This is a genomic window from Variovorax boronicumulans, from assembly GCF_019352895.1.
GTDB classification, from domain to species: domain Bacteria; phylum Pseudomonadota; class Gammaproteobacteria; order Burkholderiales; family Burkholderiaceae_C; genus Variovorax; species Variovorax boronicumulans_A.
Map to the genome: position 1 here is coordinate 1 of NZ_JAAAFX010000009.1, position 56444 is coordinate 56444.

54 protein-coding genes (1 of these 54 running past the window's edge) are annotated in these 56444 nt (G+C 66.5%); 19 read left to right on the top strand and 35 right to left on the bottom strand.

Annotation, left to right across the window (positions count from 1 at the left end; genetic code table 11):
* Positions 1–118 precede the first annotated feature (118 nt).
* Both K0H49_RS19270 and K0H49_RS19275 read right to left on the bottom strand, forming a co-directional pair.
* Entirely contained in the window at positions 119–349 is a 231-nt protein-coding gene (locus K0H49_RS19270) for a helix-turn-helix domain-containing protein (protein WP_219215911.1), read from the bottom strand.
* A gap of 123 nt (positions 350–472) precedes the next feature.
* Positions 473–691: a helix-turn-helix transcriptional regulator gene (locus tag K0H49_RS19275; protein ID WP_257625018.1), complete on the bottom strand. Its 219-nt coding sequence runs from the start codon at positions 689–691 to the stop codon at positions 473–475.
* Between the two features lie 399 nt (positions 692–1090).
* On the opposite strand from K0H49_RS19275, the gene K0H49_RS19280 reads away from it, so the two are divergent.
* The 3 genes from K0H49_RS19280 to K0H49_RS19290 all read left to right on the top strand — a co-directional run bounded on the left by K0H49_RS19280 (position 1091) and on the right by K0H49_RS19290 (position 3756).
* Complete coding sequence (locus tag K0H49_RS19280) at positions 1091–1540, top strand: hypothetical protein (RefSeq protein WP_219215915.1); 450 nt, start codon at positions 1091–1093, stop codon at positions 1538–1540.
* On the top strand, positions 1518–3185 hold the full coding sequence (locus K0H49_RS19285) for an ApeA N-terminal domain 1-containing protein (protein ID WP_219215916.1): 1668 nt from the start codon (positions 1518–1520) through the stop codon (positions 3183–3185). The genes K0H49_RS19280 and K0H49_RS19285 overlap by 23 nt, the downstream gene beginning before the upstream one ends.
* Before the next feature lie 136 nt (positions 3186–3321).
* On the top strand, positions 3322–3756 hold the full coding sequence (locus tag K0H49_RS19290; protein WP_219215919.1) for a YcgL domain-containing protein: 435 nt from the start codon (positions 3322–3324) through the stop codon (positions 3754–3756).
* A 155-nt stretch (positions 3757–3911) separates the two neighbouring features.
* Here K0H49_RS19290 and K0H49_RS30705 read toward each other — a convergent pair whose 3' ends face one another.
* Both K0H49_RS30705 and K0H49_RS30905 read right to left on the bottom strand, forming a co-directional pair.
* Positions 3912–4472: a tyrosine-type recombinase/integrase gene (locus tag K0H49_RS30705; protein WP_374122383.1), complete on the bottom strand. Its 561-nt coding sequence runs from the start codon at positions 4470–4472 to the stop codon at positions 3912–3914.
* Complete coding sequence (locus K0H49_RS30905) at positions 4473–5267, bottom strand: tyrosine-type recombinase/integrase (RefSeq protein WP_307886077.1); 795 nt, start codon at positions 5265–5267, stop codon at positions 4473–4475.
* 120 nt (positions 5268–5387) lie between these two features.
* Here K0H49_RS30905 and K0H49_RS19300 point away from each other — a divergent pair, with 120 nt between their 5' ends.
* Positions 5388–6422, top strand: a complete 1035-nt coding sequence (locus tag K0H49_RS19300; protein WP_219215921.1) for a hypothetical protein — start codon at positions 5388–5390, stop codon at positions 6420–6422.
* A gap of 426 nt (positions 6423–6848) precedes the next feature.
* On the opposite strand, the gene K0H49_RS19305 is transcribed toward K0H49_RS19300, so the two are convergent.
* The 6 genes from K0H49_RS19305 to K0H49_RS19330 all read right to left on the bottom strand — a co-directional run bounded on the left by K0H49_RS19305 (position 6849) and on the right by K0H49_RS19330 (position 12999).
* Positions 6849–7799, bottom strand: a complete 951-nt coding sequence (locus K0H49_RS19305) for a diguanylate cyclase (protein ID WP_219215924.1) — start codon at positions 7797–7799, stop codon at positions 6849–6851.
* Positions 7792–10668, bottom strand: a complete 2877-nt coding sequence (locus K0H49_RS19310; protein WP_219215926.1) for a response regulator — start codon at positions 10666–10668, stop codon at positions 7792–7794. Before K0H49_RS19310 ends, K0H49_RS19305 begins: the two co-directional genes overlap by 8 nt.
* On the bottom strand, positions 10665–11030 hold the full coding sequence (locus K0H49_RS19315) for a hypothetical protein (protein WP_219215928.1): 366 nt from the start codon (positions 11028–11030) through the stop codon (positions 10665–10667). Before K0H49_RS19315 ends, K0H49_RS19310 begins: the two co-directional genes overlap by 4 nt.
* Before the next feature lie 691 nt (positions 11031–11721).
* On the bottom strand, positions 11722–12021 hold the full coding sequence (locus K0H49_RS19320) for a hypothetical protein (RefSeq protein ID WP_219215931.1): 300 nt from the start codon (positions 12019–12021) through the stop codon (positions 11722–11724).
* On the bottom strand, positions 12018–12203 hold the full coding sequence (locus tag K0H49_RS19325; protein WP_219215932.1) for a hypothetical protein: 186 nt from the start codon (positions 12201–12203) through the stop codon (positions 12018–12020). Before K0H49_RS19325 ends, K0H49_RS19320 begins: the two co-directional genes overlap by 4 nt.
* Before the next feature lie 22 nt (positions 12204–12225).
* Complete coding sequence (locus K0H49_RS19330) at positions 12226–12999, bottom strand: SDR family oxidoreductase (RefSeq protein WP_219215934.1); 774 nt, start codon at positions 12997–12999, stop codon at positions 12226–12228.
* Between the two features lie 250 nt (positions 13000–13249).
* On the opposite strand from K0H49_RS19330, the gene K0H49_RS19335 reads away from it, so the two are divergent.
* The gene (locus K0H49_RS19335) at positions 13250–14158 is read left to right on the top strand and encodes a LysR family transcriptional regulator (protein ID WP_219215937.1); all 909 of its coding nucleotides are present in this window, start codon (positions 13250–13252) and stop codon (positions 14156–14158) included.
* 86 nt (positions 14159–14244) lie between these two features.
* Here the strand turns inward: K0H49_RS19335 and K0H49_RS19340 are convergent, their stop codons facing one another.
* Positions 14245–15435: an MFS transporter gene (locus K0H49_RS19340; protein WP_219215939.1), complete on the bottom strand. Its 1191-nt coding sequence runs from the start codon at positions 15433–15435 to the stop codon at positions 14245–14247.
* Positions 15436–15556: 121 nt separating this feature from the next.
* Between K0H49_RS19340 and K0H49_RS19345 the strand changes: the two genes are divergently transcribed.
* Positions 15557–16054, top strand: coding sequence for a winged helix-turn-helix transcriptional regulator (locus tag K0H49_RS19345; protein ID WP_257625019.1), 498 nt, complete (start codon positions 15557–15559; stop codon positions 16052–16054).
* A 305-nt stretch (positions 16055–16359) separates the two neighbouring features.
* Here the strand turns inward: K0H49_RS19345 and K0H49_RS19350 are convergent, their stop codons facing one another.
* Positions 16360–17250: a LysR substrate-binding domain-containing protein gene (locus K0H49_RS19350; RefSeq protein WP_219215941.1), complete on the bottom strand. Its 891-nt coding sequence runs from the start codon at positions 17248–17250 to the stop codon at positions 16360–16362.
* Positions 17251–17426: 176 nt separating this feature from the next.
* Between K0H49_RS19350 and eno the strand changes: the two genes are divergently transcribed.
* From eno to K0H49_RS19375, 5 genes are all read left to right on the top strand, one after another.
* Positions 17427–18719, top strand: a complete 1293-nt coding sequence (gene eno, locus K0H49_RS19355; RefSeq protein WP_219215943.1) for a phosphopyruvate hydratase — start codon at positions 17427–17429, stop codon at positions 18717–18719.
* Positions 18720–18832: 113 nt separating this feature from the next.
* Positions 18833–19261 (top strand): DUF2721 domain-containing protein, encoded by a 429-nt coding sequence (locus tag K0H49_RS19360; protein ID WP_219215945.1) that lies wholly within the window; start codon positions 18833–18835, stop codon positions 19259–19261.
* Between the two features lie 147 nt (positions 19262–19408).
* Positions 19409–20968 carry a serine hydrolase domain-containing protein gene (locus K0H49_RS19365; RefSeq protein ID WP_219215947.1) on the top strand — a complete coding sequence of 520 codons (1560 nt, stop codon included), beginning with the start codon at positions 19409–19411 and terminating at the stop codon, positions 20966–20968.
* 67 nt (positions 20969–21035) lie between these two features.
* A complete protein-coding gene (locus K0H49_RS19370) occupies positions 21036–21845 on the top strand; it encodes a helix-turn-helix domain-containing protein (protein ID WP_219215949.1) in 810 nt (269 codons plus the stop codon).
* Positions 21846–21903: 58 nt separating this feature from the next.
* The gene (locus K0H49_RS19375; protein ID WP_219215951.1) at positions 21904–22527 is read left to right on the top strand and encodes an FMN-binding negative transcriptional regulator; all 624 of its coding nucleotides are present in this window, start codon (positions 21904–21906) and stop codon (positions 22525–22527) included.
* Positions 22528–22617: 90 nt separating this feature from the next.
* On the opposite strand, the gene K0H49_RS19380 is transcribed toward K0H49_RS19375, so the two are convergent.
* The 9 genes from K0H49_RS19380 to K0H49_RS19420 all read right to left on the bottom strand — a co-directional run bounded on the left by K0H49_RS19380 (position 22618) and on the right by K0H49_RS19420 (position 30438).
* Complete coding sequence (locus tag K0H49_RS19380) at positions 22618–23421, bottom strand: enoyl-CoA hydratase-related protein (RefSeq protein ID WP_219215953.1); 804 nt, start codon at positions 23419–23421, stop codon at positions 22618–22620.
* Positions 23422–23440: 19 nt separating this feature from the next.
* Positions 23441–23839, bottom strand: coding sequence for a YybH family protein (locus K0H49_RS19385; RefSeq protein WP_219215955.1), 399 nt, complete (start codon positions 23837–23839; stop codon positions 23441–23443).
* Positions 23840–23878: 39 nt separating this feature from the next.
* Entirely contained in the window at positions 23879–24604 is a 726-nt protein-coding gene (locus tag K0H49_RS19390; protein WP_257625021.1) for an ABC transporter ATP-binding protein, read from the bottom strand.
* Positions 24605–24609: 5 nt separating this feature from the next.
* Entirely contained in the window at positions 24610–25377 is a 768-nt protein-coding gene (locus tag K0H49_RS19395; protein WP_219215957.1) for an ABC transporter ATP-binding protein, read from the bottom strand.
* On the bottom strand, positions 25374–26369 hold the full coding sequence (locus K0H49_RS19400; RefSeq protein WP_219215959.1) for a branched-chain amino acid ABC transporter permease: 996 nt from the start codon (positions 26367–26369) through the stop codon (positions 25374–25376). The genes K0H49_RS19395 and K0H49_RS19400 overlap by 4 nt, the downstream gene beginning before the upstream one ends.
* Positions 26362–27252, bottom strand: a complete 891-nt coding sequence (locus tag K0H49_RS19405; protein WP_257625022.1) for a branched-chain amino acid ABC transporter permease — start codon at positions 27250–27252, stop codon at positions 26362–26364. Before K0H49_RS19405 ends, K0H49_RS19400 begins: the two co-directional genes overlap by 8 nt.
* A 100-nt stretch (positions 27253–27352) precedes the next feature.
* Positions 27353–28507: an ABC transporter substrate-binding protein gene (locus K0H49_RS19410; protein ID WP_219215961.1), complete on the bottom strand. Its 1155-nt coding sequence runs from the start codon at positions 28505–28507 to the stop codon at positions 27353–27355.
* Positions 28508–28587: 80 nt separating this feature from the next.
* Positions 28588–29301: a TetR/AcrR family transcriptional regulator gene (locus K0H49_RS19415; protein WP_219215963.1), complete on the bottom strand. Its 714-nt coding sequence runs from the start codon at positions 29299–29301 to the stop codon at positions 28588–28590.
* Positions 29302–29526: 225 nt separating this feature from the next.
* The gene (locus K0H49_RS19420) at positions 29527–30438 is read right to left on the bottom strand and encodes an alpha/beta hydrolase (protein WP_219215965.1); all 912 of its coding nucleotides are present in this window, start codon (positions 30436–30438) and stop codon (positions 29527–29529) included.
* Positions 30439–30737: 299 nt separating this feature from the next.
* Here K0H49_RS19420 and K0H49_RS19425 point away from each other — a divergent pair, with 299 nt between their 5' ends.
* Positions 30738–31526 (top strand): TetR/AcrR family transcriptional regulator, encoded by a 789-nt coding sequence (locus tag K0H49_RS19425; RefSeq protein ID WP_219215967.1) that lies wholly within the window; start codon positions 30738–30740, stop codon positions 31524–31526.
* A gap of 62 nt (positions 31527–31588) precedes the next feature.
* On the opposite strand, the gene lpdA is transcribed toward K0H49_RS19425, so the two are convergent.
* From lpdA to K0H49_RS19460, 7 genes are all read right to left on the bottom strand, one after another.
* On the bottom strand, positions 31589–32989 hold the full coding sequence (gene lpdA / locus K0H49_RS19430) for a dihydrolipoyl dehydrogenase (protein WP_219215969.1): 1401 nt from the start codon (positions 32987–32989) through the stop codon (positions 31589–31591).
* The gene (locus K0H49_RS19435; protein WP_257625023.1) at positions 32986–34194 is read right to left on the bottom strand and encodes a dihydrolipoamide acetyltransferase family protein; all 1209 of its coding nucleotides are present in this window, start codon (positions 34192–34194) and stop codon (positions 32986–32988) included. Before K0H49_RS19435 ends, lpdA begins: the two co-directional genes overlap by 4 nt.
* Before the next feature lie 34 nt (positions 34195–34228).
* On the bottom strand, positions 34229–35200 hold the full coding sequence (locus tag K0H49_RS19440) for an alpha-ketoacid dehydrogenase subunit beta (RefSeq protein WP_219215973.1): 972 nt from the start codon (positions 35198–35200) through the stop codon (positions 34229–34231).
* A gap of 3 nt (positions 35201–35203) precedes the next feature.
* Entirely contained in the window at positions 35204–36184 is a 981-nt protein-coding gene (locus K0H49_RS19445; RefSeq protein WP_219215975.1) for a thiamine pyrophosphate-dependent dehydrogenase E1 component subunit alpha, read from the bottom strand.
* A gap of 6 nt (positions 36185–36190) precedes the next feature.
* Complete coding sequence (locus K0H49_RS19450) at positions 36191–37906, bottom strand: AMP-binding protein (RefSeq protein ID WP_219215978.1); 1716 nt, start codon at positions 37904–37906, stop codon at positions 36191–36193.
* A 180-nt stretch (positions 37907–38086) separates the two neighbouring features.
* Positions 38087–39007: an alpha/beta hydrolase gene (locus tag K0H49_RS19455; protein WP_219215981.1), complete on the bottom strand. Its 921-nt coding sequence runs from the start codon at positions 39005–39007 to the stop codon at positions 38087–38089.
* A 242-nt stretch (positions 39008–39249) separates the two neighbouring features.
* Positions 39250–40410, bottom strand: coding sequence for an acyl-CoA dehydrogenase family protein (locus tag K0H49_RS19460; protein ID WP_219215983.1), 1161 nt, complete (start codon positions 40408–40410; stop codon positions 39250–39252).
* 331 nt (positions 40411–40741) lie between these two features.
* On the opposite strand from K0H49_RS19460, the gene K0H49_RS19465 reads away from it, so the two are divergent.
* Together K0H49_RS19465 and K0H49_RS19470 are read left to right on the top strand one after the other, a co-directional pair.
* Positions 40742–41536, top strand: coding sequence for an SDR family NAD(P)-dependent oxidoreductase (locus K0H49_RS19465; RefSeq protein WP_219215985.1), 795 nt, complete (start codon positions 40742–40744; stop codon positions 41534–41536).
* A gap of 315 nt (positions 41537–41851) precedes the next feature.
* Positions 41852–43738: a CocE/NonD family hydrolase gene (locus tag K0H49_RS19470; RefSeq protein WP_257625024.1), complete on the top strand. Its 1887-nt coding sequence runs from the start codon at positions 41852–41854 to the stop codon at positions 43736–43738.
* A gap of 83 nt (positions 43739–43821) precedes the next feature.
* On the opposite strand, the gene K0H49_RS19475 is transcribed toward K0H49_RS19470, so the two are convergent.
* The gene (locus K0H49_RS19475; RefSeq protein ID WP_219215987.1) at positions 43822–44982 is read right to left on the bottom strand and encodes an FAD-dependent oxidoreductase; all 1161 of its coding nucleotides are present in this window, start codon (positions 44980–44982) and stop codon (positions 43822–43824) included.
* A gap of 71 nt (positions 44983–45053) precedes the next feature.
* Between K0H49_RS19475 and K0H49_RS19480 the strand changes: the two genes are divergently transcribed.
* Together K0H49_RS19480 and K0H49_RS19485 are read left to right on the top strand one after the other, a co-directional pair.
* Positions 45054–45494: a MarR family winged helix-turn-helix transcriptional regulator gene (locus K0H49_RS19480; RefSeq protein ID WP_219215989.1), complete on the top strand. Its 441-nt coding sequence runs from the start codon at positions 45054–45056 to the stop codon at positions 45492–45494.
* A 74-nt stretch (positions 45495–45568) separates the two neighbouring features.
* The gene (locus K0H49_RS19485; RefSeq protein WP_219215991.1) at positions 45569–46396 is read left to right on the top strand and encodes a hypothetical protein; all 828 of its coding nucleotides are present in this window, start codon (positions 45569–45571) and stop codon (positions 46394–46396) included.
* On the opposite strand, the gene K0H49_RS19490 is transcribed toward K0H49_RS19485, so the two are convergent.
* The 6 genes from K0H49_RS19490 to K0H49_RS19515 all read right to left on the bottom strand — a co-directional run bounded on the left by K0H49_RS19490 (position 46393) and on the right by K0H49_RS19515 (position 53976).
* A complete protein-coding gene (locus K0H49_RS19490; protein WP_219215993.1) occupies positions 46393–47274 on the bottom strand; it encodes a 2OG-Fe(II) oxygenase in 882 nt (293 codons plus the stop codon). The genes K0H49_RS19485 and K0H49_RS19490 overlap by 4 nt on opposite strands.
* 1 nt (position 47275) lies before the next feature.
* On the bottom strand, positions 47276–47947 hold the full coding sequence (locus tag K0H49_RS19495) for a hypothetical protein (protein ID WP_219215995.1): 672 nt from the start codon (positions 47945–47947) through the stop codon (positions 47276–47278).
* A gap of 61 nt (positions 47948–48008) precedes the next feature.
* The gene (locus K0H49_RS19500) at positions 48009–48644 is read right to left on the bottom strand and encodes a hypothetical protein (protein WP_257625025.1); all 636 of its coding nucleotides are present in this window, start codon (positions 48642–48644) and stop codon (positions 48009–48011) included.
* Positions 48641–50056, bottom strand: a complete 1416-nt coding sequence (locus K0H49_RS19505) for a cytochrome-c peroxidase (RefSeq protein WP_257625026.1) — start codon at positions 50054–50056, stop codon at positions 48641–48643. The genes K0H49_RS19500 and K0H49_RS19505 overlap by 4 nt, the downstream gene beginning before the upstream one ends.
* A gap of 118 nt (positions 50057–50174) precedes the next feature.
* Complete coding sequence (locus K0H49_RS19510) at positions 50175–52628, bottom strand: alkaline phosphatase family protein (protein WP_219215997.1); 2454 nt, start codon at positions 52626–52628, stop codon at positions 50175–50177.
* Positions 52629–53019: 391 nt separating this feature from the next.
* Positions 53020–53976, bottom strand: a complete 957-nt coding sequence (locus tag K0H49_RS19515) for a LysR substrate-binding domain-containing protein (RefSeq protein WP_219216000.1) — start codon at positions 53974–53976, stop codon at positions 53020–53022.
* 285 nt (positions 53977–54261) lie between these two features.
* On the opposite strand from K0H49_RS19515, the gene K0H49_RS19520 reads away from it, so the two are divergent.
* The 3 genes in view from K0H49_RS19520 to K0H49_RS19530 are tightly spaced (at most 52 nt apart) and all read left to right on the top strand, a layout consistent with a single transcriptional unit that may run on beyond the window.
* Complete coding sequence (locus K0H49_RS19520) at positions 54262–55518, top strand: flavin-dependent oxidoreductase (protein ID WP_307886078.1); 1257 nt, start codon at positions 54262–54264, stop codon at positions 55516–55518.
* A 52-nt stretch (positions 55519–55570) separates the two neighbouring features.
* Positions 55571–56200 (top strand): RidA family protein, encoded by a 630-nt coding sequence (locus tag K0H49_RS19525; RefSeq protein WP_219216004.1) that lies wholly within the window; start codon positions 55571–55573, stop codon positions 56198–56200.
* On the top strand, positions 56197–56444 hold the start of the coding sequence (locus K0H49_RS19530) for an ABC transporter substrate-binding protein (RefSeq protein WP_219216006.1). It continues 913 nt past the right edge of the window; 248 of the gene's 1161 nt are visible here — the first part of the coding sequence; the start codon lies at positions 56197–56199; its stop codon lies beyond the right edge, outside the window. Before K0H49_RS19525 ends, K0H49_RS19530 begins: the two co-directional genes overlap by 4 nt.

Consider the following 56444-nt stretch of genomic DNA (forward strand, 5'->3'; position numbering starts at 1 on the left):
CTGTGTGGAATCACTTCTACAACTGGCACCGGCCGCACCACGGCATCAATCTCGTGGCCCCCGTCTCGCGTCTCTCGATGTCTCGTAAGAACCTCTTGACACTTCACAGCTAGCTTCACTAGTCAAGTTCCTTCACCAGGTCGGAAGGTCGAACGCCAATGGCCTTGCATACGCTGACAAACTCGACGACATCGAGTTGGCGTTCGCCGTTTTCGTACTTCGACACGAACGACTGTGGGCGCTTCACGCGTTCAGCGACCTGAAGTTGCGTCAACCCTGCTTCGGCGCGCGCTTCCGCAAGTAGCCGGCGAAGCTTCTCGTACGGTGGAGATTGCAGGCCGCGCGACACGCGGGCGAACGTACATCCCGTTCCTGAATATCCCAATTCAGGATGTAATGGCGACAGTCCTGCTTAATCGAGAGGAGTTGGGTTGATGGATCAACGTGTGACATGGTGCGGCACCGCCGCGGTTCATGCGGCCTCCTGCGAGTCGATCCACTCCTGCACCTTGGCCCGGTTCCACGCCGTCACGCGTTCCGAGAACTTCACCGGCTGCACGAAGGTTCCAGCACGGACCTTCCGCCACAGGGTCGCGGCGCTGAAGGGGAGGATCATCAGGAGCTCGTGCTGGCGCATGTAGCCCTTGGGTTGCGCCAGTGCCGTTTGGGCGGCGCGCTTTTCGCTATTCATAGTCATCTTTCACCCGGCCCCGGGTTGAGGATGAATGTGTCTGGGTTTCCCCTGTAAGGTATTTTTGAGGCCGGTCTCTTCAACGCAGTAGCAAGGGGATCCCCACATCGGGAATCGCCAAAACTCGTGAAAACTCAGGAGAAACCGGTAGAAAGTCACAGTTGCTCTGCCCTGTGGTCGAAGTCGGTTCGCGTCCTTAGGTTCGTAGATCCGGTGCCTAGAATCGATGCACTGAGGTCGGAGAAGATGGCCGTGCCTGGGCGGCCGTCGAATCGGCGCGACCCGCACGGATGGATCGCCTAGGGGCGTGGCAACCGGTCGTCCTGTCGCGGGACGGGAGCGGCAATCCCACACAGAGCTGCGATGCAGGCAGAATCCCGCGACTATGGAGGTTCAGCCTTGGCACTGAAGTACGAAGAAGCTTACGAGTGGTACGAAGCGAAGCTCAATAATCGGGGATGGTCTGTATCGGCGTTCACGCCAACTGGCGATCTCGTCGTTAGCATCTGGACGACGCTGCTGACGCCTGGCACAGAAGCCGGTTCATTGGTCTATGAGGACGTTCTATCAACATGGCGCGGCAACGCGCACGGACGTACAGAACTGCGCAGACATCTGGAACAGGTGAGGGAGACCGGCAAGCGGATTCGGTTGATCGAGGCGATCCCGACGGGCACCCAAGCTGCGGCGATGGTCGGGGAGGTCGCCAATGAGGCCGGCATCCCCAAGACTTTCAGGATCCGGAGTGAGCTGATCGGCACGTTGGAAGAGTTCGATGGTGATCGGTTGCGGTACATCTTCCGAACCGAAGTCACTGGGACGCCAAATGAGGCAATCGAGCGATTCTGACTATCAGAGGACGCTGCGCGTCAGGCTTTCGCACCCTGAGGTTGGTGACCTTGGAGAGGGCTCGATTACCTTCGGGTACAGCTGCGTTCCGTGCCTCGTGCTCGACGGCTTTGGACACGGAATATCGTTAAGCGAGGCCCAACTGGCAGAGGGCCTGCTGGCGCAGGCGGACGACGGCACGCGATTGAGCCTGTTCAACTGCGATTGCAGCGATCGCACGCTTTTTCCTGCTTTCGTTATTGATCGTGAGATCAAGACTCCCGAGTTTCTGAGCTTCGAGGTGCGGTACTCGAATGTGTCAGAGTGGTTCTTCCAACAGATGGCTATCGAGGGCAACCCGGGCGAGAAGCTCGAATGGTGTAGCACGCCTAAGCCGCTTGTCGCGGAAGTCTCCGTGGCGGACCATCACTTCAGAGTATCTAGCTTCTACGTCGGAACCTTTGAGCACCAAGGAGAAGATCGAAATCTGCATCAGCATTTCGAGTTCCGCTTCACGGCGACGCAGGGCCATTTCTCGCTGTCCGAGGTCAGAGAACGCTCGCTGCGGTTCTCGAATCTTCTGTCTATTCTCCTGGGACATCACTGTTCAATCGTCTCGATCGACGTGTCTGCGAATGGCAAGCACAGCTCCCGATTGTTCTGTGCGCTCTTCAAGTCGCCACCTGACGAAGAAGCGTCGCAGGATGACCGAATGTCGTGGCGTAAGTTCTTCGCGCAGAAGAGCGACGTAGAGGACTGCTGGGATAACGTCGTCAACCAGTTCTTCCGCTCGGCCTATCAGGAGGTTATCTGGAGTCGAGTCGCTGGGATGCAGAACTGGGAAGGCTTTTGGGAGTATCGGGTCCTCGGCTACGTATCCCTCCTAGACAGCTACGTTTCGCAGACCTTCAAGAAGGGACCACCCACGCAGCCGACGAAGCGGCTCCTGCGTTTGGCGACGGAACTCAATGCTGTTAGGCCTCCGCTGAGCCCAGCGCAGCTAGCCGACGTGCTCAAAGCCGCAACACAAGTCTTCTCGAGTAATGACGCGTTTGCGAGCAAGTTCCAGGAGCTGATCGATACCCTCGACCCGGACGTTCTCAAAGTCATCAACCTGTCGCAAGCTGACTTCGAGACCATCAAGAAGCTGCGGAACGAGGTTGCGCATGGCCAGCAGCTGTCGTTTAAGGGGCCGGACATAACGCCCATTGAGGTAATCACTAACCGGATCACGCTGCTGCTGACCCATCTGTTCTTCATCGACCTCGGCTTAGGGCGGGATGTGTTTCTTGGGTGCCTCGCGAGGCCGCTCAACAAGCTGCGCATTGCTTCCGACGTCAATCAGGTGCACCTTGATCGGACACTCAAGCCAACGTCGTTCTTCCAGGTAACTTCGCAAGCATTGCAAGCGATACGACAGCGCTCGCGGCGGTTGCTCTGCTCGTGTTTCGTTCGCGACCGGAATGGCGCTATTTCGTACTCGGCTAGTCATTCTGAGGAGATCCAGAGCGCATCGCGCGCCTCCGGCAAGGTGCGCTACCACGAGCTTCTTTGCTTGCCCGAGGAGGCTGTCACTTTTGTGGGCGATGCGTACTTTGAGGACGGTGCGCAGATCGAGTCTATTCACTCTACAGTGCTGATCGATCTCGCTTTCCTGCCGAATTGAGATGGAGCGCCCACTGGGTTCGACCTGGGCGAACAAGGTGCGCCCGTCATCGCGAGCGTGGCAGGGTGGTGGATGAACTAAACTGCCTACTCGACCGAAGGTGTTGACCGGCAGTGCAGTTGGTAGAACCTGGCTTTTGGTTGAAGCCACCGTCGATTCGACCACAGAAGGCGGCTGCAAGCGCAAGAGGAGCAACAGGATGAGGTGCGACATTTACCGTCCGAAATCTCGGACGGATCTTTATTTGTTTGTCCCGAGTGGGACTCCGCTCCATTTGTTGGCGGCGGACGCGATTGCTCGCTTGGGCGACCTTGAGTTTGTTAAGGCCCGCGAGATCGACCCGGGTCAGAGCTTGGTTGGCGCGAGTGCCGACGAGATCATTGGCAGCATTTCGCGGTCCGGATTTCATATTCAGGGCGTCAAGGTATCCACGCAGGTATCTGAAGGTGGGGCTGCGATCGGGGGAGGGATTTTGGGCGCCAGCGTGGGCGGACCGGTAGGTGCGGTTATCGGCGCTCTGATCGGCCTAGCCGTTGCTGAGCACGCGAAAAAGGTACCCAGTGACCTTTGACCTGAACTTTCTTATGAAGGTGGGACCGGTCGGTGCAGGGCTCTTGGTCGCACTTGGCTACTGGTGCTACCGCGCGAAGAACCAGAAACGTACTTCCTTGGAGGACTTCTTCGTTGTAGGTATCACTGGAAGTTCTTTTCCATCCGGCTTTTTGTTCATCGCGGCGGCGTTCGATTCCACACTACTTGCCCGTGTTTCTGAAGCGCCTGTCTATATCGCGCTCGCAGGCTGTGCTGTGCTGTACATAGCAGGTAAGACCGTTCGCGAGAAGGCATCGGCCTAGCGATCTGGGAGGCGAGAGTCTCGCGCAGGCAAGGGGCTGCTGTGCGACCCGATGCTCGCTTTGCAGAGGAGAGCGCTGCCCAGTCGCTCATCAATTGGACCCGTTTCTCCAGCAGGTCCCCGCGCCGATAGGCCGCCTCGACCTTGTTACCCACGGCGTGCGCGAGCGCCATCCCGGCCACCTCGTTTGCGTACCCTGTCTGCTCGGCCGCCCAGTCCCTGAACGTCGAGCGGAAGCCATGAGGCACCGCGTCCACCTTCATCCGACGCAGTACGGCCGTCAGCGTCATGTCGCTGAGCATGCCACCCCTCGGTGCAGGGAACGCGAAGTCGCTATGGCTGATCTCCAGTTGAGCGCGCAGCAGCTCGACCGCCCGCTCCGACAGTGGCACCCGGTGTTCCTTCTTCGCTTTCATCCGCTCGGCCGGCACCACTCACAGCGCTCCGTCTAGATCGAACTCTGACCACCTCGCCCCCCGGACCTCGCCCGACCGCGCCGCAGTCAGGATCGTGAACTCCAGCGCCCGGGCGCCGACCCCCTCTGCCTGCCGCAGGCGGGCCATGAACTCGCCGATCTGCCGGTAGGGCAGGGCGCGGTGGTGGTCCGTCTTCGCGATCTTCCCGGGGGCCGGCAGCAGCTTGTCGAGGTGCCCCTTCCAGCGCGCCGGGTTCGGCCCCGAGCGGTAGCCTCGCGCCGTCGCCCAGTCCAGCACCGACTCGATCCGCCCGCGCAGGCGTGAGGCCGTCTCCGTCTTCTCCTTCCAGATCGGCTCCAGCACCTTGAGCACCTGCGGCAGCTCCACGTCGCGCACCAGCAGCGAGCCGATCTCCGGCTTCGCGTAGGTGTCCAGGGTGTTCGCCCACTGCTGGCGGTGCTTGGCGTTCTTCCACGAGGCCTCGTGCGTCTCGATGTAGAGGCTCGCCGCCTTGGTGAAGGTGATGGCCGCCGCCCGGGACGCGATCAACGCGCTGCGCAGGGACTTGCCTTCTTCGATCGGGTCGAGCCCGAGCTTCATCTGCGCTCGGGCAGCCCGAGCGGAGTCGCGAGCCTGCGCCAGCGTCACGTCGGGATAGCCGCCCAACCCCATGTCTCTGCGGATGCCGCCGACGCGGGCCCGGAGGACCCAACTGCGCGAGCCGTCTGCGTTCACGTTCATGCCGAGGCCGGCTACGCCGCCGACGAAGTTCATACCTCGCCGGGTGATCCGCGAGACCTCCAGTGCACCCATCTCCTTAGCCTTACCCATCTATAGCCCCATCGATAAAAATCGCCTTTGATCCAGCGAGTTTCACGAGGTTTCCGAGAGATGTACAGAGGCAGTCACGCGCGTGACTTGGCATGAGATGACTTGAAACTGTCCGTCGAATTTGGTGTGTTGCGTTGGTGCACCAAAAGGTCTATCAGTGTCTTGGTACGAGCTGAACTCGAAGAATCCTGTGGCGAAGGATGCTGGCGTATCTCCTGGGCGGCTATCGATCACAATTGGTCCATGTCCATGCAACAGTCAGGTCCAACATCACCCTCGACGATCGTCTCAGGGGAGCTTTTTAGTCGGGTGTACTTGCGGCCGGCAGAGTTGCTTGCCGATAGCGTGAAATTTCGTCTGCGCCTCGGTTCGTACGTTGCGAAGAACGCCACGCCTGACCTGTCAGAGCTTCGTGAATTTCTGCGCGTAGAAGGCGGTCTTTCAGTGCCCTACACCGGGTACGTGAACTATGAGCAGTTCTTCCAGAAACTGCCGATCGCTGATGTCTTAGGTGCCATTACGTTAATTTGGCGCTATCTAATTGGGAAACGTGGGGCGTCCTACCGCTTCCAGCCATATGACCGGCAGGCAGCTTTGTGGGTGGAATTCGTCGGCAGGACGTTTCTGGAGGAGAGCCTAGGGTATCGACTAGATGACCGGGCTGGCGTGCACTACTTCATAGACGCTGAGTTCGAGAATACGCGTAGTGCGTTGTTGTCTGGCCTTTCCGACAAGCGATACGCTGCCGTCAGAGACGCTCTGGAAAAAGCCTATAAGTACCTCGATGTGGCGCCGGGGGATACCAAGGCATCGGTTCGATCTGCCTTCGAAGCGCTGGAGATCTTGACGAGGCTAATGGTCCCGGAGGCACAGAATCTTAATAAAGGCATGATCGACAAGCGCCTTCGCCCGCTGGTAGTGACCTGTTATCCCCAAGCAACCGATCGGGCGATGGTTGAGAAACTGCTTGACGGTTTTGCGAGCTTTGTCGATAGCATTCACTTGTATCGGCATGGGCAAGGTGTGGAGGAGCCGATCGCTCCAACCCTTGAGGTGACTGTTTACGTGATTAGCCATGCGGCCGCAGCGTTGCGCTGGCTGATTTTTGCGGACCAAACGTTGTTGTCGGGAAGGTGAACGGAGGGGCCTTTGTGCCTGCTCCGGATGACCTCCCCATCGGGGTACCCATCTGGGCCTCTGCGATTAGGTGATATCACCTGAAGGTCGGTGAAAAGGTCCTTTGGTCGCCGATCATCAAAAGGCTACCCTCCGGTGAGTCGGTACGACACTATCTGCCAGCATCCGCCGAGTGGTCACACTCTCCGCCAACTTTTCCCGAAACCCCCAATGAAAACGGCCACCCTAGGGTGGCTTTTTTGTTTCTACCCCTGTCCTTACCGTTCTTCTAATCGCCCTAACGCTGATCGGTGAACCGCCCGGATTGCTTAGACACGTTTGAGCCGTCGGGAATGGCGTCGTCGAACGCTACGGGCGAAGGATCTCCGGCAGTGCCGTGGCGCCGGGGTAGGGCGGGCGGGGGCTCCGCCGCTGCGATCCCCGCTTTCAAGCCCCCGTCGGCGCGTCCCGCAAGGGCACCGGCGACTCCGATGCGAAGGTGTCGCCCAGGATCTGATTGCGGCCGCTCGACTTGCTCAGGTAGAGCTGGCGATCGGCATTGGCGATCCAGAGCTCGGCCGCCATGCCGGGCAGGCAGCGCGCGGTGGCGATGCCGATGCTGACGGTGACGTACGAGCTGACGGTCGACGACGTGTGCGGGATGCCCAGTGAATGCACCTGCGCATGTATTTCCCTGGCCACTGCCATGGCGGTGTCGGGGCCGGAGCCTGGCAGGACACAGGCGAATTCCTCGCCGCCGTAGCGTGCCGTCAGGTCGGAGGCGCGGCGCACCGCGCGGTTGAGCGCTGAGGCGACCATCGCGATGCAGCGATCACCGGCGGGGTGCCCGTAGGTGTCGTTGAACAGCTTGAAGAAATCGATGTCGAGCATGATCACCGAGAGCCAGTCGGACGTGCGCGCGAGCCGCGCCGTCTCCACGGCCAGGGTCTGTTCCAGCTGCCTGCGATTGCTCAATCCCGTCAGCGCATCGGTCACGGCCAGCTGGGCCAATTGGTCGCGCAGTCGCTTGAGTTCGATGTGGTTGCGCACCCGCGCCCGCAGCACGACGGGCTGGATGGGCTTGGTGACGTAGTCGATCGCGCCGAGCAGCAGCCCCTTCGTTTCCGCTTCCTGGTCGCTCAGGCCGGTGGTGAAGATGATCGGAACGTCGGCGAGCAGCATGTCGTCCTTCAGCATTCGGCAGACTTCGTAGCCGTCGATGCCCGGCATCAGCACGTCGAGGAGGATCAGGTCGGGCAGCACCGATCGCGCGACTTCGATGGCCTGCTCGCCCGAGGTAGCGAAGCAGATCTCGTAGTCGTCCTCCAGCGCTGCATTCATGATCTCGATGTTCGAGATCTCGTCGTCGACGACCAAAATCACGGCCCGCTCATTCATGGGTGCGTCCTGTGTGGGGGGGGGAATCACCGGGGAAGGCGCTCGCGCCCGCTCCCTGGTCCAGCAGCGCGAGGGCGCCGGCGTAGTCGAGTCGGTCCAGCGCGATCTTCACCGGATGCGCGAGCGCCGCTTCGGCCGACAGGCCCAGCGCCAGCGCGAGCTTGTCGAAGGACGCACGCGCGCCCAGGCTGCGGCGCTTGAGCGCCGTCCGCAGCGCCTCGCCCGCGCCTTCGACGGCCGCGCTGTCCGGTGCGGGTGCGGCAGCGGCCGGCACTGCGGCGGCCGGGGTGGATGGCGTCAGGCTGGCCGCCGCCGCGAGCGCAGGCGACAGCAGCCGTTCGAGCGCGTCGAGGCGCTCCTCGATGTCCTGCGGAGGGCTGCCGTCCGCCAGCAAAGCCTCGATGGCCGCGGCCGCGGCCGCCACGGTGCCGATCTCCAGCGATGACGCCACGCCCTTGAGCGTGTGGGCCAGGCGCCTCGCCTCGGCCAGGGCGCCTTGCGCGATCTGGCGGCGCAGCGTGGGCACGGCATCGGTGAAGCCTTGGGCGAAACCGACGATCAGCTTGCGCAGCAGGGGGCGCTTGCCGTTGACGCGCTTGAGCGCCGCGGGAATGTCGAACGGCGGCAGGCTGTCCGGCAGCGCGTCCACCGGGGCCGTGGCCGTGCCGGGCGCCGGTGCGGTCGGCGGCACTGCCGCGCCCTGTGTTGCAGGCGCCTTCAGCCAGCGGTCGAGCGTGCGAACCAGCAACGCAGGATCGACCGGCTTGGCGATGTGATCGTTCATGCCCGCCGCGAAGCAGCGATCGCGTTCCGCGGCATAGGCGTGGGCTGTCATGGCGATGATCGGCAGGCGCTCCGAGGTCCAGCGCTGGCGGATGCGGGTGGTGGCCTCGATGCCGTCCATCTCGGGCATCTGGACGTCCATCAGGATCGCGGCATAGCCCGCACTGTCCTGTGCTTCCACGCGCTCGCAGGCGATGCGCCCGTTCTCCGCGATATCGACCGCAAGGCCGGCATCGCCCAGCAGCTCGATCGCGATTTCCCGGTTGATGTCGTTGTCCTCGACCAGCAGCACGCGCAGGCCGCGCAGGGCCGCGCTCACCATGGGCACCGCGTGGGCCTCGTCCTGGATGGCGGCCTTCGCGGCGCCGCCCGGGGTGAACAGCCCGGTGATGGTTTCGAGCAGCACGTGCGGATCGACCGGCTTGACGAGAAACGCCGCGATGTCGCTGGCTTCGGCCTCGCTGCGGAATTCCTCGTGCCGGTAGGCCGTGACCAGCAGCACCACCGGCAGCCGGGTCAGCGTCGTGCTCGCGCGCATGGCCTTGACGGTCTCGATGCCGTCGAGCCCCGGCATCTTCCAGTCGATCAGGGCCAGGTCGTAGGGCTGGCCCTGGGCGCTCGCCATTTCGACGGCGCCCAGCACCTCCTCGCCGGAGGCGACCAGGTCCACCGCCATCGACCACGAGGCGAACACGCTCTGCAGGATCTCGCGCGAGGCCGGGTTGTCGTCGGCGACCAGCACGCGCAGCTTCAGGATCTCCGGCGACGGCTGCGCGAAGGCCGACAGGGCGGCCTCGTCGCTGATGCCCATGACCACGGTGAAGGAGAAGGTGCTGCCGGTGCCGGGATGGCTCTCGACCCGGATCGATCCGCCCATCAGTTCGACGATCTGCTTGCTGATCGCCAGACCCAGCCCGGTGCCGCCGAAGCGCCGGGTCGTGGAACTGTCGGCCTGGGTGAAGGAATTGAACAGGGAGGCCTGTTGCGCCTCCGTCATGCCGATGCCCGTGTCCTGGACGGACACGTTCAGGGTGACGTCCTTGTCGTTGCGGTCCAGCAGGTTGACCGACACCGTGACGGCGCCGCTGTCGGTGAACTTGACGGCGTTGCTGACGAGGTTCAGCACGACCTGGTTGAAGCGGAACTCGTCGCCGATCAGCGTGGCGGGCACGTCCTTGCCCACCAACGACCGGATCACCACGCCCTTGGCTTCCGCATCGACCGCGGCCAGGTGCAGCTGGTTGTCGAGCGAGGCCCGCAGCGTGAACGACCGGTGCTCCAGCGACAGCTTGCCCGCCTCGTTCTTGGAGAAGTCCAGGATGTCGTTGATCAGGCGCAGCAGCGCGATGCCCGCATCGTTGATCTTGGAGACATAGGCCTGCTGCCTCGGCGTCATGTCGGTGCGCAGCGCCAGATGGCAAAAGCCCAGGATCGCGTTCATCGGCGTGCGGATCTCGTGGCTCATGTTGGCAAGGAACATGCTCTTGGCCCGGTTGGCTTCCTCGGCCTCCTGCGTGCGCGCCTCGAGCGCGTCGTTCTTGGCCATGATCTCCGCGCTCATCGTGCCGATGCGGCCGAAGGTCTCGACCAGCATGTCGCTCAGCCAGACCAGCACCGCGGTCTGGAAGGCCACGATGCCCGCGTGAAGCAGGACCCGCATCAGGTTGCCGCCGCCGGGAAATACCGCATAGGGCAGCAGGAAGTCCAGCAGCAGATGGTGCAGGGCGATGGCGGACGCCGCGACGATGATCGCCCGCCGGTCGCACCAGGCGATCGTGAGCGCCAGCGTGGCGAAGAAGTACATGTGCATGTCGATCTGCCAGGACGAGCCCGACATCAGCGCCACCAGCAGCGCGGGCTCCCCCATTAGCGCCACCGCCGACAGGTAGCGTGTGGCCGGTGCGATGCCCTTGCGCCACCAGCTCAGGTGGTAGGCGCCGGCGAGCAGCGCGCCCGCCAGCGCCGCCCCGATGGCGGATTGCCCCGTGGCCATGGCCACGAACACCAGGATCGGCACATGCAGCCAGAACAGAACCAGCAGGAAGCGTCCGAAGCGTTCGCGCACCTTGTCGAGTTCGATCGTCATTTCGAGAGTTCCAGGGCCGGTGGTTGGAAGCCGAGGCAGCCCCGCAGCCGCAGCGGATCGAGCACGAGCCATGCGCCCGCACCATAGAGCGCGCGGACCGCATCGGGCCGCGTCGATTGAATGATCAGCAGGTTCGACGAGGCGCCGAAATCCATCACGCGGCCGTCGGCCGATTGCACGAGCGCCATGCTCTGGTCCACGCTGTACCAGGCCGGGGCGACGACGGCGAACTGGCCATCCTTGCCGGAAGGATGGAGCGTGACGGCAGCCAGTCCGATGAGCAATGCGAACAGCAGGCCGGCGGCCTGCCAGAGATCACCCAGCTTGAAACCCGGGTCGACGGAGCGAACGCCGAATTGCATGAGTCGCGGCGTGCTTTGGGGCGTCAGTGAATTTGGCACAGTCATGCAATACAAAAGAATTAATTTTTATTCTGTTCGCTGGATGGCGGGGCATGAAATTTTAATCGATCGTGAACTGGGAATGCCCCGATCGTGAATCGATTCGAAGTGCGAAATCGATTCATCGGGCTCGGAATGAGCGAGCTGTGATCGCCTGTCGCGGTGCCGGGAAATTCCCCGAGTGATGACGCTGTTGCCGAATTCCCGGTGTTTCCGATGGGTTGGGGGCGGGTCGCGAGCGACGGTCTTGCGAGACAGAATCGTACGCCTGGCCATCCGGCGGATGGACATCTGCCCACGCAGGGCCGACGTCCGATGACCCTCCATGTCGCCACGTCTGCCTCACCCAGGATCCGCTGATTCAAAATGAGCCGGATTGCATTTCACATGGGGCGGTCTTGGACAGAAATCACCGCGCTGAAGGAGCAATCTTTGTCGGAAATAAAAATTGGGGGGCTAAGTCACGGAGAAAGCCTGGAACTTGAAAAATAAGAATAGTTCAATTTCTGCGCGGATTCACCAGGGTTGGAGATCGCGAAATTCGACAGCCGGCCCCGCAAACATCCAATTGTGGAAGGTGGGGCGGAGGGCAGTGGCCGTATTGTTTTGACCCCAGCGCTTGGGTACGGCATGGGCCGTCGGACCGATGCGTTCAAACGCATCCATCGAGCCGAAGAATGAACCGTGCCTGAGGCGGCGGTTGCAGTCCCGAGAATCCCGCGATCTCGGCCCGGTGCTGCGCCATCAGGTATTGCACCGCCGACTTGGCCTGCATCGGTGTGGGCTCGTCCTCGGGCGCTTGTGCCAGGCGCATGTACGCGGTGAACTTGGGCCGGACCTGCGCGGCGCCTCCCAGCTCCTCTTCGAGGGTCAGGCCGTAGCGTTGCTCGGCGTTCCTTCGCTCATCGCTCGGCAGCTCCGGAAAATCGATCAAGGCAACGGTGTAAGTCATGCATCGGGAACCGACGCCATGTCGATGTCGGCACTCGCCATCTGCCCCAGAACTTCCATCGCGTCGAGCCGGGCGGCCTCCTCGCTGTCGAACGCGAGGGTGCTCCGTGCGAGAGGCGTCGCGTCGTCCGCCTTGAATCGCCAGGACCAGAGCGCGCGGCCGGTACTGAAAACTTCGATCACGTGAATCAGGCGCCCGGCGTACTCACTTGGTGGTGTAGCCGCCGTTGATCAGGATCGTCTGGCCGGTGATCCACCAGCCGTCGCTGACCAGGTGGCGGATGAACGGAACCACGTCTTCGATGTCGGTCAGGCCGGTCTTGCTGAAGGGCGAGAGCGCGGCCGCTGTCTTGTGATACGCCACCGCCTCCGGGCCTTCGGCCGGATAGAAGAAGGGCGTGTCCATCGGGCCCGGCCCCACGGCCGTGACCGAGATCCCGCGGGCACCGAACTCCTTGGAAGCCGCACGGGTGTAGTGTTCGACGGGCGCCTTGGTGCCAGCATAGGCGGCATAGAAGGGCGTGAAGGCGCCGAGCAGCGAGGTCACCAGCGTGCAGACCTTGCCGTCGTCGTTGACGTGCTTGCCCGCTTCCTTGAGGAAGAAGAAGGCCGCCTTCGAATTCACCGCCGTCATCTCGTCGTACTCCGCCTCGCTGATCTCGGCCAGCGGCTTCTTGAGCACCTTGCCGACGGTGTTGATGGCGATGTCCGGCCGGCCCACCGCGGCGATGGTGTCGGCGAACAGCTTCTCGACCGCGCCGGCCGTGCTCAGGTCGGCCTGGATGGCGACCGCCTGCGCGCCCGCGGCCTTCACCGCGGCAACGGTGGCGTCGGCATCCGCCTTGCTGCTGGCGCTGTTGTAGTGAATCGCCACGGCCCTGGCGCCGTGCCGGGCCAGGTCGCGGGCGATCAGTCCGCCCAGGTTCTTGGCGCCGCCTGCGATGAGCACGACTTTGCCTTGGATGGCATGGTCCGCCATGGGATCTCCTTCGATGGATTGAGCAGCCTTCAGTCTAGGCAGCAACGCACCGAAGGATCAGCCCGAAGAAGCTGGATAGATTGTCCAGAAAATCGTCCCAATCGAATGCACCTGCCGATGAATCGTCGCTGTGCTGCGGCCATCCGCATTGGTATCGGCGGTTGTCCGGGCCATAGGCGCCCCTACACTGTCGCCCGCCTGAATCAGGGACAACTCCGTCGAACAAGGAGCAGAAAGACAGCACAAAGATATGGACAAGCTCGACCAGTACCGCGTCTTCGTCCAGGTGGCGGAGATGGGAAGTTTCATCAAGGCGGCGCACACGCTGGCGTTGCCCCGTGCCTCGGTCTCTGCGGCCGTGCAGCAACTGGAGTCGCAGGCCGGCACCCGGCTGCTGCATCGCACGACACGGCGGGTCCACCTGACCAGCGACGGTTCGCAACTGCTCGAGCGTGTGCGCCAGTTGCTGGCCGATGCCGAAGACATCGGTGGACTGTTCCGGACCAGCCAGCACAAGGTCAGCGGGCGCCTCACCGTGGATGTCCCCAGCCGCATTGCGCGCCGCCTGATCGCGCCCGCGCTGCCCGGGCTGCTGCGGCGCCATCCCAGGCTGCTGCTCACGCTCGGGTCGACCGACCGGTCCATCGACCTGGTGCAGGAGGGCGTGGATTGCGCGGTGCGGATCGGCACGCTGCACGACAGCAGCCTGGCGGTGCGTCCGCTGGGGCACATCGCCTTGATCAACTGTGCCGCGCCGAGCTACCTGCATGAGCACGGTGTGCCGGAGAAGCCCGAGGACCTTGCATCCGGTCACTGGGCGGTGGGCTATGCCTCCCCGACAACGGGCCGGGAACTGCCCTGGGAGTACCTCTCGGATGGCGGGCAGGAGCAGGCGAGCAGGGTCGCCAGCCGGGTGATCGTCAACAACGCCGAAAGCTATATCGCGTGCTGCCGTGCAGGTGGCGGCCTGATCCAGATCCCGCGCTTCGACGTCCAGTACCTGTTGGACAGTGGCGAACTGGTTGAAGTGATGCCGGCCTTCCGTCCCGCGCCGATGCCGGTGTCCATGCTGTATCCGCACAGGCGCCAGCGATCGAATCGCCTGGCGTTGTTCGTCGAATGGTTCGGGGAGCTGATCCGACCGCACCTTGAACGCTGATGACAGCGATGCCCGCCGGATCGCATGGCCGATGCGGCGGCGAGGCCCCTGGGCGTCGGCCGGCATTCGACGGCGCACTGCCTGCATCAACGAGCCTTCAACGCAGCGGCAACCGCTTCGGCCGAATGAGGGGCCGGTCGGGCAATGCGTCGATGTGCCCATTCGGCGACGAGCAATGCCAGCGCGATGAAGGGCGCGCCGACGAGGCCGAGGGCGTGGCGATCGATCCCGGTGATCGCGGCGCCGCCGATCAGGCCCGACATCGACACGCCGATGTACACCGCGGTGGAATTGAGGCCCAGCACCAGCGGCGCCGCCGCCGGCGTGATGTTGATCAGACGGTGCTGCTGCGGCACCAGCAGGCCCCAGCCGCACAGGCCCCAGACGATCAGGGTGGGGACGGTCGTGGCAAGCGAGGCCGAACTCCACGGCAACAGCGCGAAGTCGATCGCGACGAGGGCAATGGCCACGTTGATGATGCGGCGGCTGCCGAAGCGGTCGGTCAGCCGGCCCGCCACCAGATTGCCGACCGTGGCCGCCACGCCCCACAGCAGCAACAGGCCCGCCAGCATGCGTGGGTCACCGCCGGTGGCGCGGTCGAAGGTCAAGCCGATGTACGTGTAGACCAGGAAGAGGCCAGAGAACGCCAACCAGGACGTCAGCAGCGTCAACAGCACGCGTGAATCGCCCAGGGGCGCGAGCCGCCGCGCCAGGCTGACCGGCGGCGGCGTCGGGATGGCAGGCAGGCGCCAGGCCACACCGATGGCGGCCAGCGCGCCGACGGCGGCGACGAACCACATCGTCGCGCGCCAGTCCAGCCAGCCTCCGATAAAAGTGCCGATCGGCGCGCCCAGCGCCGTCGCGCTGGACAGACCGGCGATGACGATGGCGAGCGCCCGGCCGCGTTGCTCCGGGGGCACCAGCGACGCACCGGCGGCCATGGCCGTCGGGCTGAACATGGCCGCACCGAGGCCCGCCAGCAGTCGGCTCGCCAGCACGAGCCCGATGCCTGGTGCCAAGGCGGTCACGGCATTCGCGAGGACGAAGATCACGAGGCCGGTGAGCAGCAAGCGCTTGCGGGGCCAATGCGCAGCGGCCGCGGCGATCACGGGCGACAGCAGCGCGTAGCTCAGTGCATAGAGGGTGACCATTTGCCCGGCCAGTGCGACCGACACACCGAGCGAGGCCGAGACCTGCGGCAGCACACCGGCGACCACGAAGCTGTCGGTGCCGATGGCGAACATGCCGCTGGCAAGAACGAGAAGGCGCTTGTCCATGAAGGACTCCAGGGAAGAGAGACCCGCGCCGGCGACGGCAGGGGTCGATTTGAAAAAGTTGCGTGACAAAACTATATTCCATTAAGTTGTGTCACGCAACTAATCGAACTATCATGGCGCCATGTACCGAAAGACTTTTGACGGCATGAACTGCTCGATCGCACGCGCGCTCGATCAGGTGGGTGAATGGTGGAGCTTGCTCATCGTGCGCGAGTGCGTGCTGGGAACGACGCGCTTCGACGACTTCCAGCGCCGCTTGGGCATTGCGCGAAACGTGCTGACGGCGCGCTTGAACAGCCTTGTCGAGCACGGCGTTCTGGTCAAGGCGCTGGCGGAGGGCAGCGAGCGCCGCAACGAATACCGGCTCACGGCAAAGGGCGAGGCGCTCTATCCGGCGCTCGTTGCGTTGATGCAATGGGGCGACGCCTGGTGCGGGAACGAAGTGCCTGTTCGACTGGTCGAGCACGCCAGCGGCAAGCCCATCGATCCGGTGAGCCTGCGCGTTGGGGCGCGCACGCTTGGGTTGCGCGACATCCGCCTTGAGCCCGGTCCCGATGCTTCTGCGGGGACGGTGGACACGCTCAAGGTCCGCAACCGAGCCTTCCTTGGGGTGGACTGAGCAGAGCTGCGTACAGATTCGAACGCCGCGAGCGACACTTCATGCCTGGATCGCCTCTTTAACGCACCAGCGCGGCTCTCTCTGCAAGGACGCATGCACCCGCGGCGTCGGCTCCTTCTGTTCGCTGGCACGGTATTCGCGCCCCTGCCGTATCTACGACATAGCCCTGCGCCTGTCCTTGTGGATGAGCGATAGGCCCTGCGCTGTCATCCATGGGGCGGATGCAGCAGGCAAGGCTCTGATCCACACAAGAATCACATGCGGCTCCGTGCGCCCGTTGCACGGCAGCGTCATCAAGCTGGCCTTCACCCTCGTACGCCTGCCAAGGGCTTGGCATCCTGTGATTCAAGCCGCCCGCGCAGCCAGGCCACGAACTCGTCGAGTTCTACCGGCAGGGTGCGCCCTGCGGCAGGCAAGGCCATCAGCGTGAAGGGCAATGGCACAAAGCCCCAAGGCGCCACCAGCCTGCCTTCGTCGAGTTCTCTTCGCACCAGCCTTTTCTCGACCAGTGCGACGCCCAGCCCAGACAGGGCCGCCTCGATGCAGAGGTGTGTATGGGGTAACGCGATCTGGCCGCCGGTTCCGATGTGGCGGCCGGTCTGTTGTTCCCAGTGGGTCCAGGCACTGGACGTGAAGTCGTGCGTGATGCGTGTTCCCGCCTTGGCCTTGCGCTGGTAGCCGGGCCTGCAGACGGGGCCGAAGGCGACGGGCGCCAGCGGGATGGCGCGCGCGCGGTCGGCCTCGGCGTACGAGCTCAAATCCCAGGCGATCACGAGGTCCGCGCCTTCGGTCCGGATCTCGCGCGCCGACGTCATGGAAAGGCGGATGCGAATGTCGGAGCGCGTGCGATAGAAGTCTTCAAGGTTCGGCACCAGCCAGCGCATGGCGAAGGTCGCGCTGCATGCCACGTGCAGGCCGGAGCCCCGCACCTGCGCTCGCAACCGCGCATAGCCGTGTTCGAGCTGTTCGAAGACCCCGCCCACCAGCGCATGCAGGTCTTCTCCGTGCCGGTTCAGCTTCAGGCCTGTGCCTTCCTTGTCGAACAGCGCCGCGCCGACGTCCTCCTGGAGCAGCTTCAGCTGGCGGCTGACCGCGCCGTGGGTGCGGTGCAGTTCCTCGGCGGCCCGGGTCACGGAACCGGTGCGGGCCGTGGCTTCGAAGGCGCGCAGCAAGGACAGGGGAGGCAGCGTGCGCACGCAGGATTCTTTCGTCAAAAAAACTGACACAGGGCGTCACGGAAATCGATTTTCAGATGCTATCCGATTCCGTAGATTTGGCTTCTCCAAGAGCTGTTGCGGATGAGGGCGAAGCTTCTCGACGCGCGGCTGCAAACCACAGTTTTGCCAGATTTTTTATCGAAGAAATCATGAAGATGAGCCGCATCACGCAGGTCGAAGGTTACGAAGTCATGGACAGCCGGGGCCATCCCACGGTCGAAGTGGAGATCACGCTGGACGACGGCACCCGGGGCCGGGCCATCGTCCCGTCAGGAGCCTCCACGGGGGCACGCGAGGCCGTGGAGCGACGCGACGGCGACCCGGCGAGGTACTTGGGCAAAGGCGTCCGGGCTGCGGTCGATGCGGTCAACACCGAGTTGCGAAGCGTGCTGCTGGGAATGGACGCGTTGGCCCAGCACGCCATCGACCACACCATGATCGAACTCGACGGAAGCGAGAACAAGCAGCGCCTGGGCGCGAACGCGATCCTCGGATGCTCGATGGCGGCCGCGCATGCCGCCGCGGCGTCCACGCGGACTTCGCTGTTCCGCTATCTGGGCGGCGTGCAGGCGGCGGTGCTGCCCGTGCCGATGATCAACATCATCAATGGCGGCGCGCATGCCGACAATCCGCTCGACTTCCAGGAATTCATGATCGTGCCGACGGGTGCGAGCTCGTTCGACGACAGCGTGCGCATGGGGTCCGAGGTTTTCCACACGCTGCGCGGCGCGCTCAAGCGTTCGGGCTTCAACGCCAATGTGGGCGATGAAGGCGGCTTCGCGCCCACGCTGCGGTCGGCCGAGGAAGCGCTGGACCTGATCGTCGAAGCGATCGCGGCGGCGGGCTACAGGCCCGGCGTCGACATCGCGCTGGCGATCGACCCCGCGGCCAGCGAATTCTTCAGCGACGGACGCTATGTCTATCGCGGCGAAGGCCTGGCGCGAAGCATCGAAGAGCAGGTCGACTATCTGGCCGGGCTGGTGGCCTCGTACCCGATCGTGTCCATCGAGGATGGCGCGGCCGAGAACGACCATGCCGGATGGAAGCTGCTGACGGCACGGCTGGGTGGGCAATGCCAGCTCGTCGGCGACGACGTCTTCTGCACCAACGAGCGGCTTCTTCTGGAAGGCATCGACGCATCGATCGGCAATTCGATCCTGGTCAAGATGAACCAGATCGGGACGCTGAGCGAAACGCTTTCCACCGTCCGGGCCGCGCAGCGTGCTTCCTACGGTGTCGTGATCTCCCATCGTTCCGGCGAAACGGAGGACGTCAGCATTGCGGACATCGCCGTCGCCACCAACTCCGGCCAGATCAAGACCGGTTCGCTGTCTCGCGTGGACCGGACCGCCAAGTACAACCAGCTGATTCGCATCGAGCGCGAGCTGGGCTCGCAGGCGAGCTTTGCCGGCGCGAAGCCGTTCGCGACGCGCGCTCGCGTGCGTTGACCGGGGGCGGTGCGCGGTCGCGGGATAGCGCAGTCGAACGCGACGCCGCATCCCATGCGGGGCAGCGCGCTTCGACTTGAATGCGGCCCGATGACTCGGGTACGCTTGTGGTCATGCTCAGCATTCACGCCGATACATCCCATGTGATCCAGCTGGCCGTGGGGCCCTCGTTCATGCTGGCGGCCATTGGCGGGACCTTGACCGTGCTCACGAACCGCCTGGCACGCGTCAACGACCGCATGCACAAGTGCCGCGACGAGCGCGATGGCGCGAGCCCGACCCGGTGCGGGGAGATCGATGGCGAACTGGCGACGCTCAACCGCCGGGCGAAGATTCTCAACGCCGCGGTGTCCACCGGCGCGCTGTGCGGCGTCATCGTCTGCCTGCTCATCGGATCGCTGTTCGTGGCGAACGAACTCACCTTGGCCTTCGACCGGCCGGTCGCCGTCCTCTTCGTGGTCGCCATGCTCGCGCTGATCGCCACGTATGGACTGTTGCTGGTCGAAGTCTTCGTGACGCAGCGCAGCATCAATCCCACGTAGCTTGCAAGGGGCGGCGCCAGGATATCGACCCCGGCGCGTGAATCGCCCCATCGCTTCGCAGAGGCGTCGGCAGGCGTCCATGAACGAAAGCCGATTGACAGCTCCCCGCGCGATACTCCGCGACCCGTCTGTCTGCGCGAAAAAGCAATGCAAGAAGCCACCGCCTCGATCTCCTCCGTCTCCCGCCGCGGCCTGCTGCGCCTGTCGCTCGGCGGCACCGTCATGGCCGCCGTTCCCGGCCTCGGCTGGGCCGCGACCGGCGCCGCTGCGCCGGCCTTCACCGATGGCCTGCCGCGCAGCCGCCCCGAGGCGCAGGGCATCTCGTCCGCCGCGATCCTCGCTTTCCTCGACGACGCGGAGCGCAGCGCGTTCGAGCTGCACGGCTTCATGCTGTGGCGCAACGGCCATGTGGTGGCCGAAGGCTGGTGGGACCCGTACAAGGCCGAGCGCCGCCACATGACGCACTCGCTCACCAAGAGCGTCACCGTGTGCGCGGTCGGCATGGCCATTGCCGACGGCAAGTTCGGGCTCGACGACAAGGTGGTGTCCTTCTTTCCCGAACACCTTCCGCCCGTGGTCAGTCCCAACCTCGCGGCCATGACCGTGCGCGACCTGCTGAGCATGCGCACCGGCCACGAGGCGATGGTGTCGGGCTCGGTGTGGCGGCAGATCCGCACCAGCTGGATCGCCGAGTTCTTCAAGATCCCCGTGGTCTACACGCCGGGCAGCAAGTTCGTCTACACCAGCGCGGCGACCTACATGCTGTCGGCCATCGTCACGAAGACCACGGGCCAGTCGGTGGCCGACTACCTCAAGCCACGCTTCTTCGAGCCGCTGGGCATCACCGGCTACGAATGGGACGTCGGCCCCGAGGGCATCTCGCCGGGCGCCAACGGCCTGAGCTGGAAGACCGTCGACTCGCTCAAGCTGGGCATCCTGCATGCGCAGAACGGCGTGTGGAACGGCCAGCAGATCCTCTCCCGGGACTGGGTGGATTCCGTGCACGCGCCGCACACCAAGGACAGGTACGGCTACCAGTGGTGGCTGGGCCCGCGCGGCGCCTACAACGCCGACGGCCTGTTCGGCCAGTATGCGGTGGTGTTCCCCGAGCAGAACGCGGTGCTCGCGCTCAACAGCGCGCTGCCGCCCAAGGCCGGCTTCAACGCGGGCCTGCTGTACAAGCACTTTCCGGCGGCGTTCGGCGACCGCATGCCCCCGAGCGACAAGGCCAACGCCGCGCTCCAGGCCCGCACGCGCACGCTGCAGCTGCTGCCGCCCGTGAAGGCCAGCAGTTCGCCGGTGGTGGCGAATGTCTCGGGCCAGCGCTACGACTTCCCAGAGAACTCCGAGAAGATCCGGTCGATGCGGCTCGACTTCAGCGCCGACGACTGCACCTTCACCCTGGACGACGAGCGCGGCACGCACAAGGTGCGGGCCGGCCTGCGCCAACCGGTGGAGGGCGACACCACCGTCACCGGCAACAAGCTGCACCACGAGTACCAGCCCGAGGTGATGCGCGTGGTGGCCAGCGGCGAGTGGCGCGATGCGCGCACCTTCGTCATGACCTGGACCTTCGTCGAGTCGGCCTTCCGCGACACGGTGGTGTGCCGCTTCGCAGGGCCCTACCTGCGCTTCGACCGCAGCGTGAACGTCAATTCGAGCGCGACCGAAATGCCGACGCTGACCGGGACGCGCGCGAAGGCCTGAGCGGTTCGTCGCAAGGACACGGCGCGCCTCGCCCTTCGATGCAGCGCGTTCCCTATCATCGCGCTCGATGCCTTCCCGCCGCGCCGAGCCCATCCCCTACGAAGAGCTGCCCCTCGGCAGCCTGCGGGAGGACCGCATCGAAGCGTTGTGGTGCTATCGCAGCGCCATCGCGCGCCGGCAACTCGTGCTGCCCGACGGGCGGATGGACCTCGTGGCGCGCGGCACCCTGGCGCCCTCCGGCCAGCTTGCCGACATCCGGCTGGCGCTCGCGGGCCCGGCGGACCGGCCCGGCTTCGTGAGCACCCCTGCCGCGACCGTGACCCTGGGCGTTCGATTCCGCATCGGATGGGGCAGTGCGTGCCTGGGCCTCGACGCCGCCTCGTTGCGCAACCGGGTGGCGGTGGGACGCGCCGCCGAAGCGCTGATCGGCCCGTCCGCGCAAGCGATGCTGCGCGCATGCAGCGTCGACGAACTGCGGCAGGCGCTGGTCGACACGGCCCATGCGATGAGCCTGCGTGCCGCGCCGCCCGCCGGGCATGCGCGCGTGCTGCAGGCCGTGGAACTGATGCGGCACGGCGTGGCGATCGGCGCGCTCGGCGAGCGGATCGGCATGGCCGAGCGCACGCTGCGCCGCGACGTGGATGCTTCCGTGGGCCTGCCGCTGCGCACCCTCGGCGGCATCCTCCGCTTCCAGCGAACCCTGGCCCGGCTCCAGGGTGAGGCCGTGCGCAGCCTGGGGACGCTCGCGGCCGAAGCGGGCTACTCGGACCAGGCCCACATGACGCGTGCGTTCCGGCGCTTCGGCAACTTCACGCCCGCGCTGCCCGAGCCCGCGCCCGTGGTGGAGCACATCGACCACCACGTGCCCTGGCCGTAACGTTCAAGACCCGATGCGGCGGGCGGGCCACACTGCGCGGCCCCCGACGGAACCCCCGATGCACATCCAACCGCTCTTCGCCGAAACCGACATCGGCGCGCTTCATCGTCTGATCGATACCTACCCGCTGGCCACGCTGACGACGCACACCCCGCAGGGCCTGGAAGCGCACCTGCTGCCCCTCGAGCGCATCGCGACAGGCGTTCACGGCGGCCTGCGCGGCCATGTCGCCCGGCAGCACACGCTGTGCACCGAGGCGGCCGACGGCAGCGACGTGCTGCTCGTCTTCCAGGGACCGAACGCCTACATCTCTCCGCGCTGGTACGTGAACGGACAGCGCAGCGGCCGGCTCGCGCCCAGCTGGAACTACGTGGCGGTGCAGGCGCGGGGCCGGCTGCGCTTCATCGACGACGGCGCGTGGCTGCGCGCGCACCTGGGCGCGCTCATGGCCCGACAGGAGTCGCAGCGCGAGCAGCCCTGGTCGCTGGACGACACCGCTGCGGACTTCGTGGCGGATGCCGCGCAGCGGCTGATCGGTTTCGAGATCGAGATCCTGGACCTGAGCGGCAAGCGCTTCCTGTCGCAGCAGCGCACCGAGGCCGACCGGCGCAGCCTGGTCCGGCACCTCGAACGCGAGCCGTCCGGGATGGCGCGGGACCTGGCGGCGTTGATCGTTCCTTGAGTCCGGGCCGTCGAGGGCCGGCGCGGCGCACGGGCGCCACGGCGCTTCCCGCAGCGCATCGCTACCAGGTCCGGGCGCCCGATGGCCGCCTCACACGCCGAACCAATGCCTCAGATCGCTGCGTGCGGCGTACGCGGGCGGGCGCTGCTCCCTGAAGGCTGCCAGGGCCTCCTTCGCGTCCGGGTGGCCGCTCATGCGGACGGTCGCACCCTGTTCGAACGCGTAGCCCTCGGTCAGGCTCATTCCTTCGATCCGGTCCAGCACACGCTTGCTCACCCGCACCGCGGTCGGGCTGTACGAGGCGATGCGCTGCGCGTGCCGGTGGGCCTCGCTGCGCACCTTGTCATCGTCGCAGACGACGATCGCGCCGCCCGCTGCCGCAAAGTCTTCCGCGGTCTCGGGCTGGCCCGTGAAGTACATGCGGCGAACGAGCGGTTGCGGTGCGAGGCGGGCGAGGTGGCGCGCGCCGCCCATCACGCCCACCGTCAACTCCGGCAGGCCGAAGCGGCTGCTGCGGGCGGCGACCACGAAATCGCAGGAGGCGGCCAACGCCAGGCCGGTGCCCAGCGCCGCGCCGTGCACGGCGCCGATCACCGGAACGCCGCAGCTGGAGATCGAGAAGAAGGCTTCGCGCACGCGCCACATTCGCTCCACGGCGTTGTCGGGCGCCATCGTCGCGAACTCGTCCAGGTCGTTGCCGGCGCAGAAGTGCCTGCCCTGGCCGCACAGCACGATGGCCCGCACGTCTTCACCCAGTTCGTCGACGTTGCCGAAGAGCTGCCGGATCTCGATGTACATGTCCCGGTCCACGGCATTGGCCGGCGGGCGCGCCAGCTCGACCTGGTACACGCCGTGGCCCGGCGTGGAGACATTCAGGCTCTTGAACGAAGTCATGGCATACCTTTCACGCGAATCAGGAAGAGGGCGTCGGCGACGCGTGATGGCAGGCGATCTTCCAGGCCTGCTGTTCGTCGACGAGCACATGGGTGAAGCGCATGAACACCTCGGTATTGCCACCGCCGAAGCGCAGGACGGCATCCGCCGCAGCACTCACTGCACAGGGGCCCGCCCACTCGGCACTCACCTGCTGGAAGCGGATCTGCTTGGGGCCCAGCGCTGAGAAGCTGCCCAGGTAGTCCCGGATCGCGTCGTGCCCGCGCAGCAGCTGGGGCCTGGAGCCGTACATCATGGCGTTCTCCGTGTAGAGCCGGACCAGCAGCTCCACGTCCGCGGCCGAGAACGCATCGGCCCACCGCGCGAAGCTCTCCCGCGCCAGCTGCATCGGCAGTTCGGCATCTTGCCTGTCGACCATTCGAAATCTCCTTTGACTGGTTGGCTGGAAGAAGTCCGGTCACGCGCCCAGGTAGGCGCGCATCAGGTCCTCGTTCTCCATGATCCGTCCCCACTCGTGCGGCTGGATCTCCTGTACCACGCGCCCCAGGGACATCACATAGGCACGGTCGGCAATCTCGGCCGCCAGCGCCACGTTCTGCTCGATCAGGAGGATGGCCAGTCCGCGCTCGCGCAGCTTCGCCGTCGCCTCCACGATGTGCCGCAGCACCTTGGGCGCCAGTCCGGTCGAGGGCTCGTCCATGACCAGCAGGTCCGGCTGCAGCAGCAGGGCGCGAGCGATTGCCACCATCTGCTGCTCGCCGCCGCTGAGCAGTTCGACGGCCGAATCGAGTCGGCCGTGCATGAAGGGGAAGAGCTCGATCACGTCGTCCAGCGAGAAGCGCCGCGCCACCTGGCGCCGCGCGCCTTGGTGCTGGGCCGCCTGCAGGTTGGTCAGCACGCTGAGCTCGCCGAAGAGATTCCGGTTCTCCAGCACCACGCCCAGCCCTTGCTGCACCCGTTGGTGGGCGGGCATGGCGCCGATCTCGCGCCCGTCCTTGGTGATCGAGCCGGCGCCCAGCGGGAGCAGCCCGCAGACAGCCCGCACCAGCGTGCTCTTGCCCGCGCCGTTGGCACCGATGATCGCCACGGCCTCGTGGGGCGCGACGCACATAGAGACGCCATGCAGGACAGGGATGCGGCCGTAGCCCGTGTCGATCCCCGCCACTTGAAGTTTCATGTTCATGGGGCTCAGACTCCGAGATAGGCTTCGCGCACGCGCGGGTCCTGCTTGACCTCGCGCAGCGGGCCCGAGGTGATGATTTCGCCGAAGCACAGCACGTGCACGGTGTCCGCCACCGTCATCAGGTCCATGTCGTGCGAGACGAGCAAGAGGGTCGTGCCGCCCTGCTTGAGGGTCTGCAGGGCCTGTGCGAGCTCCGTCACCTCCTCCATGTTCAGGCCGGAGGAGGGCTCGTCCAGGCACAGCAGGCGGGGTTGCGCCACGGCAGCGCGCGCCAGTTCCACCATGCGCTGGCGGCCGGCGGGCAGGTCGCCTGCGCGGCTCCCCCACACGGACTGCAGGTTGAAGCGCTCGCCCACCGCATCGGCGTTCTCGCGCATGCGCCGCAGATCCCCGCGCGCCCGGGGCAGCATGAACAGGTCCTCGAGGAAGCTGCTGGCCGTGCCGAGATAGCCGGCGGCCACCAGGTTCTCCTCGACCGTCATGTTGGCGAAGGTCTGCGGCGTCTGGAAGGTGCGGATCAGGCCCGCGCGGGCCCGTTTCGGCACGCTCCAGCCCGTGATGTCTTGGCCGTCGTAGCGCACGGTGCCGCCCTTGGGTGCGAGGAAGCCCGAGACGATGTTGAACAGCGTGCTCTTGCCGGCGCCGTTGGGTCCGATCAATCCGGTGATGGCGCCCTCGGGCACATCGAAGGTGATGCCGCGCAGAACGCTCAGGCCGCGGAAGCTGTGGGCGATGTCCTTCGCCGCCATCAGGGGTGTCGTGTGTGTGCTCATGGCTTCGCTCCGTCCGCAGCCGAAGCTGCAGCCGCCTTGGCCGGCGCGCGGCGCCCGGCATGCCGACGCCAGAGGTCGTGGATCAGCCCGCCAAAGCCGCCCGGCAGAAAGATCACCGTCAGCACCAGCAACAGGGCGAACAACACCGCATGGAAGTCGCCGAAGCGGCTCAGCAGCCCGGGCATCACCGTCACGAACAGCGCACCCAGCACGGTGCCGGCGATGGTCTTGGCGCCACCGAGCACCGCGATCAGCAGGAAGTTGATCGACTGCGGCACGCCGAAACTGTCGACGCTCACGAAGGACACGTAGTGCGCGAACAGGCTGCCGGCGAACGAACCGAGCACGGCGCTGAGCACGAACACCTGGACCTTCAGGGTCGCCGTAGGCACGCCGAGCGCGAGTGCCGCGCTGGGCGCATCGCGCATCGCACGCATGGCGAAGCCGTGGCGCGAGCGCAGCAGCGCATAGTGCAGCGCGAAGACGATCAGCAGCACGGGCCAGACGAAGTAGTAGAAGCGCTGCGGCGTGTTCAGCTCCCAGCCGAGGAACCGGATCGGCGGAATGCCACCGACACCCAGCGTGCCCCCGGTGATCCACTCCCACTCCACGAACAGCGTATGGCCGATGATCGCGAGCGCCAGCGTTGCCAGGGCGAGGAAGAAGCCCGACAGCCGCAGCACCGGCACGCCCAGCACCGCCGCAATGATGCCGCTGAGCGCCATGCCGACGGCCATGGCCACGGGCTGCGACCAGCCCAGGTGCAGGCAGCCATAGGCGGTGGTGTAGGCCCCGATGCCATAGAAGACGCTCTGGGCCAGCGACACGATGCCGCACTGTCCCAGCAGGAAGCTCACGCCCAGGCCTGCAATCGCGTAGAGCGCCGTGAAGACGAGCAGGTCAACCGTCGCGCGCGAGCCAAAGGAGGGCAGCAGGGCCCAGGCGGCCACGAAGACGGCGACCGCGATCCACTTGACTTTGTTGTTATCCACCACGGCGACCTCCTCTTCCCAGGATGCCGTTGGGCAGCACGATCATGATCAGGATCAGCAGCGACATCGAGATCACGTCCTTGTAGCCCGAAGAGATGGTGACCACCGCGAGCGACTCGACCAGGCCCAGCACCAACCCGCCCACGACGGCACCGAAGGGGTTGAGCATGCCGCCGAGGATCGCCGCGGCAAAGCCCTTGAGCGTCAGCAGGAGGCCCATCTGGTACTGGATGGTGATCAGGGGTGCGACCAGCACGCCCGCGAGGCCGCCCACCGCGCCGCCCATCACGAAGGTCAGCAGGCGCATGCGCCCCACATCGATGCCGATGGTCGAAGCGCCATCCGGATCGATCGAGGCGGCCATCATGGCCGTGCCCAATGCCGTGCGCCGGTAGAACAGCTGCAGCATCAGGACCACCGCGATGCTGATCACGATCAGCCACACCGAGTGAATGCGCATCGCTGCATCGAAGACGTCCAGCGAGCCGTCGCCGCCGATGCCAGTCAGCGAGCGGCTGTCGCGGCCGAAGAAGTACAGCACCGCCGCAGAGATCGCGAAGGCGGCGCCCAGCGTCACGAGCAGGTAGGTGTCGTCGTTGGCGCCGCGGCGGCGTGCCGGGCTGATGAGCAGAAGCTCCATCAGCCATCCGGAGATGCCCCCGGCTATCACTCCCGCTGCGAACGCCAGCGGCGAGGGCAGGCCCAGTCCGTTGAGGGTGACATAGGCGACGATGCCTGCGATCAGGGCGAACTCGCCCTGCATCGCATTGATGATCTTGCTGCCGCGGAACACCACCGACAGGCCCAGGCCGATCAGGGCGTAGACGAAGCCGTTGGTGAGCCCGGTAAGGATCGACTGAACGAACAGTGTCCAAGTAATCAAGTGAAACCCCTGCGATACGTTTCCGTCGGGCAGGCTCCGCCTCGACCGCTCGCGGGTCGGGTCGGGCCTGGTCGACCGAGGGTTGAAGGTGGAGCGCGGTTCAGGCGCCGGCGGTGAACGGCAGGCGCGTGAACTTGCCCTTGACGAGCCTGGAATAGACGAAGCTGGACAGGTCGATGCCCGTCATGTCGGCTGCGCCGAAGTTGTACTTCGCGAGCACGCCTTCGTAGGGCTCACGCAGTGCCTGCGCGATGGCCTCGTTGCCGACATCCGGCCCCACCTTCTCGAGGGCCCGCACGATGAGATGCACCGCGTCCCACCCCGCCGCCTCGAAATTCTTCGGCAGCGTGTTATTGGCCTTGCGATACAGCTCGACGAACTCGGACTGCCGGGGCAGCGGATCCTCACCCACCAGGAATTCGGGGAAGACGATGTCGTCGGCGAACTCGCCCATGCCACGCACGTAGTCGTACGACGCGGACCCGACGGCCGAGACGATCTGCTGGGTGATGCGCATCTGGCGCGCGTTGCGAAACGGTACCGGAGAGGTCGCGATCACGAACACCAGGTCGGGCTCGGCGGCCCGCACCTTGGCAGCCTGCGCCGACACGTCGGTGGCGCCGACCTCGAAGCGCTCGATCGAGACGAACTCGACGCCGTAGGCGCCCATGTGCTCGCGCAAGCCCGTCAGCACGGCCTGGCCGTAGCCGGTGTCGTGCAGCACGCCGATGCGCTTGGCCTTGGCGCCGCGCGACGCGTACTCCAGCATGGCCCGCGCGTTGAGCGCCTGGGGCGGCAGCACGTGGTAGAGCGACTTGTAGCTCAACTCGATCGCCGGGCCCAGGCCGGTGAAGGTCACCTGAGCCATCTTCTCCCGGTTGGTGATGGCGGCCACGGCGCCCGTTCCGGCCGTCAGCGACGGTCCGATGAAGGCGCAGACCTTCTCGCCGAAGATCAGGTGCTCGGCCTTGCTCTTGGCCAGGTTCGGGTTCGAGCCGTCATCGTCGAGCAGGATCTTGATCGGACGGCCTCGCACGCCGCCCTTCTCGTTGATCACGCGTTCGGCCAGCAGAATACCGGCCCGCTCGGGCTGGCCCAGGCCCGCACCCGGCCCGGTCAGCGACAGCACCGAGCCGATCTTGATCGGCGCGGGCTGTGCGAATGCAAACATCGGTCCGACCACCGCACCGGCAGCGACGGTCTTGAGAACCGTGCGGCGCTGCAGTCGATCCGTTTTCTTCTTCTCGGTATTCATCTTGTCATCCTCCAGGACTAAGTCCGGTCTGTGCGGCGGCCATCCCGGGATGGCCACCGAAGGTGGCAACACAGCGCGCGTCAACGGAAGCCGTCGCGCACCAACTTCATGTAGGCATTGACAACCCACTGCGGCAACTTCGCGCCGCTCTTCGCTCCCTTGAGATAGCGCATGTAGAGATAGCTGCGTGCGCCCATGAACACATAGGCCATCACCTCCAACTCCTTCTCGTCGAAGGCCTTGACCTCGCCCCGGTCCACGCTGCGCTTGAGCGACGCGACGTAGTGCTGCGTGAGCAGCTTCAGGTGCCTGGCATGGGCCTTGGGGGACCAGGTCTCGGCCTGGTTCAGGATCTGGAAGAAGCCGGGGCTCTGCTGCAGATAGGCGAAGAACGCGCGAAAGCCTTTCTCCTCGACTTCGTAGACGTTGTTCGCGTTGTGAATGGCATGGCCGATGTAGGTGATCATGTCCTGCCCGATGTGCGGCAGCAGCTCGTCGAACAGCGCCTGGCGCGACGCGAAGTAGAGATAGAAGGTGCCCTGCGCAATGCCCGCTTTTTCGGTGATCTTGCTGATCGATGCATCGGCATAGCCGTGCTCGCCGACCACGGCCGCCGCGGCCTCGAAAATCTTCTCCCGGGACTCGCCGGCCAGTTCCGCGCGGGTGAGGCGCTTGCGCCGCGGCGGCGCGTCCTTGGCCGTCTCCGGCGCCACCTTCCTGGCGGCAGACGTCGTCCCACGCTTCGCGCCCTTGGCGGCTGCGTCGCTGGCGGACGGACGGACGGAACTCTTCAAGGCAACACCCTTCATTTCATTCACTCCCAAAAAACCGGAACCGCGGACTGTGCGGATCGGCCTGACGGCCTGGCCGCGGCAGTCCTGGATTCATCGCGTTCACCCCGAATGCGCGGATGGCGGGCCGAAGGCCGGGGAACTGAGGCGATTCTGGCTTCCAGGAAATAATGAGTCAACAGTCAGTGATCAGTGATTCATCGGTAATATCCCTCGTCGATCGGTCGGCTACAAGGTCTGCGCGAACCAGTCGCACGCGATGGCCGCGGCCTTCTCGATCTTCGACTTGTCCGAGTACATGGTCATGTGCGACGTGTGGCCCAGCACCTCGAGCTTCTTGCGTGTCGACGGAATGGCATTGAACGCGCCGATCTCCAGATCCCAGAGCGTCAGGTCGTCGCCCTGCGCGACGATCATCAGCGTGGGCGTGTCGTAGATCCGTTTGACGAAGGGGCCCACGTCGTAGTTCAGCAGCAGGTCCACGGACTCCACGGTGCTGCTGTTCTGATAGAGCGGTGCTTGCGTCTCCTTGATCTGGAGGAAGGTGCGCACGGTTTCTGGGAAAGGCCAGGCAGACACCTCCGTCGACCAGCTCTCAGTGGCGTGCGGCAGATAGAGGCGCTCGCCGGGTTTTTCGTAGCGCAGCTTGCGGTCACGCAGGATCAGATCCCACAGGGCGCGAAAGCCCATGGTGCCGTGGGCCCGGCGCATGTTCTCGTAGCCGTCGATCACCGGAATCTGCGAGACGATGGTCTTCACGCGAGGGTCGGTGGCTGCAAGGATCAGCGCATGGCCACCGGAGTAGGAAATGCCCCAGACACCGATGCGATCGGGGTCGACCGCCGGGTGGCGCTCCAGGAAGCTGATGGCGTTCTCGTAGTCGCGTACCTGGGCCCAGGGATCGAGATGCTGGCGATCGTCGCCGTCGCTCACGCCCAGGTTCCGGTAGTCGAAGACCATGGCGTTGATGCCGGCTTCGGCAAAGGCCTGCGCGTAGGTCGGCATCACGATCTCGCGCACGTAGCACCAGCCACCGGCCAGCACCACGGTGGGGCGGCGCTGGCTCGGGTCGGTGGTGTAGAGCCACGCGCGGCACGTCACGCCCTCGGACTGGAACTCAACGTCAATCGGTTTGATCATGCTGCTCTCTTTCGTTGGCTGGAGGCCGGCCCGCGCCGCGTCGATTCCGTCGGCGCTGCGGGGTCCGGGCCGATGAACATCGTTCGGAGACTGCATGCTAGTAACCAGATGGTCACCAGTCAATGACCAAATGGTCATCGACGGGAAAACCCTAGCGGCAGTGGACGTCCGGCACGAAACCGAAATTAGGAAACCATGTGGTAACCTCGATCGGGTTCCGCGCTGTCAGGTGGGCCGAGGGGGGTGCTGCCGACGCAAGAATTCCGCTCTCGCGGCACCACAGGCCACTGCCATCACCCATGAAGAAACCAGCGAAGGCCAAAGCCCTGAGCACATCAGGCAAAGCTGCCACAGCCAGCCGTCGTCCCGTTGTGGCGGCCCGCCCACGGGTGTCGGCGGCGGAGCGCGAGACCCTGATCCTGGCCGAAGCCGTGCGCTTCTTTGCCGAGGTCGGCTTCTCCGGCGACACCCGCGAACTGGCGCGTCGCGCCCACGTCACCCATCCGCTGCTGTACAAGTATTTCGCGACCAAGGAAGCGCTCATCGAGCGCGTCTACCAGGCCGTGTACCTGGGTCGATGGAATCAAGAATGGGAGGCGCTGATCGCGGACCGGCGTCTGAGCGTGCGTGATCGCATGGGCCAGTTCTACGCAGCCTTTGCGCTCGTGATCCTGGATCGGGAGTGGGTGCGCCTGTTCATGTTCTTCGGCCTGCGCGGCGCTGACATGAACCAGCGCTGGTTCGCCGTCATGCGGGAGAAATTGGTGCTGCCTTTCTGCGCCGAAATTCGTCACGAGCAGGGTCTGCCCTCTATCCATGAAGCGCCCCCGACCATCGAAGAGACGGAGTTGATCCAGGGCATCAGCACCCGTATCTTCTCGTTCGGTATCCGGCAGCACATCTACGGCATGCCGCTGCCTGGCGACGGCAAAGTGGCGTCCTTGATCCGGGCCGAACTCGACGTGTTCTTCGATGGCATCGGCCCGACGCTGCAAGTGCTGGTGCCACCGGCGCCGCGCACACGCACGCCGGCGCGGCAGGACACATCGGGCCAGCCCACGCGCAAGACCCGGGCGCGTCGCGCCTGAGTCCACGGCCCCGGGGCCCGATCCAGAGGGGCTGTGCGATGGCCTGCCGCATGGGCTTTGCCTCAGGCGTGAAGCGCCCTCCCGAAGGCGGCCAGCACGGATTCATGCAGTGCCTCCGACAACGTGGGGTGGGGGAAGGCCACCCGCATCAACTCGGTCTCCGTGCTTTCGGCCTCGCGGGCGATGGCGAAGGCGGCAATCAGCTCGCTGACGCCGTCTCCCACCAGGTGGGCGCCCAGCAATGCGCCCGTGTCCTGATCGAAGACCGTCTTGACCAGCCCCTCCCCGAGCCCGGTCGCCACGGCCTTGCCATTGCCCGCAAAGCTGAAACGTCCGATACGCACCGGATGCCCGCGCTCGCGCGCCTGCTTTTCCGTCAATCCGACGCTGGCGACCTGGGGATGGCAAAAGGTGCAGGCGGGAATGTCCTCGGCCTTCGGCGCATGTGCCGAGGGCAGGCCCGCGATGGCCTCCACGCAGGCCACGGCCTGATGGGAGGCCTTGTGCGCCAGCCAGGGCGCGCCGGCCAAGTCGCCGACCGCGTAGAGGCCGGGCACGCCGGTGGCGCCCAGCGCATCCGTCGCCAAGAAGCCGTCTGCCACGCGCACCTCGGGGACGCTCTCCAGACCGATGTCCTCGGCGTTGCCCGTGACACCCACCGACACCAGCACGCGCTCGACCGTGATGGCATCCTCGCGGCCGTCCTGCGTCAAGCGCAGTGCCACACCTTGCGCACCGTCGCGTGCGCCGTCGACTCTGCAGTTCAGCCGCACGTCGATGCCGTCGCGCACGAAGGCCGCATGGACGAAGGCACTGATGTCCTCGTCTTCCTGTGGCAGCACGCGTTCGCGCGCCTCGCAGACATGCACCCGGGTGCCCATGGCCGCGTAAAAGCTGGCGAACTCCATGCCGATCGCGCCGGCGCCGACGATCAGCAGGCTCTCGGGCAGTGCGGTGGGCGCGACCGCGTCCCGGTAGTCCCAGACGCGCGCCGGCGTCACTTGTTCCAGGCCGACCAGCCGACGTGGTCGTGCACCGGTGGCCAGCACCACATGGGGGGCGGACAGCCGGAGGCGGCTGCCATCCGGCGATTCGACCTCCACCTGCCCGGCGCCGCGCAGGCGGGCATGGCCCGCATGCACCGTCACCTTGTTCTTGCGCAACAACTGGCGTACGCCGCCCGTGAGGCGTTCGACGGCGCCGCGGCTGCTGCTCACGATCTTCTCCAGGTCCGGCACCACGCCCTGCACCTGGATGCCGGCGTCTGCCGCGGCCCGGCAGGCGCGCAGCACGTCGGCGCTGTGCAGCAGGCTCTTGGTCGGGATGCAGCCCCAGTTCAGGCAGACGCCGCCCAGTTCGGCGCGCTCCACCAGCGCGGTCTTCAGTCCCAGCTGCGCCGCCCGGATGGCGCCGACGTAACCGGCGGGTCCTGCACCCACGATGATCAGGTCGAATGCGCTCATGGGCCCGCCAGCAGGTCGCAGGGGTGCTCGAGGTAGTGCGCCACCCGGCCCAGGAAGCGCAGGCCGCCCACGCCGTCCAGCACGCGGTGATCGCAGGCCAGCACCAGGCCGATCTCATTTCGCAGCGCCGGCTGTCCGCGTTCATCGGGCCGGAAGACCCCGCGCACGCTGCCCACGCCGAGGATCATGGCCTGGCCCGGATTGATGATCGGCGTCATGTAGGTCACGTCGAACATGCCGGCATTGGAGACCGTCACCGCGCCACCGCCCATCTCGTGCGTGGCCAAGCGCGCGGCACGGGCACGCTCCACGAGCGAGTGCGCCTGTCGGGCCAGCTCGGACAGCGAGAGCCGGCCCGCGTCGCGCAACACCGGAACGAACAGGCCACGTTCGGCGCTCACGGCGATGCCGACGTCTGAGGTCTCCAGCTGCAGCAGGTGGTCGTCCTGCCAGACGCGGTTGCTCTCCGGCTGTTCCAGCAGCACGCGTCCCAGTGCCGCGACGAAGAAATGGTTGAGCGTGAAGCGCCGGCCGTCGCTTGCGTTCAACTGCGCGCGCAGCGCCATCAAGGCACCGGCGTTCACCTCGCGCGCCAGATAAAAGTGCGGGATCTCCTGCTTCGCCGCCCTCAGCCGCCGCGCCATGGTCAGCTGCATCGCGCTTGGCACGATCCGCTGTGGCCCATGCTGCGCAACCTCCGCCGGAACCGCTCCGCCGCGGCGTTGCGCGCAGGCCTCGACATCCGCTGACTTGATGCGGCCCCGAGGTCCTGTGCCTGCCACCTGCGCGAGATCGACTTTCGCGTGCTGCGCCTTGCGACGGGCCAGAGGGGTCGCGACGATGCGCTCGCGTGCCGGATCCGCATGGGGCTTGTCGGCATCGGTCGCAGCGGTTGCCGGCGTGAAGGTGCTTGCAGCTTGCGATGGCGGGCGCGCCGGGGCGACTGTGGCCGTGGCGGCCGCATCGCCCGACGCCGGATCGGCCAGACCGTCGTCCCAGTAGCCGAGCACCTCGCCCACCGTGACGGTGGCACCCACGGGATGCACGATCTCTAGCAGGGTGCCGTCGCCTTCGGCGCCGATCTCGTTGGCCGCCTTGTCGGTCTCCACGACGTACACGGTCTGTTCGCGCGTGAAGGGCTGCCCCGGCTGGAGCGACCATTCGGCGACCAGGCCCTCGGTCATGGTCAGGCCCAGCTTGGGCATGTAGAAGCATTGCCGCATCTGCAGTTCCTCGTTCTCAGGCCAGCACGCGGCGCACGCCGGCCACGATGCGGTCGGCGTCCACGCCGTATTGCTTTTCCAGTGCGCTGGAGAAGGGCACCGGCATGAAGGGCGCACCGACGCGTACCACCGGTGCATCGAGCTCGTCAAAGGCATCCTCCGCAATGCGCGCAGCGATCTCTGCACCCACGCCAAAAGCCTGGACCGCCTCGTGCACGACCACAACGCGATGCGTGCGAGCCACCGACGAAAACACCGTCTTCTCGTCCCAGGGCTGCAGCGTACGAAGGTCGATGACCTCGACCTCGACGCCCTCTGCCGCGAGCTGCTCGGCCACGGCGAGGCAGGTGCCCACCGTGGCGCCATAGCTCACCAGGGTCAGGTCGGTTCCCGACCGGGCCACGCGCGCCTGTCCCAGCGGAACGCGCAGGCCGGTGTCGACTTCGCCGCGCCCGGCATACAGGCCCTTGTGCTCGACGAAGATCACCGGGTCGGGGTCCTCGATGGCGCTGCGCATCAGGGAATACGCATCCTGCGGGCTCCAGGGACAGACCACCTTGAGGCCCGGCACGTGGGCGAACCAGGCCTCCAGGCACTGGGAATGCTGGGGCCCCGCGGACAGACCGCCGCCATGCGGCATCCGGGCGACCATTGGAACGCTGGTGCGGCCACCGAACATGAAGCGCGCCTTGGCGGCCTGGTTCACCAGCGCGTCCATGGCCAGCGTCACGAAATCCATGAACATGATCTCGAGCACCGGCCGCAGGCCCGACATCGCGGCACCGACGGCGGCGGAGGCCATGGTGGCCTCCGAGATCGGCGTGTCGATGACGCGTGCGGCGCCGAACCGGTCGATCAGGCCGCGTGTGACCTTGAACGAGCCACCGGCCTCCGCGATGTCCTCGCCCAGGAGGACCACGCTGTCATCCGCGGCCATGGCATCGGCCAGGGCCTGATTGATCGCATGTGCATATCTCAACTGCGCCATGGGTCAGGCCTCCTGTAGTGTGTAGACATCCGCGAAGGCTTCTTCAAAGCGGGGCCACGCATCCGAGCGCGCGCGTTGCAGCGCCGCGGCCACTTCCGTCTCGACCTCCTTATGCAGGGCGGTCAGTGCCTCTTCTTCGACCGCCGCGTTGCGCAAGGCGGTCGCCGTGCGCAACACGGCATCGCCGTCGATGCCGGCCTGCAACTCGGCCGCGTCTCGGTACTTCTGCGCGTCGCCCTCGAAATGGCCGCGCGTCCGATGGGTGCGGCACTCCAGCACGCGCGGTCCCTGCCCGGCACGCAGGGCTGCCACGGCAGCCTCCGCTGCTGCCGCCACCGCGAGCACGTCGTTGCCGTCGACCGCCTCGTGCACGATACCGAAGGCCGTCGCCAGCTTGGCCAGCGGCGCAGCGAACTGGCGCTCGGTGCGCGAGAACTCGGACCAGCCGTTGTTCTCGCACACGAACAACAGCGGCAGGCGCTGCAGGGCGGCCAGGTTGAGGCTCTCATGGAGCACGCCTTCGGCCATCGCGCCGTCGCCGAACAGGGCGGCCGCGATACCTCCCGTCGCGCGGGTCTTCAGGGCCAGCGCGCTGCCCAGCGCAATCGGGATGCCGGCGCCCACGATACCGTTGGCGCCGATGATGCCCAGCGTCATGTCGGCCACATGCATCGAACCTCCGCGGCCGCGGCAGATGCCACCCGCCCGTCCCATGATCTCCTTGAAGAAGCCATCGAGGTCGAGGCCGCGCGCCAGCACGTGGCCGTGGCCGCGGTGCGTGGTGGCCAGGGTGTCGCCCTCGGCCATGGCCGAAGCGACGCCGACGGCCACGGCTTCCTGGCCGATGCTCAGGTGAATGAATCCCGGGACCTCCCCGTCGGCAAAGATACGCGCCAGCGTGTTCTCCACCGCCCGGATACGCAACATCGCGCGGTACATGTGGGTCAGGCGCGGCACATCCGGGCGCGCTGATTCGAGCGTCATGGTTCTTCAATCCTGTGATGGGGTGGCCGGAGCGGTCGCAGCCTCGCCCGCCAGGGTGGCGCGAATGCGGTCTCGCAGCAGATTCTTCTGGACCTTGCCGGAGGCCGTGCGCGGCAGTTCGCGCACGAGCTCCACGCGTTCGGGGTACTTCTGGCGTGCCAGACCCGCGGCCGCCAGCAGGGCTGTCACGTGTTCGAGATCCACCAGATGGTCCGCGGCCGGGATCACGAAGGCGCAGACGCCTTCACCGAGCCGGGGATGCGGCATGGCCACGATCGCGGCCTCGGCGATGGACGCGTGCGCATGCAGCACGTCCTCGATCTCCTTGGCACTGATGTTCTCGCCGCCGCGGATGATCAGGTCCTTCTTGCGGCCGCTGATCGTCATGAAGCCGTCCGTGTCGACGAAGGCGAGGTCGCCCGTGCGGAAGTAGCCGTCGGCGTCGAAGGCCTCCAGCGTGTGCGACCACTGCGTGTAGCCGAGCATGAGCTCCGGCCCGCGCACCAGCACCTCGCCCTCGCAACCTTCGGCCAGTGCCGCACCGGTGCCGGGATCGCCGATGCGGACCTCGTTGTTGACGATCCGGCCGTCCGTGGTGGCGCCTTGCTCGTCGCCGTCGCCCTCGACGCGCCCGAGCGTGATCGTGGGCGCCTCGCTGCTTCCGTAGACCCGGAAGACCTTGCAGTGGCCGAACGCACGCCGGGCCCGCCGCACCAGTTCCGGCGGCACCGGTGCGCCGCCGCTGGCAAAGACCCGCAGGCTCGGCAGGCCGCCACGTGCTGCGGCCTGCTGGGCCAGTTCGGCCAGGAAGGGTGTGGCGCCTACCGTGAGCGTGGCGCGGTGGCGGTCAACCAGGTCTGCGGCTTCTTTCGCGTCCCAACGTTCCATCAGCACGACCTGTGCCCGCGCGACGAACGGCATCTCGAGGCCGTAGAGGTAGCCCGTCACATGCGTTACGGGGGAGGGCATGATCACTACGTCGTGCCGGTCGACGCGCCAGCATTGCATTACCGCACGCACCTCGGACATCAGCGTGTTGTGCGAGTGCAGAACCCCTTTGGGGCTGCCGGTGGTGCCCGAGGTGTAGAGCAGCAGCTTGACGGCGTCCGCATGCTGCGCAGCGGCGTGCCACGCATCGGACGGCGCGGGCTGCAGCAGCGCGTCGAAACGCAGGCCATCGATTTCGTCCGTCTGCGGGCGCACGACGACGATATGCGCCAGGGGACCCAGTTCGCCGCGCAGGCCCGTGGCCATCGCGGCGTAGTCGAAGTTGCGAAAGCGCTGCGGCACGAAGAAGACCCGGCTGCGCGCGTCGCGCAGGATGTAGCGAACCTCCGCTTCACGGTAGATCGGGACGATGGGGTTGCACACCAGTCCCGCCGCGCAAGCCGCGAGGTTGATGACCGCGCACTCCCACCAGTTGGGCAATTGGTAGCTGATCACGTCGCCAGGCCGCAGCCCCATCGCGTGCAGCGAGGCCGCCAGCGAGCGGGCGGCACCGACGACCTGCCTTGTGGTGTACGCGTGATCGCCGTCGATGACCGCGATCCGCTCGGGCTGCTCGGCGGCGGCCTCGCATGCCGCAGCCCAGATGGTCCGGTCGGACCATTGGCCCGAAGCCCTGTAGTGCCGCGCCGCAGTTGCGTCATCGCGCACGCGCCAGCCACTCACATCCTGACGCGCCTCCGGCGCGGCAGCTGCGAGCTTGTTCGGTGTTTCCATGCAGATCCCCATTCCGATTCCTGGCCAACGGGCCGGACGTCGCCGCGCATCGCAAGGTGGCGATCGAAGCGAGGCTCGCGGTGCATTCGCACAAAGTGGCCGCATCGGGCCGTCGAGTACGCTCCCTCGAGGCCTGCTTCGCCAAGCACAGCGTGACGAAGCAGGCGGGAGCGCTTCACTTCACTGTTGCGGGTCGATGAAATGCTTCTTGAGGAAGCGCGCGTGCACGCCGGAAGCCACTTCCAGCTGGGTCTTCGACGAATAGAGCACCATGTGGTCGGTCTTCTCGAGCACCACAAGTTCCTTGCGGCCGGAGGGGATCGAGTTGTACATCGCGATCTCCAGATCCCACTGCGTGATGTTGTCCTGGTCGGCCACCACGACCAGCGTGGGCTTGTTCAAGATCCGCTTGGCGTAGGGGAACACGTTGTACATCAGCAGGTTCTCGAGCGACTCGACGGTGTTCCGATGCTCGTGCAGGGGCGCCTCCTTGGCCTTGATCTCGTTGAAGACCTTCCCCACGTGCGGGAAGGGCCACACCGACAGCTCGGTTTCCGGCGTCGGGCTGGACATCGCCATGAACGCGCTCGGCTTGCCGGCGAAGCGGCTCTCGCGGTCCTCGGCCACCAGCTTGAGCAGGTCGGCGAAACGGCGCTCGCCATGGCAGCGCTGCATCGTCTCGTAGCCCTCGACCACCGGCACGGTGGAGATGATGGCCTTCACACGGGGGTCGGTGGCGCCCACGATGATGGCGTGGCCGCCTGCATAGGAGATACCCCAGACCGCCACGCGGTTCGCATCGATCTCGGGCTGAGTGATCGCGAAACTGATCGCATGCTTGTAGTCGTCGATCTGGGCCCAGGGATCCAGGTGCTGGCGCGTGTCGCCGTCGCTGCCGCCGAAGTTGCGGTAGTCGAACATCAGGCAGGCCACGCCAGCCTTGAGCATGTTCTCCGCATAGTGCGGCAGCACCACCTCTTTCACATAGCACCAGCCGCCTCCCATCACCGCGACGGGGAAGGGCCCCTTGCCTTCGGGGAGGGCCAGGATGCCCCGGATCGTCGTTCCATTGCTCTTGAACTCAACATTGCGCTTCTGCATCTTTGTCTCCTTCACAACCTTTGAGGATGAGCCGCCTCGATGCTCGGCAGAGCGTGAACCGGCTCGCCACACTCCATGCATTCGACCGACGGCCGTTCTGTCATGTCTGGGAGTGTTCGATCACCCGCTTCGATGCTCTCGGCGGGTTGTCTTGAATACTAGTTGACCAATCGGTAACTAGTCAATGACCAACTGGTCACCTGATGGTTATCCCTAGGGGATGTCGGCGCTTTTCCCTGCGCTCAGATGGTCGTCTTCGACCAGCGGAAGATGTTGCCGCGCTGGATCGCCGAGGAGCCGCCGATGATTGGCAGCAGCAGGGCATCGCGCACATGGCGCTCGGTGTCGAAGTCCTTGACGTAGCCGTAGGCACCGAGGATCGTCTGGGCCTCGAGCGCGATCGCACGTGCCGCCTCGGTGGCGAAGAGCTTGGCCATGGAGGTTTCGACGCTGCATGGCCGATGGTTGTCGGCCAGCCAGGCAGCCTGGTAGAGCACCAGCGTGGCCGCATGCAGCTGTGTCTTCATCTCGGCGAGCTTGTGCTGGATCGACTGATGGCTTGCAATCGGCTGGCCGAACTGGCGGCGTTCGTAGACATAGGACCAGGCGTCCTGCAGCGCGGCCCGGGCCACACCCACGCCGATGGCGGCGACTTCCAGTTTTTCCACGTCCAGGCCCGCTCCCATGAGCATCGACCATCCGTTGTTCCAGCCGGCTTCGCCGCCCATCACGTCGGTGAAGGGAATCGTGACATCGTCGAAAAGCACGTCGGTGGTGGCCGCTCCCTTCATGCCCATGCTCTCTATGGGCGTGATGGTCACGCCTGGTGTGTCGGGCGGAATCAACACCAGCGACAGGTTCTTGTGGCGCGCCGACTCCGGGCCCGTGCGTACCAGCGCATAGATGTAGTCGCAGATTGACGCGCCCGAACAGAAGCGCTTGGCACCATTGACGACGACCTGATCGCCGCGCCGCTCGGCGCGTGTCTTGACGCTGGCCAGGTCCGCGCCCACGTCGGGCTCCGTCCATCCATAGGCGAACATCAGCGAGCCATCCGCCACGCGCGGAAGCAATCGCTGCTGCTGTTCAGGTGTCGCGCATTCGACCAGGTTCATGCCCGCGTAGCAGGCGCTCATGATGTAGGGCACCGATACCGCGAGGCTGCGCCGCGACAACTCCTCGATCACCACCATGGTGGCCACGATGTTGCGGCCCGCGCCTCCGTGTTCCTCGGGCACCGTCAGGCCCATCACGCCCAACTGGCCTAGCCGCTGGAACACCTCCCGCGGGAAGTGGTTGTCGCGATCCCAGGCAGCGGCGGCGCTGCGCGGCATCTCCTTGTCGATGAAGCGCTGCAGCGTGGCGCGCAACTGGCGAATGTGGTCCGGTTCAGAAAAATCCATGCGATCCCTCAATGGCTGGTCCCTACCGGGGCGTTCCGATGTCTCCGCTGATGCGGAGACGGGCGTCCCGATCCTGACGGCGCGCCGGAGCGCACGACTCCAGTGTGGCAATGCTGGACAGCTCACACGCAGTCGCCGGCGGCGAACCCATTCAAGGCTCGTCTTCGGCCGATTCGACAGCAGGGCGGCACTCCGAGCCTTTGAAGGCTGCGAGCCACAGACACCTGCATTGGCATCGATGGTAAGCTTGTAATTTCAATGACTCAATAGTCATTGACTTGATAGTCATTGGTAATATCCCGAACAATCACATGTAGCCTGGAGACACTGGATGGCCGAATCGGACAACATCGATCACGCATGGGCGGATGACTTTCGCGGCAAGGTCGCCGTCGTGACGGGAGGCGGCAGTGGCATCGGCATGCAGTGCGCGCTCGACCTGGCCGCGGCGGGGGCCACGGTGGTGGCCGCGGATCTGCGCTTCGGGCCGGCCTATGCGTCGGAGGCTCGAACGCATGCGCTGCATCGGATGCGATGCGACGTGGCCGCCGAAGCCTCGGTGCAGGCGCTTTTCGCCCAGGTGCTAGCAGAGCATGGCCGAGTCGACATCCTGGTCAACAGCGCGGGCGTGGTGGAGCCGATCAGGAAGACGATCGAGCAGGAGGCCGGCGAATGGGAACGCATCATGGACATCAATGCCAAGGGCGTGTTCCTGTGCTGCCGCGAGGCAGGACGCGCCATGGTGGCGCAACGCTCGGGCGCGATCGTCAACATCGGCTCCGTGGCTGGACTGGTGGGGATCCCGGCCTCGAACGCCTATGGCCCGAGCAAGGCCGCCGTAGCGCACATGACCCGCAGCATGGCCTGCGAATGGGCCCGGTTGGGCATAAGGGTGAACTGCGTGGCACCCGGCTATGTCGATGCGCCAATGGCGCACGAACTGTTCGACAAGAACGATGAGGCCTTTTCTGCGGCCCTCAAGCGGGTGCCGCTCGGGCGTCTTGCCCAGACCCGGGAGATGGCGAACGTCGTGTTGTTCCTGTGTTCGTCGCTGTCCAGCTATGTCACCGGCGCCGTGATGCCCGTGGACGGGGGATGGTCGGCCTTCGGTGGACCTTCGCGCTGAGGCGCGAGAGAGGCGCCCCTGGAGCGCGCCGTCCGGTACAGGTTCCGATGCCGCTGCCACGGTTTCGCAGCGCACCATGGCCTGCTCCATCCAACGGCGAGGCACCGATCGCCATGGTGTTGGGCGCGGCACCCGTAGTCGCCAAAGTCATTGCGTTGGCGCGCACGGGATAGCGACGCCTGCGGCTGCGTTCTTAGAATTTTTTGGGTTCGACCGGTCACAGGGTGGCATCGAACGCCGATACCAAAAAAGTGGTCCCCAACGCGCGCCGGCGACGGCGCCGGTGCGCGTTCCCCAACAAGAACGGAGACAAGAATGAAGACTCTCAAGCCTTTGAAGCGATGGCAATTCGCGGCCTCGCTGGCCGCAATGTCGACGCTTGCCGTGGGCCTCGCCGCCTGCGGCGGTGGCTCGTCCGGCAACGCACCGGCCCCGACCACCACGGTACCCCCGGTGGCGACGGGCCCCGACACGCCATCGGTGAAACCACCCACGACCGAGCCCGAGAATCCGGTCGTGACGCCGCCCGAGACCGAGCCGGTGCGCAAGTGGGGCTACATCACATTGCCCAACGGCGACAAGATGCGCTATTCGCTGCTCCTGCCGCCCGGCCCCGGCCCCTTCCCCGTGCTGGTGGAGTACGACGGCTACCTCGCGGGCTCTACCCCGGGGCTCAGCCAGCGCTGGGTGGCCGAAGGCTATGCCGCGATGGGCATCAACGTGCCGGGCACGGGTTGCTCCACCGGTGACGACCATGTCTTCGACGCCTCGACCGGCGCGGCCGGTGCCTTCGCCGTCGAATGGGCGGGCAAGCAGCCGTGGTCGAACGGCCGGATCGGCATGATCGGCGCCTCGTACTCCGGCTACAACCAGCTGTGGGTGGCGGCGCAACGGCCCAAAGGCCTGCTCGCGATCACGCCGGCCAAGAACGTGGCCGATCCGTACCGCGACGTCGGCTACCCGGGCGGCATCAAGAACATCGGCTTCCCGGCCGCCTGGTGGGGAAGCTTCCCACCGATCTGGAACGAGGCGGCATCGGTTGCCGCGCAACTCGACGGCGACACCGCGTGCGCCCAGACCGTGGCCGACAACATCGAGAAGATCAAGCGGCCCGAGCTGGACCTGACGAAGTGGCTGGAGAACCCGTATGCCGACGGCCTCTTTGTCCAGCGCAGCGCGTACCTGGAGACCTCCAAGATCGACATTCCCGTGCTGACCAACGTGTCCTGGCAAGACGAACAGGTGGGTCCTCGCGCGGGCTACTACGAAGACACCATCGCTCGGGACAAGATGTGGTTCCTCGGCTCCAACGGCAACCATGGCACCAACATCACCGACGACACGTACAAGCGCTTCCTCGACCATTTCGTGAAGGGCCAGGACAACGGTTTCGAGAAGGAGCCGCATGTGCGTCTGCTGCAGGAAGTGCAGGACACCGGCGCGCCGAACGCGGTGGCGACCTTCGACCGCCTGCCGGTGCCGGTCAAGCCGATGCGCCTTTGGATGCAGGCGAACGGTGGCCTCGGCGACATCGCCCCGGTCAATGCGTCACCGCCGTCGACCTACCGCTATCCGGTCGACAGCCCGGCCGTCAACAATCCCGCGGACGAGGGTTGGAAATCCGTGACGGCCGCCGATGGCCAGCTGACCTTCACCACGCCCAAGCTGCCGGAAGACCTGAGCTTCTACGGCGAGGGCTCGGCCGACGTGTGGCTCAGCGCGACGGCGGCCGACACCGACCTGCAGGTCACCGTGTCGGAAGTGCGACCCGACGGCAAGGAGATGTTCGTGCAGCGTGGATGGCTGCGGGCCTCCAAGCGCGCCCTGGACCCGACCCGTACGACGGAACTGCGGCCCTGGCAGATCTTCACGGCGGACGCGCTGCGGCCCCTGACGGCGAACGTTCCGGTGCTGGCGCGGGTGGAGATCCAGCGCTTCGCCCACGTGTTCCGCGCGGGTTCGGCGCTCCGGGTGACCATCGATTCGCCCTCGCAGACCGGCTTCTGGGTGTTCGGCCACAACCCCACGCCGTCGACCAACAGCATCTGGCACAACAGCGAGTTTCCCTCGAGCATCGTGCTGGGGCATCTGCGCTACCCGCATGCCGCGGCCTTGCCGAGCTGCGACAAGACACTGCGCCAGCCCTGCCGCGACAGCGTGACGGTGGTGCCGCTGGGCATCGGACCGCGCCCGCCCGCCTGAGCGGGGCTCAGCCCGGGGCGCTGGCCTGAAGCCGGTGCCCCGGGGTTCGATGCGAGGCGGCGGTGCAGTGCAAGGCCTGCAGCCTACGTCTCCAGGCGACCGGCCTCCATGTCCTGAACCTGCGCCACGCGCGCCAGGGCGAATGCCGCACCGAGGTGCGACAACTGGACGGCCGCCGCATCGGCCGATCCCTGTGCCGCCTGGGCAACACGCTCGGACATTTCCGCTTCATAGGTCGCGACGGCGGCATCCCGGTCGCCTGGCGCCACCAGCCGTGCCGCCAGTTCGACGGCATCTCGCATGGCCGCGTTGACGCCTTCGCCTCCGAAGGGCGACATCACATGCGCGGCATCGCCGAGCAGCGTGAGCCCGCGCCGGTGGTTCCAGCAATGGCCCACCGGCAGCGCATGGATCGGGCGTGCCTCGAAGCGGTCGTTGGCGGCACGAAAGAGGTCGGTGATGGCCTCGGCGTAGCCCTGGAACTCTTCGATCAGGCCGTTGCGCACGGCTGCCGGCGAACTGAAGTCGAAGCGCTGCGCGGCCCACCCGGCCGGCACGCGGAAGATCGCATAGCCGCGGATGTGCGCGTTGCCGTTGCGCTGCGCGATGATCTTTTTGCCTGCGCCTTCCACCCCGACCTTGCCCCGGCCCACGAGCTCCGAGAGCGCCGGATGGCTGGCGTCGACGTCGTCGATGCCGAACTCGACGAAGGTCAGGCCGCTGTACTGCGGCGTGTAGAGCGAAAGCAGCGGCCGCACGCGCGACCACGCGCCGTCCGCACCCACGACCAGATCGAAGGGCCCGGCCGAACCGCTCAACAGCGCCAGCTGCCAGCGCCCGTCCGGCAGTGCATTCAGTGCGCGCAGGCTGCTGCCCCAGCGGACGCAGCCCGTGGGCAGCGAATCCAGCAGCATCTGGCGCAGCGCGGTGCGGTCGATCTCCGGGCGGTCGCCGGCCGAGGTATCGGGCGCTTCGAACAGCAGCCGGCCCGACATGTCGAGCAGCCGAGAGCCTTGGTCGTCGTAGCGCGCGAGGCGCAGGAATTCTTCCTCGAGCCTGGCGTGGCGCACGGCCAGCAGGCCCGAGTCTTCGTGCAGGTCGAGCGTGCCGCCCTGCGGGCGCTCGAGCGCATGGGCGTCGCGTTCGAACACCGTGGTCTCGATGCCTGACAAGTGGAGAAGACGGGCCAGCGTGAGCCCGCCAGGGCCGCCACCGACGATGGCGATGCGTGGATGCTTGTGCATTTCGGAGCTCCCGAAAAATGATAGGGTCCTATTTATATATCAATAGGCTCCTATGAAGATAGAATGGCCCCATGACCGATGCAGAGAAGTTCAATCCCCTGAGGCTCCTGGGCCGTGTGACGCGCGGCTTCACGCGCATCGCCGACGACGGTCTGCGCGAGTTCGGATTCGCCGTGGGCCAGCTGCCGGTGCTGGTCTCGCTCAAGCAGCAGAAGGCGCTCTCGCAGGCCGAGCTGGCGCGCATCGCCCAGGTCGAGCAGCCGAGCATGGCGCAGCTGCTGGCCCGCATGGAGCGCGACGGCCTGGTCGAGCGCGTGCCCGACCCCGACGACAAGCGCAGCCGCCTGATCTCGCTGACCCCGCTGGCCACGCGCCGCCTGCCCAAGGCCAAGGCCGTCATGGACGCGCATGCGCAGCAGGTGCTGGAGGGTTTCTCGGCCGAGGACGTCGCGCAGCTGATGGCCTTGCTCACGCGGCTCAACGCCAACGTCGAGCGCATGGGCGCCTCATAACAGGGGCGGTTTGCTCGACGAACGGGCAGGGTCTTGCGGCACCGGAGCCCGCGGGCGCCTTTAAGCTGATGCCCATGAACCTGAAGTTTCGACGTGCACTCGCCCTGACCCTGACCGTCATCGTGCTGCTGGGCGCCTGGACCACCTCCTTCGAAGTGCCCGCGCGGGACAGCCTGCAGGCCGGCATGAAGCGCGCGCTGGTGGCCTTCGCGGCCGCGCGCACGCTCGGCGCCGTGATCTCCGTGGCGCAGGGCACGCAGATCGACATCAAGCCCGGCGGCGTGGGCGTGGGCACCACGCCGGGCCAGGTGCTGCAGCCGCTCAACCAGCTGGTGGACCATTTCGCGACCGCCATGCTGGCGGCCAGCGTGGCCTTCGGCGTGCAGCTGGTGCTGCTCGACTTCGGCGGCAGCCAGGCCGTCGCCTTGCTGCTGAGCATCGCGGTCGTGGGCTGGCTCGCGCTGACCTTTCTGCAGCAGGGGCGCTATGCGCGCTGGCTGCAGCCCGTGCTCGTGGTGCTGCTGCTGGCGCGCTTCGCGGTGCCGCTGACGGCGGTGGCTAACGAGGCGCTGTACGAGCGCTACATGAAGGGCAAGCACGACCAGGCGCTGACGCTGGTGGAGCGCACGCCGCAGGAGGTGGCGTCCGCGACGCCGGCCGTGCCTTCCAGGGAAACGATGCGTGAGCGCTTCGAGCGCTGGTGGAACGGCCTGCCGGACCTCAAGGCCGGCTACCAGCTGCTGCTGGATTCCGCGAGCGGCTGGGCCGACAAGATCGTCGACCTGATGGTCGTGTTCCTGGTCCAGACCCTGATCGTGCCGGTGGGCATGCTGTGGCTCACCTGGCGGGCGGCGCGGCTCGCGACGGCATCGCCGTGGCGGGGCGAGCGCGCGGCAGCCTAGAGTTCCGCGGGCACGAAGCGGCGCTCGCGCATCCACTTCGTCATGACCCATTTGTCGCCGCCGGTCACGGGCGCGCTGGCGTGCAGGGAGCGTGCATCGACCCGGCCCTGGTCGTCGCCGTACTCGAAGTAGCAGGCATGGCCGCGCATCGGCGAGAAGGCCAGGCCCAGCTGCGGGAAGACGGTCTGGCCGCCCTCGGGCACGTCGTTGAGGTAGGTGACCAGGGTGCTCACGCGCTGGCCGCTGCGCGCGATGGAAGCGCGGTTGGCGGCGTTGGTGGGCGCCAGGTAGTCGTGGTGCGGCTCGCTGCCCGCGCCGGTCGGGTAGTACAGCAGCTGCAGGCCCTCACCGTGTTCCAGCGGCAGGTTCATCAGCGCCGACAGGCGCCGATCGAGGCGGGCCACCAGGTCGTTCTCCGCCAGGCGGAAGAACATGCCCCAGCTGGCGCGGCGGTCGCTCACCACGTCGCGGCCGCTCATCGGGTCGACCAGCGTGGAAGGCTTCAGGCGCGGCCGCGCCATGGCGATCAGGGCCTGGCATTCGCCGGCGTCGATGACGTTGCCGAGCGCAGCGAAGACCGGGTCGTCGCCGCGCAGGTGCACGGCGATGTCGCGGTCGGCCGCGCGGATGCGCGTGCCCGGCGCGAGCCGTGCCGCGGGCCTGGCGGGGGCCTCGTCCGGCAGTTCGATGGCGTCGACCGGCATCGCCTCGCCGCGCTGCCGCGCCGCCACATGGGCCGCGACGATGGCCTGCGCGGCGCGTTCGTTCATGCCCTGCTTCAGCATCGTCGCCACCAGCGCCTGCGGCATCTGGCCGGCACCGAGGTGATGCGCGAGCCAGCGGCCCAGCTCGGGCGAGAAGCGGACGACGGTGCCCACCTCAGGCCGGACCCATGTGCGCGACCCAGCCCTTGTCGCCCAGCGTGAAGCCCTGGCGCAGCTGCAGCGTGCCGCCCGCGCCCTTCATGATGCGCGCGATCATCGGGAACACGCGTTGCGCATCGGCGTTCTGCATCCAGGGCGCCGGATCGATCTGGTAGGTGTAGCTCACCACCGCCAGCGAATGGCGCGCGTCGGCGGCCTCGACCTTCACGTCGACGATCTTCTCGCGCCGGAGATGCGCCACGCAGAAGTCCTTGGCGTGCTCGGTGCCGCGGGCCGCGTAGGGGTGCGGCTTGTAGAAGGCGCGGCCCGCCTCGGTGAGCTCGAAGCGCTTGACCGCGCCGTCCGGGTTCTCGGCGCTCTTGGGCACCGGGACGATGGTGCTGTGCACCAGGCCCAGCTGTTCCATCACCGGAAACTGCACCGCATGGCGCGCGCCGGCACCGGCCTCGGCTTCGCTCAGGTCGATCGGCCAGTCGAACATGGCCAGGCACAGGTCGCCGCGCTGGGCCAGGTAGTCGTCGAGCGGGCCCGCGAGGTTCTCGGCAGTGGGTGCCTTGGCATCGTGGCCGAGGCCGCAGGCGGCCAGCGCGCAGACCAGGGCGAGGCCTGTCAGCGCCTTGAGCGAGGTGTCGAGACGCGGGCGCGGGAGGAGGGAGCGGAGATTCATGAGGTTTCGGGTGGAGGTGTGGGGAGCCGCCGCGGCGGCTGCAATGCACGGATGCGCAGCTTCAATGCACATCGAGTTCGTCCGCGACCCAGCCGCTGCGCGTCAGGTGCACGCCCAGGCGCACCTGCATCGTGCCCTCGCGCTGGATGGCGCGTGCGAGCAGGGGAAAGGCCTGCTGCACTTCGGGGGCCGTGGCCCAGGCGTCGGTTGCGATGCGGTAGGTGAAGAGCAGCGAGGTCGCGGTGCGGCCGTCGCGGGTCTGCGGCGGGTCCCAGCCGATCAGGCGATCCAGGCTCAGCGTGGCGGCGCAGAGGTCGGCCGGGTGCGTGAGTGTCTGCGTGGTGGTGCGCACCACCACCGGCACCTGCAGGTAGTGCTGGCGCCCTGCGTCGGTCAGCGCGTATTCGCGCGCCGTAGCCACGTCCTTGCCGCGCACCAGCCCCAGCTTCTCGAGCACCGGCATCTGCTGCGCATCGGGTTCCCGCGAGCCGGCCGGCACGGTGATCGGCCAGCTGTACTTGGCCAGGCACACATGGCCGCGCTGCGCGAGGTAGTCGTTGACCGTCGCCGTGAAGTTCTCGTGGTTGGGAAAGCGCGCGGCCTCGTTGCTGCAGCCCGCGAGCGAGACCAGCGCGGCCAGCAGCAGCAGGGAGGCGCCGACGCGTCGCAGCGGGATCGAGTGGATGTTCGTCTTCATTTCACGCACCGGCCGGTGGTCGGCGCCTTGGCGGGCGGCTGGTAGCCGTCGCTCAGCACGCCCAGGAAGCAGACCAGGTCGGCGATCTGCTGCGGGGTCATGACCGGCGCCGAGCCGGGCGCGCGCGGCTGCGTGCCGCTGGCCAGCGTCTTGTCGCCGCCTTCGCCGGTGCCCAGCGGCACTTCCTCGTCGACGTTGCCTTGCTGCGCGCGCGGCAGGTCGTTGTACTTGCGCACCGTGGCGCCCGGCACATGGGTGGGCTGCAGCGCCCAGCCCGGGTTGGCCCGCGGCGCGCCGGTGCCGTCGGGGTCGGCGGGGTACCAGTACTCGGGGTGGGTGTCGCGGGTGTTGTAGAAGTTGACGACCTGGTCCAGCGAATGGAGCACGCCGTTGTGGAAGAAGGCGCCGCGCGTCGCCACGTTGCGCAGCACCGGGACCTTGAACATGCCGCAGTAGGGGTTGGCCGTGTTCGGCGTGGCGGGCTGGTGGTCGGTGCGGTAGGGGCCGCACAGTCCCATGTCGAAGTAGGCCGGGTCGTCGTTGGCCGGGATCGGGTCCGGGTTGTTCGGGATCGACCGGTCGTTGCGCGGCGCGCCCAGGGCCTGGTAGGTGAAGTCGGTCATCAGGCCCGAGTTGCCGTTGAAGTTGGCGCCCGTGTAGTGGCAGCCCGAGCAGTTGGTCACGCCGGTGCTGTGGAACAGCACCTCGCCACGCCGTTCGGCCGGCGTCAGCGTGCCACCGGCCTTGTTGAACACATAGAGGTCGTACTTGCTGCTGTAGGGATGGAAGCTCAGGTCTTCCGTCTCCAGCGCCTGGATCGCGCTGCCCACGGCGTCGAAGGCCTTGCCGGTGTCGTTGAACACGTCGGCGCCGTAGGCCTTCTTGAACAGCTCGGCGTAGCTGCTGCGCTGCACCGCCTTCACGACCGCCTCCTTCGAGGGATTGTTCATCTCGAGCGGGTTGAGCAGCGGCAGCGCGACCTGTGTCGCCATCGTCGCCGCACGGCCGTCCGCCATGAAGCCGCCACCGGGCGAGTTGCTGGTCACGCCGTCGGGGTTCGGTGCGTCGTCGTCGAAGGCCGGCGTCGATTCCCGGTAGCGCAGCGAAGGCACGGCGCGCACGCCGTACAGCGTGGGGTCCGAGCCCAGCTGCACCGAGACGCTGTTCGGGGGCCCGTAGGCGTATTGCGGGTCATGGCAGCTCGCGCAGGACATGTTGCCGCCGCCCGAGAGACTCTTGTCGAAGAACACCATTTGCCCGACCTGGGCGGCCGGGCTCAAGGCCGGCGCGTGCGGGCCCGCGCCGAGGGCAGCGGTGGGCTGAGCCGTTGTCGCCACGCGCCTGTCGTCGCAGCCCGCCAGGGCCAGCAGCGCCAACGAGAGCGCCACGACCAGCGGGGCTGTCTTTACCATTCTCAGATTCATCATTCACCGTTGCATCGCGCGAGCGTTGCCTCACGAAAAAAAGTTCCAGGCGGCGCCGCGCGGGCGCCTGCCTGGAACATCACCGCCCCGGAGGGCGGTGTTCGGCTCAGTGCGTGGCCCAGACGTTGGTCTGGCTCGCGTCGGGTCCCACCTGCGGCGTGATCTGGCCCTGGAGCTTGCCCGTGAGGGTGTCGACCTGGCCCACGATGTCGGCGGCGTAGAGCTTCTGCGTGTAGTTGCCCGGGATCACGTAGGCATGGTTGATCGGCCGCACCGAGTCGAAGTGCGTGTCCGCGCTGCCCGCGAATTCCGGCAGGGCCGTGATGTTGGCCGTGATGAAGGCTTCGGTGTACTTCGCGCGGTTCAGGTAGCTCGCATCGACCGCCGGGTCGGCGATCTGGAACATGTCCTGCAGCGTGCGCACGAAGGAGAAGTGGCTGTAGGCGTCGGTGTCGGCCACATTCTTCTTCGCCGTGCCCACGTCCTGCTGGTTGGAAATGATGCCGAAGATCGAGTTGCCGTGGCCGAAGTTGCCCGCGGCGTAGTTGCTCGGCGCGGCGGTGGCCGTGGCCTTGCCGCTCGCGTCCACCGTCACGGGTGCGGCGCCGGAGTTCTTGCCGCCCGCGTTCCAGCCGCAGCAGGAGCCGTTGCTGCCGCCTTCGCCTTCGTCGTACATCACGACGATCGCGACGCGCTTGTTCGGGTTCTTCCACAGCGCCGAGCTCTGGATCTTCTTGACCACCATGCCCAGGTAGATGTCGGCGCGCATCACGCCGTTGGCCTGGCCGTTGTTGTTGCTCACGCAACTCGTGTCGCTGCCCACGCCGTGCATGTCGTCGCACTGGTCGGGCACGATGAAGTTGATGTTGCCCACGTCGCCCGTGGCCAGGTCCTTGCTGAACTGGTCGTAGACCCAGCCGCTGGGCACCGGGTAGGCCGAGGCCTTGAGCCAGTCGGCTTCCTGGTATTGCGTGCCGAAGATGGTGCGGTTGGTGGCCGCGAACTCGGGCAGGTTGCGCGCGCTCTGGTAGGCGATCGAGGGTCCGTGCTTGACCTTGTAGAGCCCGTTGACCACGCCGAAGTTGGGGGTGCCGGCGAGGCTGGGCGTCGAGCCGTCGAGGTTGGTGAAGCCGTTGAGGCGGTTGGTCGCGTCGTAGGTGGCGGTGATGGCCGGGTCGGCGATGCTGTCGGCGCGCACGTCCTGGCCGGGGTTCATCGACTCGCTGTAGGTGCGGATGGTGCGGCCCGTCCTGGACATCAGCGTGAACAGGTTGTCGCCGGGGATGTTGTGCACGGTGCCGCCGGTGGGGTTGTCGCCGCAGGTGGTGCTGGCCGCGCTGTAGCCGGCGCGGCTGGCGCTGGTCGCGGGTGGCAGCTGGCCCTGGGCGGGCAGGGGCTGGCCGTCGGAAGCCGTGCCGCCGGTGAAGGCGACGTCGGTCACGGCATAGGGGGTGCCGGCGACCGCGCCGCAGCCGAACCAGTTGTCGTCGGTGATGCCGAAGTCGTCGCCGCCGCCCAGCGCGGTGTAGTTGGGCTCGGACGGGTTGCCGGTCGAGTAGTAGGTGCTGAGCTGGTTGTACTTGTTCAGGATGTAGTTGATGTTCACGGCCCGCGAGTTGCCGACGATCACGTCGGTCGACTTGTTCTCCTCGATGACCACGAAGATGTTGTCGTAGGCCGGCACGCCTTCCACGTTGAAGGCCGCCTGCTGGGCCTGCGCGAAGGTGATGGGCGCCTGCTTCTGCGTCGGCACCGAGGGCGTGGCGTTGCTGCCGTCGCGGTTGGTGAGGGTCACGCCCGTGAGGCCGACCAGGCGCGGGTCGCCGCCGGCGACCGCCAGGTTGTCGGGGAACATGTCGCCGCGGTCGAGCTTGGTGGTCGCGTAGGTGTAGCGGTTGGTCAGCTCGTTGTCCTGGTACAGCGCCGCGTACTGGGTGGCGCCGCTCAGGGTGTTGACGTCGGCCAGCGGGTCGGTGACCGCGGCCGTGCCCAGATTGAAGACCGGGCCGTTGAGGCGGGCGGCGAGGTTGGCCTTCTCGGCCGCGTAGCTGCTGCCGTTGGCTTCCACCAGGCGCTGCGCTTCGCTCGACAGCGGGCTGATCACGACCTGGCCCACGCCCTGGTCGGCGATCTGGTCGGCCGACGCGCGCAGGATCAGGTGGCTGGCCACGGGCGCGCCGGTGGCGGTGTTGATCGCGCCGGTGCCGATGTCGGCCACCAGCGGGCCGGTGCCGGTGGTCGTCAGCGTGAACTTGCCGCTGGCGTCGGTGACCGCGGACGCTTCGCCGCTGTCGAGCACGCCGTTGCCGTTGCTGTCGACGAAGACCGTGGCCTTCTGGTAGTAGCCGGCCTTGAGCGTCGGATTGCCCGTGCTGCTGCCCGGCACGAAGCCGCTGGCGGCCACGACACCGCTGTACGTCGTGCTGCTCGTGTTGGTGGGGGGAGGCGTGATCGAGACGGAGCCGCTGCTCCCGTCATTCCCGCCGCCGCAAGCGGCGAGCACGCAAGCCGCAATGGTCGTCAATGACGTAAGCCAGACTCTTTTTTCGAGAATCAACATATAAATATTGGGGGGTGTGGGTGATGGAAGGTTTTGGCCGGCCGCGCGGGAATTCGGGCGTCGTTTTCTTTTCAATACGAACCGCCACGTCGAGGGGCAATGTAGAAATGCCTGGTGACAGTTGTGTGTCAGACGCGCGTTGGACGCTTTGCCAATTCGGGTGCGCAGGCGCGGCCAATTCGCTTTCAATAATTCAATGATCTGACCGAGGCCTGACCCCCGGATGTCAATTTCTGACGGCGGCCTGACTTATTGGGTCCATTGACTGACCCCGGCCTGACCTATTGAATCAATCGGAAATTGGAAACAATTTGCAAAAAAATACGCGCACCCGCCCCGGGCCGCGTCAGCGGTCTTCGGGCGTCGCAGCGGGCCCGGCCGAGAGGCCGGCTCAGCCGGCCATCGACAGCGCGCCGGTCTGCTGCGCGATGGTCTTGCGCAGGCAGTCGCGCAGCAGCTTCGCGCTCGGCGACAGCGGCCGGCCGACGCTCCACAGCAGCCCCACGGGCCGCACCAGCGAGGGCAGCGGCAGGGGCAGCACCTCGACGATGCGCGCCTTGTCGAACTCCTTCGAGATCGAGGCCGGCAGCGTGGCGATCGCGTCGCTGTGCGCGAGGTAGCTGCGGATGAAGGACACCGACAGCGTCTCGATCGCGTTGGCCGGCTCAGGCAGGCCGCTGTCCTTGAACCATTGCGACAGCGGTTCGCGCAGCAGCGAGCCCTCGGGCGGCAGGATCCAGGCGTAGGGCGCGAGGTCCACCCATTCGAGGCTGCTGTGGCGTGCCAGCGGGTGGCCGGCGCGCACCACCACCGTGGTCTGGTCCTCGAACAGCACCTCTTCCTCGACGCCGGTGTCGGCCTTCTGCAGGGGCAGCGTGCCCAGGATCAGCTCGATGGCGCCCGAGCGCATCTCGTGCAGCAGCACGTCCATCGTCGCCTCGCGCACGATCACCGGCGTGGCCGGCGAGAGCTTCTTGAGCTTGAGCAGGCTCGCGGGCAGCAGCGAGATGGCGGAGGAGGGCAGCACGCCGATGCGGATCTTGCCGGTGACGCCGTGCGACAGCGCATGCAGCTCGTCGCCCACTTCGGCCAGCCCGCGCATCATCATCTTGGCGCCGCGGATCATGCATTCGCCGAAGGGCGTGGGCGTGATGCCGCGCACGCTGCGGTCGAACAGCTTCATCTCCAGCCCTTCCTCCAGCTCGGTCAGGGTCTTGGAAACGGCCGGCGTCGTGACGTTCATCAGGGCCGCGACCTTGCCGATCTGGCGGTAGTCGTCCAGCGCCACCAGCAGCTGGAAGTGGCGCGGCTTGAGGCCGGCGCGGATGTACCAATCGAGCTTCGCCATGGACGATCTTCCTTTTCGAGTCTGCACCGGGATGGTGCGTCTCCATTTACCAATTGGTTGGGTCTGAGGGCGGCTGGCGCTTGCGAGTCGCGCAGGACCCAAGGGTAGCAATGTTCGGGTCAGCCTGTGGTGGGCCGCCGTGGTGCATGCTTCTGCCGCTTTTTCGGGCCTTAACCAGACGGTAAAGGGAAGCGGCTCAATATTCAATTGTCATAAATCGCAAGGCTTCTACGATCCGTCCCCGATCAAGCAGTGTTTTTTCCAATGGATCACAGGAGCGAGTCGATGGAAGTGATTGTCGTCGGGGGTGGAATCGGAGGCATGTCTGCGGCGTTGAGCCTGCATGCCGCGGGCATCGGGGCGCAGGTGTACGAAGCGGCGCCGCAGATCGCCGCCATGGGGCTGGGCATCCATCTGCAGCCGAACGCGGTGCGCGAACTCACCGAGCTGGGGCTGGCCGATGCGCTGCACAGCCAGGCCGTCGCGATCCAGGAACTGGCCTTCTACAGCAAGCGCGGCCAGCGCATCTGGAGCGAGCCGCGCGGCCGCGAGGCCGGCTACCACTGGCCGCAGTACGCGATCAACCGCGGCACGCTGCAGGTGATCCTGCTCGAGGCCGCACGCGCGCGCCTGGGCGCCGGGCGCATCCACACCGGCCACCGGCTGGCGTCCTTCGAACAGGACGAGACCGGGGTCACGGCCCACTTCGTGGACAGCGTCACCGGCGCGCCGCTGCCGCCGGTGCGCGGCGACGTGCTGGTGGCGGCCGACGGCCTGCATTCCGTGGTGCGCAAGCATTTCTACCCCGACCAGCCACTGCGCTACGGCGGCCAGCTGATGTGGCGCAGCGCGGTCAGCGCCGCGCCCTTCCTGGGCGGCAGCACCATGATCATCGCGGGCCACCGCAACCAGAAGCTGGTGTGCTACCCGATGCGCAACCAGGCCGACGGCACGGTGATCCTCAACTGGATCGCGGAGCTGGGCCAGAGCGGCGACGGCCCGCCGCGCGAGGAATGGAACCAGAAGGTCGACCGCAGCAAGTTCTCCGGTGCCTTCGACGCCTGGACCTTCGACTGGCTCGACGTGCCCGCGCTGATGAAGGCCGGTGCCGAGGTCTTCGAGTTCCCCAAGGTCGACCGCGATCCGGTGCCGCAATGGACCTTCGGCCGCGTCACGCTGCTGGGCGATGCGGCGCACCCGATGCACCCGGTGGGTTCGCAGGCCGGTTCGCAGGCGGTGGTCGACGGCCGCGTGCTCGCGCACCACCTGGCCGCCACGCGCGACAAGCCGCAGGAAGGCTTGCTGCGCTACGAGGCCGACCGCCTGCCGCCGATGCGCGACATCGCCTTGCAGAACCGCACCCTGGGCCCGGAACTGGTCATGGAGATCGTCGAGGAGCGCGCACCCCAGGGCTTCGCCCACATCCACGACGTGCTGAGCGCCGAAGACCTGCAGGAGCGTGCCGATGCCTTCAAGCGGCTCGCGGGCTTCGCGGTCGAGAGCCTCAACAACCGGCCTTCCTACAGCGTCGCGCGGCCCTGAGATCGCGCACCTGCTCCTCTCCTTTTCGTTACCACCCTTCAGAAAGCCAGCCATGCCTCCACGCTTCAAGCCGATCCGCTCGCTGACCGCCACGCTGCTTCTCGCAGCCTGCGCGGTGTCGGGCTTCGCGCAGCCACAACAACAAGCACCCCAATCCGCGAGCACGATCGAATCGCGCCTGAAGACCGAGCTGCTCGCACTCGGCTTTCCCGAAGGGCAACTGCCGGTGCTCAAGCCAGCCTTCGGCAACTACGTCGATGCGGTGAAGGTCGGCAACATGCTCTACCTGTCGAGCGCCGCGCCGCAGCGCCCCGACGGCCAGTTCGTCAAGGGCCGCGTGCCCGACCAGGTCGGCGTGGCCGACGCGATGGTCGCGGCCAAGCTGGCCTGCGTGCGGCAGATCGCGCGCCTGAAGCTGGTGCTGGGCGACCTGAACCAGGTGCAGCGCATCGTCTACGTGCGCGGCAAGGTCTATTCGCAACCCGACTTCACCGACCAGACCAAGGTGACCGATGCCTGCTCGGCGCTCTACGTCTCGGTGTTCGGCGATGCCGGCCGCCATGCGCGCACCACCGAGGGCATCGTGGCCGGCCCCTTCGGCGTGGCGGTGGAGATGGAGACCTTCGTTGAACTGAAACCGACGGCGACGCTGGTGTCCGCCGCACCCGAGGAGAAGAAGTGAGCCCGCGTTCCACCCCCCAATTCGTCCGCCTCGCGGCCGGCCTGCTGTGCGGCCTCGCGCTGGTCGGCGGCGCCCTGGCCCAGACCACCACCAAGATCGGCTTCCAGGCCGGCCTCACCGGTCCCGCCGCGGCCGACGGCAATGCCGGGCTGGCCGCGGCCAAGCTCGCGGTCGAGCAGATCAACGGTGCCGGCGGCCTCAACGGCAAAAAGCTCGAACTGGTGGTCTACGACGACCAGGGCAA

Coding starts and splice junctions, on each gene's coding strand:
- K0H49_RS19275 (WP_257625018.1), bottom strand. CDS start 691: ATGAATAGCGAAAAGCGCGCCGCCCAAACGGCACTGGCGCAACCCAAG.
- K0H49_RS19395 (WP_219215957.1), bottom strand. CDS start 25,377: ATGAGCACACACACGACACCCCTGATGGCGGCGAAGGACATCGCCCAC.
- K0H49_RS19315 (WP_219215928.1), bottom strand. CDS start 11,030: ATGCAATTCGGCGTTCGCTCCGTCGACCCGGGTTTCAAGCTGGGTGAT.
- K0H49_RS30905 (WP_307886077.1), bottom strand. CDS start 5,267: ATGGGTGCACTGGAGGTCTCGCGGATCACCCGGCGAGGTATGAACTTC.
- K0H49_RS19515 (WP_219216000.1), bottom strand. CDS start 53,976: ATGGCGAAGCTCGATTGGTACATCCGCGCCGGCCTCAAGCCGCGCCAC.
- K0H49_RS19305 (WP_219215924.1), bottom strand. CDS start 7,799: ATGAATGAGCGGGCCGTGATTTTGGTCGTCGACGACGAGATCTCGAAC.
- K0H49_RS19330 (WP_219215934.1), bottom strand. CDS start 12,999: ATGGCGGACCATGCCATCCAAGGCAAAGTCGTGCTCATCGCAGGCGGC.
- K0H49_RS19520 (WP_307886078.1), top strand. CDS start 54,262: ATGGAAGTGATTGTCGTCGGGGGTGGAATCGGAGGCATGTCTGCGGCG.
- K0H49_RS19455 (WP_219215981.1), bottom strand. CDS start 39,007: ATGCAGAAGCGCAATGTTGAGTTCAAGAGCAATGGAACGACGATCCGG.
- K0H49_RS19360 (WP_219215945.1), top strand. CDS start 18,833: ATGCTCAGCATTCACGCCGATACATCCCATGTGATCCAGCTGGCCGTG.
- K0H49_RS19485 (WP_219215991.1), top strand. CDS start 45,569: ATGAACCTGAAGTTTCGACGTGCACTCGCCCTGACCCTGACCGTCATC.
- K0H49_RS19285 (WP_219215916.1), top strand. CDS start 1,518: ATGAGGCAATCGAGCGATTCTGACTATCAGAGGACGCTGCGCGTCAGG.
- K0H49_RS19505 (WP_257625026.1), bottom strand. CDS start 50,056: ATGGTAAAGACAGCCCCGCTGGTCGTGGCGCTCTCGTTGGCGCTGCTG.
- K0H49_RS19375 (WP_219215951.1), top strand. CDS start 21,904: ATGCACATCCAACCGCTCTTCGCCGAAACCGACATCGGCGCGCTTCAT.
- K0H49_RS19365 (WP_219215947.1), top strand. CDS start 19,409: ATGCAAGAAGCCACCGCCTCGATCTCCTCCGTCTCCCGCCGCGGCCTG.
- K0H49_RS19445 (WP_219215975.1), bottom strand. CDS start 36,184: ATGACGCTCGAATCAGCGCGCCCGGATGTGCCGCGCCTGACCCACATG.
- K0H49_RS19480 (WP_219215989.1), top strand. CDS start 45,054: ATGACCGATGCAGAGAAGTTCAATCCCCTGAGGCTCCTGGGCCGTGTG.
- K0H49_RS19435 (WP_257625023.1), bottom strand. CDS start 34,194: ATGCCCAAGCTGGGCCTGACCATGACCGAGGGCCTGGTCGCCGAATGG.
- K0H49_RS19500 (WP_257625025.1), bottom strand. CDS start 48,644: ATGAAGACGAACATCCACTCGATCCCGCTGCGACGCGTCGGCGCCTCC.
- K0H49_RS19440 (WP_219215973.1), bottom strand. CDS start 35,200: ATGGCGCAGTTGAGATATGCACATGCGATCAATCAGGCCCTGGCCGAT.
- K0H49_RS19420 (WP_219215965.1), bottom strand. CDS start 30,438: ATGATCAAACCGATTGACGTTGAGTTCCAGTCCGAGGGCGTGACGTGC.
- K0H49_RS19475 (WP_219215987.1), bottom strand. CDS start 44,982: ATGCACAAGCATCCACGCATCGCCATCGTCGGTGGCGGCCCTGGCGGG.
- K0H49_RS19335 (WP_219215937.1), top strand. CDS start 13,250: ATGGACAAGCTCGACCAGTACCGCGTCTTCGTCCAGGTGGCGGAGATG.
- K0H49_RS19385 (WP_219215955.1), bottom strand. CDS start 23,839: ATGGTCGACAGGCAAGATGCCGAACTGCCGATGCAGCTGGCGCGGGAG.
- K0H49_RS19425 (WP_219215967.1), top strand. CDS start 30,738: ATGAAGAAACCAGCGAAGGCCAAAGCCCTGAGCACATCAGGCAAAGCT.
- K0H49_RS19370 (WP_219215949.1), top strand. CDS start 21,036: ATGCCTTCCCGCCGCGCCGAGCCCATCCCCTACGAAGAGCTGCCCCTC.
- K0H49_RS19460 (WP_219215983.1), bottom strand. CDS start 40,410: ATGGATTTTTCTGAACCGGACCACATTCGCCAGTTGCGCGCCACGCTG.
- K0H49_RS19465 (WP_219215985.1), top strand. CDS start 40,742: ATGGCCGAATCGGACAACATCGATCACGCATGGGCGGATGACTTTCGC.
- K0H49_RS19525 (WP_219216004.1), top strand. CDS start 55,571: ATGCCTCCACGCTTCAAGCCGATCCGCTCGCTGACCGCCACGCTGCTT.
- K0H49_RS19380 (WP_219215953.1), bottom strand. CDS start 23,421: ATGACTTCGTTCAAGAGCCTGAATGTCTCCACGCCGGGCCACGGCGTG.
- K0H49_RS19340 (WP_219215939.1), bottom strand. CDS start 15,435: ATGGACAAGCGCCTTCTCGTTCTTGCCAGCGGCATGTTCGCCATCGGC.
- K0H49_RS19345 (WP_257625019.1), top strand. CDS start 15,557: ATGTACCGAAAGACTTTTGACGGCATGAACTGCTCGATCGCACGCGCG.
- K0H49_RS19495 (WP_219215995.1), bottom strand. CDS start 47,947: ATGAATCTCCGCTCCCTCCTCCCGCGCCCGCGTCTCGACACCTCGCTC.
- lpdA (WP_219215969.1), bottom strand. CDS start 32,989: ATGAGCGCATTCGACCTGATCATCGTGGGTGCAGGACCCGCCGGTTAC.
- K0H49_RS19470 (WP_257625024.1), top strand. CDS start 41,852: ATGAAGACTCTCAAGCCTTTGAAGCGATGGCAATTCGCGGCCTCGCTG.
- K0H49_RS19450 (WP_219215978.1), bottom strand. CDS start 37,906: ATGGAAACACCGAACAAGCTCGCAGCTGCCGCGCCGGAGGCGCGTCAG.
- K0H49_RS19410 (WP_219215961.1), bottom strand. CDS start 28,507: ATGAATACCGAGAAGAAGAAAACGGATCGACTGCAGCGCCGCACGGTT.
- eno (WP_219215943.1), top strand. CDS start 17,427: ATGAGCCGCATCACGCAGGTCGAAGGTTACGAAGTCATGGACAGCCGG.
- K0H49_RS19510 (WP_219215997.1), bottom strand. CDS start 52,628: ATGTTGATTCTCGAAAAAAGAGTCTGGCTTACGTCATTGACGACCATT.
- K0H49_RS19390 (WP_257625021.1), bottom strand. CDS start 24,604: ATGAACATGAAACTTCAAGTGGCGGGGATCGACACGGGCTACGGCCGC.
- K0H49_RS19320 (WP_219215931.1), bottom strand. CDS start 12,021: ATGACTTACACCGTTGCCTTGATCGATTTTCCGGAGCTGCCGAGCGAT.
- K0H49_RS19310 (WP_219215926.1), bottom strand. CDS start 10,668: ATGACGATCGAACTCGACAAGGTGCGCGAACGCTTCGGACGCTTCCTG.